Annotated in this window: 57 protein-coding genes, 1 tRNA gene and 2 riboswitches (2 of these 60 cut by a window edge); of the genes, 23 read left to right on the top strand and 35 right to left on the bottom strand. The window is 59.9% G+C overall.

Annotation, left to right across the window (positions count from 1 at the left end):
• The 4 genes from ACX80D_RS06605 to ACX80D_RS06590 all read right to left on the bottom strand — a co-directional run.
• Window positions 1–377, bottom strand: partial view of an amino acid permease gene (locus tag ACX80D_RS06605; RefSeq protein WP_459321855.1) — the 5' end (the start) only. The gene continues 1165 nt to the left of window position 1, outside the view; only the first 377 of its 1542 coding nucleotides appear in the window; the start codon lies at window positions 375–377; its stop codon lies beyond the left edge, outside the window.
• Between the two features lie 94 nt (window positions 378–471).
• Window positions 472–1908 (bottom strand): aspartate ammonia-lyase, encoded by a 1437-nt coding sequence (gene aspA / locus ACX80D_RS06600; protein WP_459321854.1) that lies wholly within the window; start codon window positions 1906–1908, stop codon window positions 472–474.
• 115 nt (window positions 1909–2023) lie between these two features.
• Complete coding sequence (locus ACX80D_RS06595) at window positions 2024–2992, bottom strand: asparaginase (RefSeq protein WP_459321844.1); 969 nt, start codon at window positions 2990–2992, stop codon at window positions 2024–2026.
• On the bottom strand, window positions 2989–3696 hold the full coding sequence (locus tag ACX80D_RS06590; RefSeq protein WP_459321843.1) for a FadR/GntR family transcriptional regulator: 708 nt from the start codon (window positions 3694–3696) through the stop codon (window positions 2989–2991). The genes ACX80D_RS06595 and ACX80D_RS06590 overlap by 4 nt, the downstream gene beginning before the upstream one ends.
• 186 nt (window positions 3697–3882) lie before the next feature.
• Here ACX80D_RS06590 and ACX80D_RS06585 point away from each other — a divergent pair, with 186 nt between their 5' ends.
• Window positions 3883–4041, top strand: a complete 159-nt coding sequence (locus ACX80D_RS06585) for a hypothetical protein (protein WP_459321842.1) — start codon at window positions 3883–3885, stop codon at window positions 4039–4041.
• Window positions 4042–4150: 109 nt separating this feature from the next.
• Here ACX80D_RS06585 and ACX80D_RS06580 read toward each other — a convergent pair whose 3' ends face one another.
• Both ACX80D_RS06580 and ACX80D_RS06575 read right to left on the bottom strand, forming a co-directional pair.
• Window positions 4151–6193, bottom strand: a complete 2043-nt coding sequence (locus ACX80D_RS06580; RefSeq protein ID WP_459321841.1) for a DUF5107 domain-containing protein — start codon at window positions 6191–6193, stop codon at window positions 4151–4153.
• A gap of 352 nt (window positions 6194–6545) precedes the next feature.
• Window positions 6546–6953: a VOC family protein gene (locus ACX80D_RS06575; RefSeq protein ID WP_459321840.1), complete on the bottom strand. Its 408-nt coding sequence runs from the start codon at window positions 6951–6953 to the stop codon at window positions 6546–6548.
• A gap of 358 nt (window positions 6954–7311) precedes the next feature.
• On the opposite strand from ACX80D_RS06575, the gene ACX80D_RS06570 reads away from it, so the two are divergent.
• Entirely contained in the window at window positions 7312–7617 is a 306-nt protein-coding gene (locus tag ACX80D_RS06570) for a hypothetical protein (protein WP_459321839.1), read from the top strand.
• Between the two features lie 219 nt (window positions 7618–7836).
• Here the strand turns inward: ACX80D_RS06570 and ACX80D_RS06565 are convergent, their stop codons facing one another.
• Window positions 7837–8466 carry a CG0192-related protein gene (locus ACX80D_RS06565; protein ID WP_459321838.1) on the bottom strand — a complete coding sequence of 210 codons (630 nt, stop codon included), beginning with the start codon at window positions 8464–8466 and terminating at the stop codon, window positions 7837–7839.
• Window positions 8467–8718: 252 nt separating this feature from the next.
• Between ACX80D_RS06565 and ACX80D_RS06560 the strand changes: the two genes are divergently transcribed.
• The gene (locus tag ACX80D_RS06560) at window positions 8719–9348 is read left to right on the top strand and encodes a hypothetical protein (protein WP_459321837.1); all 630 of its coding nucleotides are present in this window, start codon (window positions 8719–8721) and stop codon (window positions 9346–9348) included.
• On the top strand, window positions 9345–9641 hold the full coding sequence (locus tag ACX80D_RS06555; RefSeq protein ID WP_459321836.1) for a transcriptional regulator: 297 nt from the start codon (window positions 9345–9347) through the stop codon (window positions 9639–9641). The genes ACX80D_RS06560 and ACX80D_RS06555 overlap by 4 nt, the downstream gene beginning before the upstream one ends.
• 165 nt (window positions 9642–9806) lie before the next feature.
• On the opposite strand, the gene ACX80D_RS06550 is transcribed toward ACX80D_RS06555, so the two are convergent.
• The 4 genes from ACX80D_RS06550 to ACX80D_RS06535 all read right to left on the bottom strand — a co-directional run bounded on the left by ACX80D_RS06550 (window position 9807) and on the right by ACX80D_RS06535 (window position 14537).
• A complete protein-coding gene (locus tag ACX80D_RS06550; RefSeq protein WP_459321835.1) occupies window positions 9807–11522 on the bottom strand; it encodes a thiamine pyrophosphate-binding protein in 1716 nt (571 codons plus the stop codon).
• Complete coding sequence (gene speB, locus ACX80D_RS06545) at window positions 11519–12625, bottom strand: agmatinase (RefSeq protein WP_459321834.1); 1107 nt, start codon at window positions 12623–12625, stop codon at window positions 11519–11521. Before speB ends, ACX80D_RS06550 begins: the two co-directional genes overlap by 4 nt.
• A gap of 190 nt (window positions 12626–12815) precedes the next feature.
• Window positions 12816–13835 carry a DUF2804 domain-containing protein gene (locus tag ACX80D_RS06540; protein ID WP_459321833.1) on the bottom strand — a complete coding sequence of 340 codons (1020 nt, stop codon included), beginning with the start codon at window positions 13833–13835 and terminating at the stop codon, window positions 12816–12818.
• A gap of 114 nt (window positions 13836–13949) precedes the next feature.
• Window positions 13950–14537, bottom strand: coding sequence for a helix-turn-helix domain-containing protein (locus tag ACX80D_RS06535; protein ID WP_459321832.1), 588 nt, complete (start codon window positions 14535–14537; stop codon window positions 13950–13952).
• Between the two features lie 220 nt (window positions 14538–14757).
• On the opposite strand from ACX80D_RS06535, the gene ACX80D_RS06530 reads away from it, so the two are divergent.
• Together ACX80D_RS06530 and ACX80D_RS06525 are read left to right on the top strand one after the other, a co-directional pair.
• Window positions 14758–16281, top strand: a complete 1524-nt coding sequence (locus ACX80D_RS06530) for a sodium:solute symporter family protein (protein ID WP_459321831.1) — start codon at window positions 14758–14760, stop codon at window positions 16279–16281.
• An 87-nt stretch (window positions 16282–16368) separates the two neighbouring features.
• Window positions 16369–16479, top strand: a riboswitch (SAM riboswitch).
• Between the two features lie 12 nt (window positions 16480–16491).
• A complete protein-coding gene (locus ACX80D_RS06525) occupies window positions 16492–16791 on the top strand; it encodes a hypothetical protein (protein WP_459321830.1) in 300 nt (99 codons plus the stop codon).
• 167 nt (window positions 16792–16958) lie between these two features.
• Here the strand turns inward: ACX80D_RS06525 and ACX80D_RS06520 are convergent, their stop codons facing one another.
• Window positions 16959–17189, bottom strand: a complete 231-nt coding sequence (locus tag ACX80D_RS06520; protein ID WP_459321829.1) for a biotin/lipoyl-containing protein — start codon at window positions 17187–17189, stop codon at window positions 16959–16961.
• A 447-nt stretch (window positions 17190–17636) separates the two neighbouring features.
• On the opposite strand from ACX80D_RS06520, the gene ACX80D_RS06515 reads away from it, so the two are divergent.
• Window positions 17637–18740 (top strand): VIT1/CCC1 transporter family protein, encoded by a 1104-nt coding sequence (locus ACX80D_RS06515; RefSeq protein ID WP_459321828.1) that lies wholly within the window; start codon window positions 17637–17639, stop codon window positions 18738–18740.
• A 52-nt stretch (window positions 18741–18792) separates the two neighbouring features.
• Here the strand turns inward: ACX80D_RS06515 and ACX80D_RS06510 are convergent, their stop codons facing one another.
• Window positions 18793–19905, bottom strand: a complete 1113-nt coding sequence (locus ACX80D_RS06510) for an LOG family protein (RefSeq protein ID WP_459321827.1) — start codon at window positions 19903–19905, stop codon at window positions 18793–18795.
• 109 nt (window positions 19906–20014) lie between these two features.
• Here ACX80D_RS06510 and ACX80D_RS06505 point away from each other — a divergent pair, with 109 nt between their 5' ends.
• Entirely contained in the window at window positions 20015–20323 is a 309-nt protein-coding gene (locus tag ACX80D_RS06505; RefSeq protein WP_459321826.1) for a rhodanese-like domain-containing protein, read from the top strand.
• Between the two features lie 24 nt (window positions 20324–20347).
• On the opposite strand, the gene ACX80D_RS06500 is transcribed toward ACX80D_RS06505, so the two are convergent.
• From ACX80D_RS06500 to ACX80D_RS06470, 7 genes are all read right to left on the bottom strand, one after another.
• Window positions 20348–21277: a DUF4253 domain-containing protein gene (locus ACX80D_RS06500; protein WP_459321825.1), complete on the bottom strand. Its 930-nt coding sequence runs from the start codon at window positions 21275–21277 to the stop codon at window positions 20348–20350.
• Between the two features lie 302 nt (window positions 21278–21579).
• Window positions 21580–22482, bottom strand: coding sequence for a succinate--CoA ligase subunit alpha (sucD, locus tag ACX80D_RS06495; protein WP_459321824.1), 903 nt, complete (start codon window positions 22480–22482; stop codon window positions 21580–21582).
• A gap of 16 nt (window positions 22483–22498) precedes the next feature.
• Entirely contained in the window at window positions 22499–23668 is a 1170-nt protein-coding gene (gene sucC / locus ACX80D_RS06490) for an ADP-forming succinate--CoA ligase subunit beta (RefSeq protein WP_459321823.1), read from the bottom strand.
• A 231-nt stretch (window positions 23669–23899) separates the two neighbouring features.
• Entirely contained in the window at window positions 23900–24046 is a 147-nt protein-coding gene (locus tag ACX80D_RS06485; RefSeq protein ID WP_459321822.1) for a hypothetical protein, read from the bottom strand.
• 97 nt (window positions 24047–24143) lie between these two features.
• Window positions 24144–24377, bottom strand: a complete 234-nt coding sequence (locus ACX80D_RS06480; RefSeq protein ID WP_459321821.1) for a hypothetical protein — start codon at window positions 24375–24377, stop codon at window positions 24144–24146.
• A gap of 159 nt (window positions 24378–24536) precedes the next feature.
• Window positions 24537–26927 carry a DNA helicase PcrA gene (gene pcrA / locus ACX80D_RS06475; protein ID WP_459321853.1) on the bottom strand — a complete coding sequence of 797 codons (2391 nt, stop codon included), beginning with the start codon at window positions 26925–26927 and terminating at the stop codon, window positions 24537–24539.
• A gap of 222 nt (window positions 26928–27149) precedes the next feature.
• Window positions 27150–28076, bottom strand: coding sequence for an inositol monophosphatase family protein (locus ACX80D_RS06470; protein WP_459321820.1), 927 nt, complete (start codon window positions 28074–28076; stop codon window positions 27150–27152).
• A gap of 32 nt (window positions 28077–28108) precedes the next feature.
• Between ACX80D_RS06470 and ACX80D_RS06465 the strand changes: the two genes are divergently transcribed.
• From ACX80D_RS06465 to ACX80D_RS06425, 9 genes are all read left to right on the top strand, one after another.
• On the top strand, window positions 28109–28735 hold the full coding sequence (locus ACX80D_RS06465; RefSeq protein WP_459321819.1) for a hypothetical protein: 627 nt from the start codon (window positions 28109–28111) through the stop codon (window positions 28733–28735).
• Window positions 28736–28781: 46 nt separating this feature from the next.
• Window positions 28782–28853: transfer RNA gene (locus ACX80D_RS06460), tRNA-Arg, on the top strand.
• Between the two features lie 69 nt (window positions 28854–28922).
• Window positions 28923–29831, top strand: a complete 909-nt coding sequence (rarD, locus tag ACX80D_RS06455) for an EamA family transporter RarD (RefSeq protein WP_459321818.1) — start codon at window positions 28923–28925, stop codon at window positions 29829–29831.
• 257 nt (window positions 29832–30088) lie between these two features.
• Window positions 30089–30424 (top strand): YnfA family protein, encoded by a 336-nt coding sequence (locus ACX80D_RS06450; protein WP_459321817.1) that lies wholly within the window; start codon window positions 30089–30091, stop codon window positions 30422–30424.
• 140 nt (window positions 30425–30564) lie between these two features.
• Entirely contained in the window at window positions 30565–31599 is a 1035-nt protein-coding gene (locus ACX80D_RS06445; protein WP_459321816.1) for an SPFH domain-containing protein, read from the top strand.
• 5 nt (window positions 31600–31604) lie between these two features.
• On the top strand, window positions 31605–32498 hold the full coding sequence (locus ACX80D_RS06440; RefSeq protein WP_459321815.1) for a diacylglycerol kinase catalytic domain-containing protein: 894 nt from the start codon (window positions 31605–31607) through the stop codon (window positions 32496–32498).
• Window positions 32499–32567: 69 nt separating this feature from the next.
• Window positions 32568–32975 (top strand): NUDIX hydrolase, encoded by a 408-nt coding sequence (locus ACX80D_RS06435; protein ID WP_459321814.1) that lies wholly within the window; start codon window positions 32568–32570, stop codon window positions 32973–32975.
• 187 nt (window positions 32976–33162) lie between these two features.
• Window positions 33163–33300, top strand: coding sequence for a hypothetical protein (locus tag ACX80D_RS06430; RefSeq protein ID WP_459321813.1), 138 nt, complete (start codon window positions 33163–33165; stop codon window positions 33298–33300).
• A complete protein-coding gene (locus ACX80D_RS06425; RefSeq protein ID WP_459321812.1) occupies window positions 33297–33623 on the top strand; it encodes a type II toxin-antitoxin system HicB family antitoxin in 327 nt (108 codons plus the stop codon). Before ACX80D_RS06430 ends, ACX80D_RS06425 begins: the two co-directional genes overlap by 4 nt.
• 89 nt (window positions 33624–33712) lie before the next feature.
• Here ACX80D_RS06425 and ACX80D_RS06420 read toward each other — a convergent pair whose 3' ends face one another.
• Together ACX80D_RS06420 and ACX80D_RS06415 are read right to left on the bottom strand one after the other, a co-directional pair.
• Entirely contained in the window at window positions 33713–34903 is a 1191-nt protein-coding gene (locus ACX80D_RS06420) for a M20 metallopeptidase family protein (protein WP_459321852.1), read from the bottom strand.
• An 88-nt stretch (window positions 34904–34991) separates the two neighbouring features.
• Window positions 34992–36893 carry an ABC transporter ATP-binding protein gene (locus tag ACX80D_RS06415; protein WP_459321811.1) on the bottom strand — a complete coding sequence of 634 codons (1902 nt, stop codon included), beginning with the start codon at window positions 36891–36893 and terminating at the stop codon, window positions 34992–34994.
• Between the two features lie 300 nt (window positions 36894–37193).
• Between ACX80D_RS06415 and ACX80D_RS06410 the strand changes: the two genes are divergently transcribed.
• Genes ACX80D_RS06410 through ACX80D_RS06400 form a run of 3 tightly spaced genes read left to right on the top strand, consistent with a single transcriptional unit; the run spans window position 37194 to window position 39493 of the window.
• Window positions 37194–38003: a transporter substrate-binding domain-containing protein gene (locus ACX80D_RS06410; RefSeq protein WP_459321810.1), complete on the top strand. Its 810-nt coding sequence runs from the start codon at window positions 37194–37196 to the stop codon at window positions 38001–38003.
• Between the two features lie 31 nt (window positions 38004–38034).
• Window positions 38035–38694: an amino acid ABC transporter permease gene (locus ACX80D_RS06405; protein WP_459321809.1), complete on the top strand. Its 660-nt coding sequence runs from the start codon at window positions 38035–38037 to the stop codon at window positions 38692–38694.
• Window positions 38681–39493 carry an amino acid ABC transporter ATP-binding protein gene (locus ACX80D_RS06400; RefSeq protein WP_459321808.1) on the top strand — a complete coding sequence of 271 codons (813 nt, stop codon included), beginning with the start codon at window positions 38681–38683 and terminating at the stop codon, window positions 39491–39493. The genes ACX80D_RS06405 and ACX80D_RS06400 overlap by 14 nt, the downstream gene beginning before the upstream one ends.
• Window positions 39494–39634: 141 nt before the next feature.
• Here the strand turns inward: ACX80D_RS06400 and ACX80D_RS06395 are convergent, their stop codons facing one another.
• The 6 genes from ACX80D_RS06395 to ACX80D_RS06370 all read right to left on the bottom strand — a co-directional run bounded on the left by ACX80D_RS06395 (window position 39635) and on the right by ACX80D_RS06370 (window position 45024).
• Window positions 39635–41017, bottom strand: coding sequence for an amidohydrolase family protein (locus ACX80D_RS06395; RefSeq protein ID WP_459321807.1), 1383 nt, complete (start codon window positions 41015–41017; stop codon window positions 39635–39637).
• An 86-nt stretch (window positions 41018–41103) separates the two neighbouring features.
• Window positions 41104–41661, bottom strand: a complete 558-nt coding sequence (locus ACX80D_RS06390) for a DoxX family protein (protein ID WP_459321806.1) — start codon at window positions 41659–41661, stop codon at window positions 41104–41106.
• A 27-nt stretch (window positions 41662–41688) separates the two neighbouring features.
• Complete coding sequence (locus ACX80D_RS06385; protein ID WP_459321805.1) at window positions 41689–42054, bottom strand: hypothetical protein; 366 nt, start codon at window positions 42052–42054, stop codon at window positions 41689–41691.
• The gene (locus tag ACX80D_RS06380) at window positions 42051–42995 is read right to left on the bottom strand and encodes a DODA-type extradiol aromatic ring-opening family dioxygenase (RefSeq protein ID WP_459321804.1); all 945 of its coding nucleotides are present in this window, start codon (window positions 42993–42995) and stop codon (window positions 42051–42053) included. The genes ACX80D_RS06385 and ACX80D_RS06380 overlap by 4 nt, the downstream gene beginning before the upstream one ends.
• An 8-nt stretch (window positions 42996–43003) precedes the next feature.
• Window positions 43004–43819 carry a citryl-CoA lyase gene (locus ACX80D_RS06375; protein WP_459321803.1) on the bottom strand — a complete coding sequence of 272 codons (816 nt, stop codon included), beginning with the start codon at window positions 43817–43819 and terminating at the stop codon, window positions 43004–43006.
• Window positions 43816–45024: a CaiB/BaiF CoA transferase family protein gene (locus tag ACX80D_RS06370; protein WP_459321802.1), complete on the bottom strand. Its 1209-nt coding sequence runs from the start codon at window positions 45022–45024 to the stop codon at window positions 43816–43818. The genes ACX80D_RS06375 and ACX80D_RS06370 overlap by 4 nt, the downstream gene beginning before the upstream one ends.
• Here ACX80D_RS06370 and ACX80D_RS06365 point away from each other — a divergent pair.
• Window positions 44957–45964, top strand: coding sequence for an IclR family transcriptional regulator domain-containing protein (locus tag ACX80D_RS06365; RefSeq protein WP_459321801.1), 1008 nt, complete (start codon window positions 44957–44959; stop codon window positions 45962–45964). The genes ACX80D_RS06370 and ACX80D_RS06365 overlap by 68 nt on opposite strands.
• Before the next feature lie 154 nt (window positions 45965–46118).
• On the opposite strand, the gene fdhD is transcribed toward ACX80D_RS06365, so the two are convergent.
• On the bottom strand, window positions 46119–46952 hold the full coding sequence (gene fdhD, locus ACX80D_RS06360) for a formate dehydrogenase accessory sulfurtransferase FdhD (protein WP_459321800.1): 834 nt from the start codon (window positions 46950–46952) through the stop codon (window positions 46119–46121).
• Between the two features lie 68 nt (window positions 46953–47020).
• On the opposite strand from fdhD, the gene ACX80D_RS06355 reads away from it, so the two are divergent.
• Window positions 47021–49348, top strand: coding sequence for an FdhF/YdeP family oxidoreductase (locus ACX80D_RS06355; protein WP_459321851.1), 2328 nt, complete (start codon window positions 47021–47023; stop codon window positions 49346–49348).
• Between the two features lie 766 nt (window positions 49349–50114).
• Window positions 50115–50828, top strand: a complete 714-nt coding sequence (locus ACX80D_RS06350) for a hypothetical protein (protein ID WP_459321799.1) — start codon at window positions 50115–50117, stop codon at window positions 50826–50828.
• A gap of 251 nt (window positions 50829–51079) precedes the next feature.
• On the opposite strand, the gene ACX80D_RS06345 is transcribed toward ACX80D_RS06350, so the two are convergent.
• From ACX80D_RS06345 to ACX80D_RS06320, 6 genes are all read right to left on the bottom strand, one after another.
• Entirely contained in the window at window positions 51080–51955 is an 876-nt protein-coding gene (locus ACX80D_RS06345) for an alpha/beta hydrolase family protein (RefSeq protein WP_459321798.1), read from the bottom strand.
• The gene (locus ACX80D_RS06340; RefSeq protein ID WP_459321797.1) at window positions 51952–53355 is read right to left on the bottom strand and encodes a molybdopterin molybdotransferase MoeA; all 1404 of its coding nucleotides are present in this window, start codon (window positions 53353–53355) and stop codon (window positions 51952–51954) included. Before ACX80D_RS06340 ends, ACX80D_RS06345 begins: the two co-directional genes overlap by 4 nt.
• 7 nt (window positions 53356–53362) lie before the next feature.
• Complete coding sequence (locus ACX80D_RS06335) at window positions 53363–53689, bottom strand: DUF6457 domain-containing protein (protein WP_459321796.1); 327 nt, start codon at window positions 53687–53689, stop codon at window positions 53363–53365.
• Between the two features lie 3 nt (window positions 53690–53692).
• Window positions 53693–54448 (bottom strand): molybdenum cofactor guanylyltransferase, encoded by a 756-nt coding sequence (gene mobA / locus ACX80D_RS06330; protein ID WP_459321795.1) that lies wholly within the window; start codon window positions 54446–54448, stop codon window positions 53693–53695.
• 86 nt (window positions 54449–54534) lie between these two features.
• Window positions 54535–55356 carry an NlpC/P60 family protein gene (locus ACX80D_RS06325; RefSeq protein ID WP_459321794.1) on the bottom strand — a complete coding sequence of 274 codons (822 nt, stop codon included), beginning with the start codon at window positions 55354–55356 and terminating at the stop codon, window positions 54535–54537.
• A 4-nt stretch (window positions 55357–55360) separates the two neighbouring features.
• A riboswitch (cyclic di-AMP (ydaO/yuaA leader) is annotated at window positions 55361–55571 on the bottom strand.
• A 142-nt stretch (window positions 55572–55713) separates the two neighbouring features.
• Window positions 55714–56252, bottom strand: partial view of a M23 family metallopeptidase gene (locus ACX80D_RS06320; protein ID WP_459321793.1) — the 3' portion only. The gene runs 271 nt beyond the window's last position; the window shows 539 of its 810 coding nt (coding positions 272–810); its start codon lies beyond the right edge, outside the window; the stop codon is at window positions 55714–55716.

Below are 56252 nucleotides of genomic sequence, written 5' to 3'. Positions count from 1 at the left end.
GTGATGTCCACAATCGCTGTCATCGCCCAGTTGAGCCAGTACAACCAGCCTGAGACGAACGCTGCCTTTTCGCCGAAGAACTCCCGCGCATAGGAAACAAATGAGCCCGAGGACGGGCGGTGAATGACCAACTCACCCAGGGCACGCAAAATCAAGAACGCGAAGAACCCACAGATCGCGTAGCTGAACATGAGCGCCGGGCCAGCCCCGGCCAAGCGGCCGCCAGCGCCCATGAACAGCCCGGTGCCGATGGCCCCGCCAATGGCGATCATTTGAATCTGGCGGGATTTCAGACCCTTGTGCAACCCAGCATCTTCCGCAGTCAACGCGGAGCTGGGCTGATCTTGAACTAAATCAGAGGTGCCTGTTTGTTCCATTTGACGCATGGTGAGTCCTTTATTCGGCTGTGGCACGCGCCGTTGCGTGCCACAGGGTTTTCACTGGAAGGAAAATTGCTGAAAACTGAAGAAATCAGGAGCTGGTAGGTAGCTCGCTGAGATTGGCAAGGTATTCCGGCCGTAGTAGTTCGTTGAGCTGTTCTTCTGTGAGGAGTTTTCGTTCCAGCACCAGCTCGGCCACGCCGCGGCCGCTGGCCAGTGCTTCCAGTGCAATGGCGGTGGAAGTGGCGTAGCCGAGGCGCGGGTTGAGCGCTGTTACCAAGCCAATGGAGTGCTCCACTTGTGCGCGCAGCTTGTCTTCGTGGGCGGTGATGCCGCGGATGCACTTATCGGCCAAGGTAATGCAGGCCGCTTCCAGGTGGCGCATGCTCTTGGTCAAGCTGTACACAATGACGGGTTCAAAGGCGTTGAGCTGCAACTGCCCGCCCTCGGCAGCCATGGTGATGGTGACGTCGTTGCCCACCACCTCGTAGGCCACCTGGTTCACCATTTCCGGGATGACAGGGTTGACCTTGCCCGGCATGATGGAGGATCCAGCCTGCACAGCAGGCAGCGTGATTTCGCCGAATCCGGCGCGCGGGCCGGAGGACAACAGTCGCAGATCGTTGCAGATCTTGGAGAGTTTCACGGCCACGCGCTTGAGCACACCGGAGAGGTGCACAAAAGCACCGACGTCCTGGGTGGCCTCAATCAGGTCAACTGAAACTGTCAGCGGCAGCCCGGAAATCTCGACTAGGTGGCTGCAGGCCAGTTCTGAATAGCCCCGCGGAGCGTTCAGCCCGGTGCCGATCGCCGTGGCACCGAGGTTGATTTCATGGACCAGCATCGTGGATTCGGCCAACCTTGCCCGGTCCTCGCCCATCGTCACCGCGTAGGTGTTGAACTCCTGGCCGAGCGTCATGGGGACCGCATCCTGCAACTGCGTGCGGCCCATTTTTACCACGGTTCTAAATTCCAGCGCCTTGGCAGCGAAGGCGTCGCACAGGTATTCCATGGCCAAGACCAGTGATTTCGCCGCGAAGATGGTGGCCACATTGACAGCCGTCGGGTACACATCGTTGGTGGACTGGCTCAAGTTGACGTGGTCATTCGGGTGCAGGTGCTGGTAATCACCCTTGCTGTGACCCATGATTTCCAGAGCGCGGTTGGCGATGACTTCGTTGGCGTTCATGTTCGAGGACGTCCCGGCACCTCCTTGGATAACGTCCACCACGAACTGCTCGTGCAGCTTCCCAGCAATGATTTCTTGGCACGCTTGGATGATGGCTGCGGCCCGGACGCCGTCGAGCAATCCGAGTTCATGGTTGGCCTGCGCTGCAGCCTGCTTGACCATGGCCAAGCCGTTGACCAGGTGAGTGTTGTTACTCAGCGGGATGCCTGTGATGGGGAAATTCTCCACGGCACGCAGCGTGTGCACACCCCAGTAGACGTCCGCGGGGATGTCACGATCACCGATCAGATCATGTTCACTGCGGTATTCAACGGGGTCGAATATGGGCGTGATGGACATGGTTTCAGTCATGGCTCTCCTCAAGAAGGCGCATCATTGCGCCACAAAATTGCACACACGGGTGCGGATAGACGTTCGAATCAATAGCTTTTTTAGGGGTGCTGCCCGATGGAGACTAAGGGAGAACTGGTAGCCCCAAAAGTTCGCCCACGCGTTCTCCGCCGCCATAGACGGGGAGGCGATTGAAAGCAGTCAGGTGATGAGGGTCCACTCCTAAAGCAATGAGTGCCGGAGTTGCCGCCGGCATCCGAGCGCGGTCGCCGCCGTCGGAAATTTTCAGTGCCACGGCGCTGCCATCTGCGAGGGCAATCACTTGGATGCCTTCAAAACCGTCCTTGGCCAGCAGCCCGGGAACTGCCCGCATCAGCGCGGTGACATCGCGGCCGCGGCCGGCCAGCATCTCGGGGTGCGCGCGCATGGCGTCTGCAACACGGCGTTCCGGGGTTCCCTGCTCTGCCGTGACCATGCGGGCGAAGGCGCGGGCCATGCCTGTCAGTGACAACGCAAATACCTCGGTGCCGCAGCCGTCGGTGCTGACGATGGTGATGGCCTCCCCGGTGAGATCTTCTACCGTGGCCCGGATGAGTGCCGCGAGCGGGTGATCTGCGTGCAAGTAGTCCTGCGCCGACCAGCCGTTATGCACGCAGGTGGCCAGCAACGCGGCATGCTTCCCGGAGCAGTTTTGGGCTAAGTGCGTGGGCCCATTTCCGGAGGCCAACCACTGCGCCCGTTCTTGGATACCGTAGGGCAGATCGGTGGAGTTTCCCAGATCAGCGGGGGTGAGGCCAGCTCCTGCAAGAATGGCTGCCGCGGTGCTCTGGTGTTCGGTGGAACCGGAATGGCTAGCCGCGGCCAGCGCTAATTGCTCATCGGAAAGTTCCAGACCGGCACGCAGCATGGCCACGGCCATGAGCGGCTTGAGGGCGGAGCGGGGGTACATGCGGGCGGTGGGCTCTCCTAGCGAAAGGACGCTCCCGCCGTCGGACGTCAGAGCAACGAGCGAGCCGTAATGGACGCTCTCAATGAGCTCGCCGCGCGTCTGCACGGCGAGCGGTGCGTGGGCCGCAAAATTGCTGAGGTTCATGCTTGGGTGGCTCCCATGATGTGGCTTAGGGCGGTGTCGACGGCGGAGAGGTGCGTGGCCATGGCGAGGCCCGCGTCCTTGGTGTTGCCGCGTTGGATCGCGTCGAGGATGACGAGGTGTTCGGCGTCGGATTGGCGCGTGCGGCCGGTGATGAGGTTGATGGTTTCGGACTGGTTCACCATGGCGCCGCGGATGTCTTCGAGGACGCGTTGGAATACGCCGTTGCCGCTGGCGCGGGCAATCGCGGCGTGGAAGCTGGCGTCGAGGCTGACCCAGATTTCGGGGTCGTCCTCACCGGCCATCTCGAGCAGGATGGCACGCATTTCCTCGAGTTGCTCTTCGCTGCGGCGGGTGGCTGCGAATTCGGCGGCGGGCACTTCGATGTGCGGGCGTGCTTCCATGAGGCTGCGGGCCGAGAATTGACCTAGGACCAGATCGTTGGAGGCGCGGTTGGCGAGCACGAAGGTGCCTTTGCCGGTGTGGGTTTCGGTCAGTCCCAGCGCGTTGCAGGAGCGCAGTGCTTCGCGGATCACGGAGCGGCTCACGCCGTACTGGGCTGCGAGCGCAGTTTCCGAGCTGAGTTTGGTGCCCACTTTGAGGGCGCCGTTCTCAATTGCGGTGCGAATGGCTTTGAAAACAGCTTCGGCGGCGCTGACTCGAAGAATTGGCCCCTGTCCTGCTGTCCAGCTGTCTGACAAGTTCATAATGAAGACTATGACACGGCTCACAGCGCGTGTCAATCCGAAGTCCGCATCCTGCGCTCCCTGCGCTCCTTCCCGGACGCTAGCGCAGCAATGGCTGCTTTCTCTAGGACGCTAGTGCAGCAATGGCTGGTTTCGCCGGGACGCTAGTGCAGTGCTAGCTCCCAATTCCGAGCCAATCTGCTCGAGATGGCCGCAACCTATGAATCCCGTAGAACTTGGGACGCATCTCAATGGCACTACGATTCTTGGGTATCCACGTATACCTTCATTGCTTCGGGCGCGCTGGCAGAACCGAGCACCTCCGCCGAGGAACTTACGGGACGCAAGCCGCAATTCCTCGCCTAATTTCTAGCCGCCCAGGCGGAATGACGTTCGGACTCCGACGCTCAGGCCCGGTGCGTTCAAAGCGCAGCGCCCGGGGTCCCGGGCACCCAGGTCCCGGGACCCCGGCAAGTCACTTCATGGTGAACTGGTACTCCGCTGGAATATCCTGCCCTGGGCAGACCTGAGTCCACAGATCTGAAATTGAGTTGACGCCTTCACGAAGATCGGCCACTTCAATTCCGGCCGTGAGAATCGAGGCGGCGGCAGCATCCTCGCCCAGTGCAGCCAGTGCCGTGGCTTCCAGGAAACGGACTCTGCCCAGGGATGCCAGAGATTCCGGCGCCCGACTGAGCACATCCAACGCCACTGCAGGGGCGCCATTGTCCAGGGACATGGTCATGGCCTCGATCAATAATTCCCGGCACGAAGGATCCTCGGCGCAAGCTGTCTCCAACGCGGCCAAACCGGCGGCCGCATCACCGGAGGCATCCCCGCTGGCAAGTAGCGCTAGACCCAAACCGCGGTGCGCCAATGAACGGCTTCGCGAACTCAACGGCGCACCGGCAACGAAATTCCCCTCCAGTGCCGTTCGGTACAACGACGCAACCACACGCTGGTCCCCTGCAGAAGTGGACGCCCGCGCATGCACCATAACGGCATGGTGAAAAGCGGCCTCGGCACTGGAATTGCGGCCAGCGGTAAGCAGATCTTCCCAGTCCAGCCCCCGCACAAAGGAAGTAGCTCCGCCAAACGGCTGGCTCGGCGCCTCCCCCGCCGACGCCTCGAAGGGCTTCTCCACAATTCCTTCGTTGGCGTTGAGTAACTCCAGCCAGGGCGCCTGATCTGCAGTCAGTGTCTCAACCCCAAAGGGCGTGCCAGTCTCATCGATCCAGTCAGTGGTGGAATGTTGGCGACGAGTCCGCTCTAAAGCACCCCAACCATTGCCAGCCACCACCATTTCCGAGGGCGGCAGATCAGCCCAGCGTCCAGCGTCGGACAGGGCCTTTGCAATGGTCTGCTCCGAGATCAAAGCCTCCACACGTTGCGCGCCATGAGCCACGGCAGCGTCCCACTCCCCCGCGGCGAGCGCCGGGTCAAGGGTAGCGTTGCCGTACGCCTCGACCCACTGCCAGCTGGCACCGGCGGGCATGGGCACGTGCTCAAACTGGGTCTGGGCCAAGCCCGCCTGGATTTCCGCATAGTGCCGGGGCTCGGTCGAATCCGACGGCGTCAGCCACTCCTGCCAGCGGTGCCCACCGGTACCTTCGCCCCAAACAAACAGCTTCCGACCGCGCAATTGCGCCGAGGAAATCAGGGCCAGCCCGTCCCCATCAGAGTCGGCAGCCACTTCCCAGCGCCGTTCATCAGGGGCAATATCGAAGAAGAAATCAGCCGCCTGGAAGTTCCGAACGGGCCAAGTGGCATCCTTGCCATGGAAATTGGTGGTGTCCACGCGGGTCATAGAACCGTCGTAATCGGTGGCATAAGACTGCCGCGCCGGGGCAATCACGCGCGTGTCCGGCGACTGCGGAACGGCCGCATTGCTCCACCAATACATGGGCACGGTTTTCTCATTGGGATTGCGAATGCGTACGGCCACCAGTACCACTTTGGAGTCCGTCGGCAGCCATGCATCGATCTGAAAAACCACTTCGCGAAGCCGATCGAACTCCCACATCCGCAGGATTTCTTGTCCGTCCGTCGTGCGCACCATGGCAGTGTGGAGCGGCACGCAGGTGGTGGGCGAATGCCCGCGCGTGCCAATGTTGTACTCAATCCCGCCGGCGAACCAGGCATTGCGCAGAGCCAGATTCGCGAACTGAATCCGCTCCTGCGTGTGCAGCAGTTCCTTGCCCGTGGCCTTGTCCGTGAGCTCCCACAGCCGCCCGCCCAGTTGCGGCAAGAAGGTGGCCTTCACATGATCATTTTCAAGCACGACGGCGGTCAGTTCCGTCGCCCGGGTCTGCCGCGAGTAGCTTTCCTGGAGGGGGTACGGGTAAATGTTGCTGACTTTTCCCCAGCGGGTCCCGGCCGCAATCTCCTCGGGAATGCCCTCCCCCACCGTGTAAGGCGGTTCCAGCAAAGGCTGCACCGAGGGCAACGGAGAATCGCTACCCAGATCCGCCACCTCAAGGGTCCGCGAGGTGATCTTCAAGGTGGAGACGGTCGGCATAGGAAGGTCCAATCACAGTGGGAGGTCACTGCCAGCGGTCACTGACGAAGGCATTGCTCTATGGCTGTGAGCCTAGCGGATTCCGCTTCGCTACGAGCGTGATGACACCGGCTCGGCCAATTGCGGCGCTCAGCACTCGGCCCAATGTTACTCAGATTCCAAACTGCAGCTGACGCGATATTTCTGGCTAAAAAACCGCATCACATGCTGTTTGGAATGGGGCAGAGCCGTCTTGTTTTGCGCCTACGGGGTTTCGCCACCTACCTCATTGCCGGTAGCTAACCCAGAACTCCAGAACCACTCCTGCAGTGAACACAAATGCTCAGTGCTCCGTGCCCAGTACATTGAGGGCTCAGTGCTCAAATCCGATCAGCCAATGCAATCCGTGGCGGTCAATGACCTGCCCATCTGAAGCTCCCCAAGGTTTCTCGGCCAAGGGATCCATGACCGTTCCGCCCACTGCCAACTTGCCGAACCACTCGCTGAGGACGTGGGCTTCTGCGGTTCCGAGCAAGGACAGCATGACGCCTTCGGTTTTCACCGGTTCTTGCCCCTCTGCAGCGTCCGATCCTGCCAACGAGACCGGACCAGTGAGCATTCCATGAGCTATGGCATGGCCCGGACCATCACTTCTACTGAACTCCTCGTAGGTGTGCAAGGACAGTTCGCCACCAAAGATGTCCGCGTAGAAACTCAGCGCTTCTCGCGCGGTTCCAGGGAAGCTGACATAGATCACTGGTGCTGGTGTGCTGTGAGTCATAGCGCAATCGTAATCAGATGACCGTGACTCGCGCCAGCATCAGCTGACCGTGACTCGCGCCAGCATCAGCCACCACGGGAGGGCCACAGCGTTTCGACAACCGAACCCCACCTAGGTACGTTGGTTAGCACAATCAATTACCGAATTAGTTGCTATGGGGGACAGTTTGACTGTGCATTCACGCCAAAAGGATACTCGTCAAGGGAAGACGCGGGCCGTGCCACTACTGATCGTCACTCCGTCCGGTGCCCTAATTTTTACCGTGGCCCTTTACGCAATTCTCAGTCCACAGATCCCCAGCCACATCGCCAGACATGTTGGTCCAGACGGAGTGGGATACAGCCCCACAGTGGTCGTCATGAGTATTATTTTTGCCGCATCCGCCGTGGTTTTCACCATCGGAGGGTTCCTGGCTCGAGGATTCTTCCGTGATGGACACTGGTTTTCAATTCAGAAAGCCGTCGCTGCCGGTACAGTTGCCCTCGGCTACGGAATCCTAGGAATTGCTTTGGCAACCACACTGAGCTCGGCAGGTGTGAAAGCCGATGATGTATCCGGCAATTCAGTAGCTATGGGGATGCTGGGATTCTTACTCATGTTCACAGCCGCTGTTACCACCTACGCGGCACTGCTCCCCCGCGCACAGCCGGAACCACTCGTCTAGAACCAACAATATCTGCGCAAAAGCGCCCACCCAGTGGTTCCGCCAGTCGAAACTGCAGATGGTGCGATTCGTCTGCTCTGTTACGTCCGTTCAACCCTCCGCGCCTCCGTTCAACCCTCCGCGAATCCTCAGATGTGGCCCCTTCCGAGGCTTGGAAGGGGCCAGATCTGAGGTCTCGAATTCGGCAACGCGGGAAATCAGGGACGTAACTGTGAAACCTCAGACAATAATCGCCGCGGCAACCACTACGGGTTCTTCCTGACCATCCCATCGGGCGGTGAGCGTGGGCCCAGCCTGCTGAGTCCCGGTGATGTCCAGCTCTCGCATGACGGCAAAGTTGACTGGACCAGCCGGAATAGTGGTGACTCCTGCGGCAGTCTGCGGAGCCTCGAAGCGCAACTCCGGCAGCGTTTCGCCAGAGATTCCGGAGCTGGTCACAGCAACAGTCAGGGGAAGCGCCTCGAAGGAATCGCCCACCACCAACCGCTCAGGCGCCTGAGGCTTCCCCGCGAGGACTGCGGCAGCTAGTTCGTGGAGGTAGACCGGATCGCCAGTGGCGTCATAGACCCACCGCTTGCCAAGAACCGAGTGCTCCATGGTGGTGACCAAGAACGATTCCGCACCTTCCAACGGTGCGCCTCGGTACGTCAACGGAACCTGATATGTCACCCCGTCAACCGCGAGGACGTGGGTTTCGATGCCCACTTCACCGGCTGGATCGTCAAAGCGGAACGCGCCAAGCCGCACCACGGTGGACGCGTCACCACGGAACCATGTCTGCGAGGGCAGCCACTGGGCAAGGAGTTCGGACTTGGATGGGCTCAATTGCGCATCATAGATTACGGCCATGCGCCCCAGTCTAGGCGTCGTGGCGAAGCGCTTGGTGACGCAGCGAGATGGCGGGGCGCGAGCGTCGCGCAAGCGTCGCGCAAGCGTCGCGCAAGCGTCGCGGCGATCTACGCAACCGTCGTGGCGAGACAAGAGCCCAGGGATACCGAGGCCAGCTTTCGAAACAATCCCACAAACCCCTTGACGCAAACCAGTTTGTAATACAAACTGGTTTTAGTTTACAAACCCGGCCAGCTACTCAGGAGAATCGTCATGACGCAGCAAACACCAGCCTTCGATACCGGCGCAGCACTCTCGTCACTGCGCGAAAGCGAGGCGAGCACCCGCCGGGCCACCAGCCCGAACCCGCCGGTCCTGTTTCTGCTCTGGGGCGCTGTTTACACCCTCGGCTACCTAACGCTGCATGCGGCACTCTTCAGCTGGCTTCCAGTCAGCTTGTCACTAGCGCTCACAATATTCGCAGCATTGACGGTGCTCGGAGCTGCTGTATCGGCGCTACTGGGCATCCGCGCTGGCAAAGAAGTGCGCGGCGTATCCAGCCGTCGAGGCTTGTTTTACGGCATCAGTTGGGCCGCTGGCATGGTGAGCGTCGGCTTCATGGTGGTCGCATTACTTCGCCTCGGACTGGACTCGGCGACGACGGTCTGGCTCAGCAGCGCGTTGGCAACCCTTTTGATCGGTATCCTTTTCGCGGCCGGTGGCGCCGTGTTCCTTGACCGGCCCATGTTTTGGCAAGGCATCGCCCTACTTGCGGCAAATCTGTTGGCCGTACTGATCGGCCCCGGTCCACTGGTCCTCATCGGCTGGTTGGCGGCCTGCACTGTACTTCTGGCCGGTGCCGTCATCCAGGCTCGCCGCTCCTCGAACGGAACAGTCCGATGAGCACCCCGGGACTAGATCCGGTCATCCATGCCGACGCCCGATTACGCGTCATGACGGCCTTGAACACGATTGGCGAAGGCGATTCCATCACCTTTCCCAAGCTCCGCACCATCTTGAGCATGACCGCAGGAAACCTCTCGGTGCATCTGCGAAAGCTCGAAGACGCCGGCTACATCACCCAAGAAAAGACCATCCAGGGCCGCACCACGGTCACCTACCTCGGCATCACGGCGCGCGGCCGGGCAGCATTTTTGGAATACCGGCAAACCTTGCTTGAGCTCCTCTCCCAATAACCCTTTAAGTACGACGGCGGGAGGTCACCTTTTTGATAAAAGGTGACCTCCCGCCGTCGTACTTAGGGGGATAGCGTTTGGAAAAAACGCACCAAAGGTGGGATAGCGTCGATCGTGGAGACAGTGGCGATCGTGGAGATCGTGGGGATGAGAGGCTGCCGGGTGTTAGATGTCCAGGTGGGTGGGGCCGAACATCTTCAGGAGCACGTCGACCACCACCACGTTGGGACCGTCGCCCGCGAAGGCAGCCTTGAGAGCTTCGCCCACATCCTCAGCTTTGACCCGCTGCGCCGGCACCCCGAAAGCCTCTGCCAGCTTCACGAAATCTGGGCGGGCCAGCTCGGTGTGTGTGGCTTTGCCGAAGGTGTCGATCATGTATTCGCGCAGGATGCCGTAGCCGCCGTCGTCCACGATCAGCCAGGTAACGGGCGCGTTGTGCTGGCGGGCCGTGGCCAATTCTGAGATGGAGTACATGGAGGAACCGTCGCCGGCCACCGCCAATACACGCGGTGATTTACCTTGACTCTGCAGGCCCAGGGCTGCGCCGAGTGCCGCCGGGAAGCCATACCCCAAGCCTCCTGCACCTTGGGCCGAATGGAACTCACCGTCCTTGGAATCCCAGCAGCTCCACCCCCAGTAGGCGGAGATGGTCATGTCCCAAAAGGTCTGCATATCGGCCGGGACGGCATCTCGAATATCGGCCATGAACTTGCGTTCCATGCCTAGGTCCTGACCATCGAGGCGGGCCTGCACCTTCGCCAGCGTTTCCGCCACCACAGCCTGTGGCGTGGCACCATGCCAGTTCGCATCGTCCCGCAAGGAAGCGTCGAGGGCTTCATCGAGAGCGCTCAAGGCTTGCCCGGCGTCGGCCCGGATGCCGAGAGCGGGGCGGTTGGATTCCAGAACACGAGGTTCGGCGTCGATCTGGATGATGCGCCCGCGCGGCTCCATGGTGAAGTAATTACTGGACACCTCCCCCAGTGACGAGCCGACTACTACCAGCACGTCAGCGTCTTCGAGGACTTCGGTGACGTAGCGGTCTTCCATCCAGGACTGCAGCGAAAGCTCATGGTTCCAGGGGAACGCCCCGTTGCCGCCGGGTGTGCAGACTACCGGAGCGTTGAGCTTCTCGGCGATAGACAGCAACTGCTTTTCGGCGTGACCACGTCGGGTGCCACCACCGGCCACGATCGCAGGACGCTTAGCAGCTGTCAACCACTTCACGGCTTCCCGGACCAGCTCAACGCGCGGCGGGTTGTCGAATGGTTCGGCCAACGCATCCTCGACGGCGGGCACAAAGATGGGATCCAGCAGCACGTTTTGTGGCACTTCAATCCACACCGGACCCTGCGGAGAAGAGACCGCTTCGGTCCAGGCGTCCTGAATGGCTGACGGAATTCCGGAGGCGTGCTGGATGAGCCGCTGGCTCTTGGTGACGTTGGCGGCAGATGCTTTCTGATCATCGAGCTGGTGCAACATGCCCTTGCGGCGGGCGCCAAGACCTTCCAATGGAATCTGGCTCGCCACCACAATCATGGGTACGCCAGTTGCATACGCTTCCTGCAATCCAGCCAACGCTGTCAACGCACCGGGGCCTGTGGAGAGGAACAGCACTCCCACTTCACCCGTGGCGCGGGAGTAGCCGTCGGCGGCAAAGGCCGAATTGTTCTCCACTCTGGAGGAGATAAAGTGCAGGGACGATCGGCTCAGCGCGTCGAAGAGGCCCAAGGCGTGCTGGCCCGGAATGCCAAAAACGGTCTTGGCCCCCAACGCCGTGAGTGTTTCCACCACGAGGTCTCCGCCGTTGCGCTGGACAGGGGCTTCCGACAGCGAGGGGTCCCCGGCCGAGTTCGCGAGGTTGGGGAGCTGCTGGGGATTCATTTATTGCCGCCTTCGGTCTCAATAGTGGTCGGGACATTCTTTGCGGACGTGGGCGCGAATCCAGCCGGGCGTCGTCGAGCTTCAGCGTCAAGGGCTTGGGCGGCGTATCCGTTCGGGGTGCCAAAGCGGTCCCCTTCCACGTGATTGTCGGCCATCAAGGTGACGAGCTCGAAACCCACGTGACTGGCGGCGATGCCGGTAATTTCGGCGTGGTCATAGGCCGGAGCGACCTCCACAATATCGGCGCCGACCAGGTTCATGCCGCGGAATCCGCGAATGATCTCGATCAGCTCACGGCTGGTGATGCCGCCGGCCTCGGGAGTGCCGGTGCCGGGAGCATGGGCAGGGTCTAGGACATCAATATCCACGGAAATGTAGAGCGGGCGGTTGCCGATGCGGTCCCGAATTTTAGCCACAGTTTCCAGCACGCCCTGGTAGTAGACGTCTGCTGCGGTGACGATGCCAAAGCCGAAGCGGTGATCGTCGTCGAGGTCCTTTTTACCGTAGAGCGGGCCGCGAGTGCCGACATGGGAGATGGCCTCGGTGTCCAAGATCCCCTCTTCGACAGCTCGGCGGAACGGGGTACCGTGCGTGTATTCGGCGCCGAAGTAGGTGTCCCAGGTGTCCAGATGCGCGTCGAAGTGCAACATGGCCACGGGTTCACCAGCGCGTTCGGCAGCAGCGCGCAGCAGCGGCAATGAGATGGTGTGGTCGCCACCAATGGTCAGCAGTTTGGCGCCTTGCGCCGTGAGATCTAGGGCGTTCTGCTGGATGGTTTCAATGGCTTCATTGATATTGAAGGGGTTTACGGCCATGTCACCAGCATCGGCAACTTGGCAGTTTTCAAACGGAGAAACGTCCCACGCCGGATTGTAGGGACGCAGCAGACGCGATGCTTCACGGACGTGATTGGCGCCGAAGCGGGCGCCGGGCCGGTAGGAGACACCGCTGTCGAAGGGAACCCCAACAACTGCCACATCCGCCTTGGCAACTTGGTCAAGTCGCGGCAGGCGTGCGTATGTCGCAGCACCGGCATAGCGCGGAATTTGGGCGGAATCGATCGGGCCAAGATTCCCGTTAGCCTCGATGCGGAGCTCTTTCATGGACGTCCTCGTTTTCTTGTGACACTATTTCTACGCATCTTCGGCGATTGTAGATCCACGTCACATCCAGCAGTTGATCACCATCGTACAACTCATGTTGCCTAATGTGAACCAAACGTTTCACGTGGGACATATTTTGCCGTGGCCTGCAAGACTCGGCTGCAAACCTTACGTCCCGGCTGCGCAGCCGTCACCAGCGGTTGTGCACGTCCTCTGCCCAGCCGAGAATGCCAGCCACCGCGATGCGGTTCCCGTCACTGTCGGCGATCTCGCCGTCGTAGTGGCCAAAGCACTGGTGGGTATTGTTGCCCAGCACGCCCAAGTTGATCGCGGAGACTTTGTCGTAAAACGGGGTGAAGACCAGATCCGCTGTGGCGCCGTGAATATGCCACGGGGCTAGGAAATCGGTGGGGCTGTAGTCCCAGATCAGGTTTTCGCTGATCTTGTGCAGGCGCCCGTCCACTAGCAGCGAGTTCTCGGTGGCACCGGTGCCGTCTGTCCACTTAGAACCAAGCTGAATCCCAATGGTCCGCCCGTCTGTAACGCCAGAACCAGCGCCCCAATTCCAGTGCATCGAATAAGGCCAGCGGCCACGACCATGATCCAGCACGGCCCATGATTCACCCTCTTCCAAACTAACCACCACCCCATCCACCGAGAGCGTGCCACGGGCTGGCCGGGCCACATCTTTGACGGTGTACTGGAATTGGCGGTCGTTCCAGGGCACCACAACACCCAACGATTCGTGGCCCGCAGGCTTCAACGCCATGATGTCCAGACGCACCCGCGGCGTAGATGCACGTAGCCGCGTTCCGCCGGGAACCTCGGCAATATCGATCTGCAATGTGGCCGCCTTAGCCCGCGCGGAGCCATCCCCCAACGACGCCGGCAACGTGGCACTTCCGCTCAAAATACCCGTCACGTTCGCGCTGACAGCTTCGCCGGTGGCCCTATTCAGCACCCACACTTCATGCACGGCGGCATAGTCCAGCGAGGACACTGTCATGGCCACAATGTGCGTGGGTGAGGTGATGGCCCAATACTCCCAGCGCTTATTACGTCCCCACCGCTGACGTCCGCGACCAATCCCTGAGGTGTCATGCAACGGCGTGCGCGTCCACCCCACGGCGGCTGGATTGAGCCTGCCATTGGGCAGAGTCAGTGCGACCCGGGACGTAATTTCGTGTTCAACCAGCATGCCCGCGCTCATCGGAATCCTTCGCTTTATAGTCAGGTGAAAGTGGAATCAGAGGATGCTGCACCGGCAACGCTCTAGCTTGCCAACCCGCCAGCTACCGAGCCACCGAGCTACCGAGCTACCGAGCTAGCCGCTACCGGATCCGGAAGCGGCCGGAACGAGAATCCACAGCGCCTCTACCGGATATGGTGTGCGGTTTTCCCAACTGTGCGGCTCACGGCCAGGAAAGGAGAGGGTGTCTCCCGCTTTCAGGTCGTAGGAATCCTGCGTCATGATGAGCGTCAATTCTCCGCTGATGATGTGCAGTACATCCACATCACAGTCCACGGCGTACAGCTCAGATTCTCCTCGACCAAAGGGTTCAATGCTGGCACCGAGGACCTGCAGCCGACGCTCCGAACGCGAGGTCAGGAGCCGCTCCACAATCCCTTCGCCACCCAAGGAGATGCGCGGACCCTCACCTTTAAGCGTCAAATGCGTTTCAGGGGCAGCAAATAAATCACCGATCGAGATTGAGAGCACCTGGCACATGGTGACTAGGGAAGCAACACTGGGAGACGTGAGGTCTCGTTCAACCCGACTCAAGAAGCCCTTCGTTAAGCCTGTAGCCTCAGCGACTTGCTCAATGGTTAGGCGCTGATCCTGGCGGGCCGCACGGATGCGCGAGCCAATAGCAACCGGCCCAAAACTGGGCTCTAGGGCTAACGCTTTCATGATGGCTCCTTACATAGCGATCCAAAGAATTCTAGCGGTACTTTGACTGTAACCACGATCACAGTTTATTCTAATAGACAACAAATGTTGCTCAACAGGCAATACCCGCTAGTGGGACCTTAGCTACGTAGCCTCTCGACTACTCTGTAGTCGCACGGAGTAGCCCAAATGCCACGGGCAGCACGGCTAGATCCCCAACTTTCGCACACTGGAGCCCTTCATGGACTTAAACATTGCCATAGTCGTCTTATATTTGGTGGCCATGCTGGCCTTTGGCTGGTGGGGTAAATCGCGAACCAAGAATAATAGCGACTATCTCGTTGCCGGAAGGCGCCTGGGCCCCTTCCTTTACACCGGCACCATGGCCGCGGTGGTCCTCGGCGGCGCTTCCACCGTTGGTGGGGTGGGGCTGGGCTATAAGTTCGGCATCTCCGGCATGTGGCTGGTGGTCGCGATCGGCGTCGGCGTACTGCTGCTGAGCCTGCTCTTCGCCCCAACATTGCAGAAATTGAAGATCTACACGGTCTCGCAAATGTTGAGCCTGCGCTACGGCGCCGAAGCAACCAAGATGTCCGGCATTGTCATGCTGGCGTACACCATCATGATCTCGGCAACCTCCACCGGCGCCTACGCCACCATCTTCATGGTGCTGTTCGGCCTAGACCGCTGGCTCGCCATTGCCATCGGCGGTGTGATCGTGCTGATTTACTCAACCATTGGCGGCATGTGGTCCATCACGCTGGCCGATCAGGTCCAGTTCGTCATTAAAACCGTGGGTATCTTCTTGCTCATGCTGCCCTTCACGTGGAACGCAGCTGGCGGACTCTCCGGCATCAAGGAACGCGTTGACGCCAGCTTCTTCCAGTGGGATGGCATCGGCGTGCAGACCATCATCACTTACTTTGTGGTCTACACCTTGGGCCTATTGATTGGCCAAGACATTTGGCAGCGCGTCTTCACAGCCCGCGATCCCCAGGTGGCTCGTTGGGGCGGCGCCACCGCTGGCATCTACTGCATCTTGTACGGCGTTGCCGGTGCCATGATCGGTATGGCCGCTTTTGTGGCGCTGCCTAACATCGATGTTGCAGGGCTGGGCAAGGACGTTGTCTACGCCGAGGTCGCCACTAACCTGCTGCCCATGGGGATCGGCGGCATTGTCATGGCAGCCGCCGTGGCCGCCATGATGTCCACTGCATCCGGTGCCCTTATTGCCGCCGCCACAGTAGCCCGCAAGGACGTTGTCCCTTTCGTGGCCAGCTGGTTCGGCAAGACCATCGACGCTTCCGACACCTCAAACCCCGAGCACGATGTCCGCGCCAACCGCTGGTACGTATTGATCTTGGGCGTCATGGTCATCGTGATCTCGATCGTGGTCAACGATGTGGTGTTCGCCCTGACCATCGCCTACGACATCCTGGTAGGCGGCCTCCTCGTCGCCATCATCGGCGGCCTGGTGTGGAAGCGCGGCACCGGCCTGGGCGCCGCTTGGTCCATGGCCGTGGGTTGCGCGCTGACCCTGGTCATGCTGGTCCTGTACGCCACGGGAACCATCCCCAGCGCCGACGGCATCTACGCCAACGAACCCATCTACGTCGGCCTCATCGCCTCGCTGCTGGTCTACGTTGTTGTCTCCCTACTGACCCCGGTCACCCCTGCGCACATCCGCAAGGGGTGGGATGACCGCCTCGCCGCGGCAGCCACGGACTCCAACCCGGATGAGGAAACCGCCACCTTGGCGAAGTAACCTTCTCAGAAGTACGACGGCGAGTGGTGACGTAATTTATTACGTCACCACCCGCCGTCGTACTTTAAAACAGTAGTATTGGGACAGCTTCAAGAGATGCGGCGCCAAGCTCCGACTGGCCGCACGCCAACCCCATGCTTCACGGGTGGTTCGGATGAGGAAGCGGCCCCCGGAAACCTCCGCGGGCAAGAGCAAGCAAAGGTCATCGCCATGTCTTCGAGCACCCCTGTCACGTCCCGTCAGCGTCAAAACGCGGGGAATCAACCTGCGAAATCCGCCGGAATCCCGGTACTGCCTGCAGTGGATGTGAACCGTGGTGCGGTCTCGTTTCAGACCCCCAACGGCTTCCACGACTACCAGACGCAGGAGCCGGAACAGCTCGCCACGGCCTTGACCCAGGCAGTGCGCCCGGCACGCTGGATTCCGGAACTGGGCACCTTGGTCATCACGGTGGCTCAGAATGGTGTGCGGGCCGGACGCAACGTGGGCTTCCGGCTCTCCACGTTCTGAGCTGGGGCGGGCGGCTCAGTTCGGGAGGAGTTGGGTGGGCCCACAACTCCCAGGGACCCGCACTAAGACGCGCCAGCGGCTCAGTTCGGGAGGAGTTGGGTGGGCCCACAACTCCCAGGGACCCGCACTAAGACGCGCCAGCGGCTCAGTTCGGGAGGAGTTGGGGACTATTCGATCGCGGCGATCACCGCACCCTGAGCCACCTCGTCCCCTTCGTCAACCCGGAGCTTGACGGTACCGGGAACGGGCGCGTAAATCTCGGCGTCGACCTTGTGAATCGAGACCTCGGCGATCAGCTGCTTTTCTGTGACCTGATCACCATCTTGGACATACCAAGTAGAGACAACGCCGGGCTCGCTAGCGTCCCCTGTCATCTTTGGGAAGAGCATTTCAGTCATGCGGCAACCGCCTTTCGGACAGCGGCCACAGTGCTTGCGGCCGTTGGCAACACAGCCTATTCCAGTTCCTCAGCGGACGGAATGGGCCCATAGGGCCGGGATCACCGGTTTCAGTGCTGACTCAGGTCCGAACCGGGTTGGGATCGTGCTCGGTGACGGCCGCATCGGGCTCCCTGGAGAGGCCTCAACTCTTAGGGCTAACCCATCACCTCAATCTGATTCTGCATTAGCAGCCTCCTGGCGGTGTTTTTGGCGGTCATTTCTCCCTTCTGATTTTCTTGACGCGACTTGTCTGTGGTCTTGATCTGACTGCCGATCAGTACTTTCTATGACCTCGTTCATAGTTACGATATTTTGCGGGCTACCTAAACTTTTTTCCGAGGACTACCGACCAAAAAACCGCGTGATTCCGCGCTACAGTGGTTGCTGACTTAGAGGAGTAAGACTGTGGCAGAGACTGCGCCGGACCGCGTGCCCACACCTGTAGAAATCAGGCGGTGGCGCCAATACTTGGCTGATGAGCGGGCCGAAGCGGCCGTGTACCGTGACCTTGCCAAGCGTCGAGAAGGCGAAGAGCAAGCAATTCTGCTGGCCCTGGCTGAGGCCGAGGGGCGCCATGAACGGCATTGGCTGGATCTCTTGGGTGAGCACGCAGGCGCTCCAGCCCGTCCCTCACTGCACAATCAGTTTTTGGGACTGCTGGCCCGGAGCTTTGGTTCTGTTTTTGTTTTGGCGCTGGCTCAACGTTCCGAGTCCCGGTCACCCTATGCCACCGATGTCGATGCAACCGACGCCATGGCAGCCGATGAATCCATCCATGAAGAAGTGGTCCGCGGCCTGGCTACGCGGGGCCGTATCCGCCTCTCCGGTTCCTTCCGCGCCGCAGTATTTGGTGCCAATGATGGCTTAGTGAGCAACCTTTCCCTAGTGGTGGGCATGGCCGCCACAGGAGTTTCCAGCCAAGTGGTGTTGTTTAGCGGTATCGCAGGGCTCCTAGCTGGGGCCTTGTCCATGGGTGCCGGTGAGTTTGTTTCCGTCCGCTCTCAACGCGAACTCCTTGATGCTTCACAACCAACGCAGGTCACTCTGACGGCCGCTCAGTCATTGGATCTGGAAAACAACGAACTAGTACTCGTGTATCTGGCTCGCGGTATGACCCGTGAAGCCGCAGAACACCGTGCGGCTGAGCGCATGGGACAGTTCAGCTGCGACTGCGATCCCAGCCTGTCCTTGCAACCGGAGAACTTTGAATCCCCGGACGAACACGAAACACTGGGCACCGCTTGGGGCGCCGCCGGCGCCAGCTTCTGCTTCTTCGCCTCCGGTGCCATCATTCCGATCTTGCCGTTCCTTTTCGGCATGACGGGCCTGAGTTCGCTGTTGCTCTCTTGCTTCCTTGTGGGAATTGCACTCATGGGGACAGGCGCCATTGTTGGCCTGCTCTCAGGGGCATCACCACTATGGCGAGGACTCCGCCAATTGGCCATCGGTATGGGAGCCGCCGCGGCCACCTACTTGCTGGGCTTAGCGTTCGGCGGCGTGATCGTCTAAGGCGCGAGCCCGTGGCGATGACAACTACAGGCAACACCGCCAGCACCGGCGTTTACCCGGCTAAAACCTCGCAGGCTTCTTCCACGGTGTCCACCACATGGACGAAGTCAGCCATACTCCTCCCCTGGGCGAGTGCCTGCAGCAACGGGATAACAGGCATCTCTTCCTCCCAGTATTTGCGTCCCACCAGCACCATCGGAGCGACGGCGCCCTCCGCGGCGTAGTAGTTTTCACAAGCATTTTGGAAAACTTCTTGCACTGTCCCTGCCGCACCGGGCAAAAAGACAATCCCGCCTCGGCAGCGGTCCAGCAAGATCGCTTCGCGCAGCGCATTGGTGAAATATTTTGCGATGGCACTTGCAAACACATTGGCCGGTTCGTGACCGTAATACCAGGTAGGAATCCCTAAGCTGGGGGCTCCGTCAGGAAAACGTTCAACCACCGTCATCGCCGCCCGCGCCCATTCGGTGACCGAGGGGTGGAAGCCGGGGACTGCGGCCAAGGTGAGGAGGGCACTTTCTAAGGTCCCGGCTTCGTACGTAGAGAGGTAGGCGCCTAAGTTTGCAGCCTCCATGGCACCGGGACCGCCACCGGTGGCCACGAGAAATCCTGCGCGCGTCAGGGCCCGCCCTAGCTGCGCCGCCTGCGCGTACACAGCAGTCCCGCGAGCGGCAGCATGCCCACCCATGACGCCCACCATCGGGGCTGATTGGTCTGCCAGGAAATCGTCGAGGGCGTCGGTGATGGCGTGATCGTGCATGGCGGTGGCGAGCGTGGAATGCAGCTCCGGACTCGGTTGCAGGCTCCACTGATAGATGCGCGCGTCAGGCACCTGCTCATATTCCACTGTAGAAATACCGGCGAACAGCTCGGCGCCCGTGTACAGGTGGCCGCGGTAAGCGTTAAAGGGCAGGTCTGGAAGCGCGGGAAAAATCAGGGCACCGCGCCCGCGCAACAAATCCTCCACGCCGCGATCAAAAGAGCAGCCCATGAAAACGGCACCCGAAGCCTGCAACGTCACCAAGGCGACAGACCTCTCGCGCAGGTCAAGCGACTGAAAGTGCCAGCCGCGCATGGACCTAGCGCCGCAATCGATCAGCTCATCAAATTTCTCCAGCCGTTCAATCTCAACGGTGCGGGCCTGAGGCGCGAGAGGTGCATTCACGCATCCAGCCTAACCGCGCCGCCCACCAATTCCCGTCTAGGCTGGGAGGACGTCATTCATGCGCGGCGTCTGCCCAGGCACCACGCCCACCCAATACTCAGGAGACCTCATGCAAGAAATCACCCCAGCTGACATTCTGGCTGCAGATCCCGATGTCCAGATCATCGACGTCCGCGAAACCGCCGAACTGACCACGGGCATGGTCGAGGACGCTGTCCACATTCCTTCAGGCTCCGTGGTTGAACGCGCCGGGGAACTTGATATGAACCGCCGCGTCATCGCTGTCTGCCACGGTGGCGGTCGCAGCGGACGGGTTGCTGCAGCCTTGACCGAACTGGGCTTCAACGCCGATACCTTGACTGGCGGCATGAGCGGCTGGGAGGCAGAAGGCCTGCCCATGGTGCCGCCGGACGCATAAGGCTGCATCCAAGAGCAGGCTGCCTCAGTCCCACCAGAAATCCCAGACCGGAGCGTTGACGAGTCGCCGCGCATAATCTTCGGGGCTGAGGGGCGGTCTGAAGTCTTGGGGATAGAAATTGTCGGTGCACAGCAGATAGTGCTCTTCCATGATTATTCTGGCTTCCGCTAAGGTGGCAGGCGGACGGGCAACTCGCAGAGTCAGGGTTGTTCCGCCGAGCTGATAGAGCACCGCCCCATATCTCTCTTCCCAGGACCCGAGCACCGCGGAGGTGTCATGTCCGTCGATAAAATAGTTGCACGCTCCGCTCCACCCTACGAGCCGTGGCACCTGCGCCGGTTGGCTGGCCGGGACCAGTAGGATGCCGGCTTCAACTCCTGCGTACCCGGCACCCCAATGCTCACCTCTTTCATCCGTCAGCCATTCTATGAAATCCTCAGGCGGCGCCCCGGCAGGGACTCCTGGAAACAGTGGTCTCCTTTCCGGTAAGGGTTCGCCAGTCTCACGGTTAACGAATCGCATGCCGTCCCAACAGCGCTGCAGCGCATTGGCTGCCTCGTTTCCATGGTCTCGGCTGGGCGGTTCTTGAGAGGTATAGGGGCCCATACTGCCGCATCGCTCACCCCCGCCAACCACTGGCCACAGTCCTGTCCGCGTGAACGCTCTGGCTAAATCCCACCAGAGTTCATTGGTAGTTCCCCGGCCCGTCGGCGTGTACCAGCCTATGGGCGCCAGCAACTCGCTGAGTTTCTCGTTGCCGTCCGCGTCCACATGCTGTCTTCTTTCGGGGGTGACTGTGATGCCAGCGGGCACATTCACACCGCCAACGCAGCTATCCCCATCTGCCGGCAAATCGCCAGGGAGCTTTGCTCTGATGCCGATGCCAGTTCTCTTCATATTGCTCCGCGCTCCCCGAGGAGCGACGTTCCATGGGTCCTCTTCAAAAGTGTTCATGCCTCGATCGTGGCCCCGAAGCAAGGTAGGCACCATCCCCTGAACCGCTAATGTGGACAACCTCATGGCGAACCGAATCTGTGGAGGAGCTGCGGAGGAATCGTCATCCAAAGACAGCCACAACGGCAGGCACGGACACCAGCGCAAGGCGGTGGCCGGCGTCGTGCGTTCGGGCAAAACAAAAGCGGGGGGGGTGGTGGCGGGGGTGAGAAAAAAAAAAACGCAACACCACCCAACAAAAAGGGGGGAGTACCCCCGCTTTTCAGTACAGCTAATCTGTCAGCGCTTAGGCGCCTAAGGAATTACAGTGCTGCGTAAACTTCGCGCAGCAGGGTTGCGGTCTCGGAAGGCGTCTTGCCAACCTTGACACCGGCAGCCTCGAGGGCTTCCTTCTTGGCCTGAGCCGTACCTGCGGAGCCGGAAACGATGGCGCCAGCGTGGCCCATGGTCTTGCCCTCAGGAGCGGTGAAGCCTGCAACGTAGCCAACAACAGGCTTGGTGACGTGAGCCTTGATGTACTCGGCTGCGCGCTCTTCAGCGTCGCCACCAATTTCACCAATCATGACGATGGCCTTGGTCTCCGGGTCCGCCTCGAACGCAGCGAGTGCGTCGATGTGGGTGGTGCCGATGACGGGGTCGCCACCGATGCCAATCGCGGTGGAGAAGCCCAGGTCGCGCAGCTCGAACATCATCTGGTAGGTCAGGGTACCGGACTTGGAGACCAAGCCGATGGGGCCCTTCTGGGTGATGTTGTTCGGGGTGATGCCAACCAGTGCTTCGCCGGGGGTGATGATGCCGGGGCAGTTCGGGCCGATGATGCGGGTGATCTGCTCACCGTTAGCGTCAACCTTGGACTGAGCCAAGGCCCAGAACTCGGCAGCGTCCTGAACGGGCACGCCTTCGGTGATGACAACTACCAGCGGGACGCCAGCTTCGATGGCTTCAACAACAGCATCCTTGGTGAATGCCGGGGGGACGAAGACGATGGAGACGTCGGCGCCGGTTGCGGCAACAGCTTCTGCAACGGCACCGTAAACGGGCAGTTCAACGTCGCCGTGAACAACAGTGGTGCCGGCCTTGCGTGCGTTCACGCCGCCAACAACCTGGGTCCCAGCCTTGAGCATCAGAGCGGTGTGCTTGGTGCCTTCGCCGCCGGTGATGCCCTGGACGATGACCTTTGAGTCTTTATTCAAGAAGATAGACATAAGTTTTTACAAACCTCTACTTTGCTGCGTGGGCGAGTTCGGCAGCCTTGTCGGCGCCCTCGTCCATGGTTGCGGCCAGGGTGACCAACGGGTGGTTGGCTTCGTTGAGAATGCGGCGACCTTCTTCAACGTTGTTGCCGTCCAAGCGGACAACCAGCGGCTTGTTGGCAGCTGAGCCGAGCTCGGCCAGTGCACCAACAATGCCCTTGGCAACTGCGTCACATGCGGTGATGCCACCGAAGACGTTCACGAAAACGCTCTTGACCTGAGGGTCGTTGAGGATGACGTCCAAACCAGCGGCCATGACCTCTGCGGATGCTCCACCACCGATGTCCAGGAAGTTGGCGGGCTTGACGCCGCCGTGGTTTTCGCCAGCATAGGCGACAACATCCAGCGTGGACATAACCAGGCCAGCACCGTTACCGATAACGCCAACTTCGCCGTCGAGCTTGACGTAGTTCAAGTCCGCAGCCTTAGCCTTGGCCTCCAACGGGTCAGCCGCAGCGGCGTCTTCGAGTTCCAGGTGGTGCGGGTGGCGGAAGTCGGCGTTCTCATCGAGTGAGACCTTGCCATCCAGTGCCACGATCTCGCCAGCGCCGGTGAGAACCAGCGGGTTGACCTCAACCAGGGTTGCGTCTTCCTTGATGAAGACGTCCCACAGCTTGATGATGGCGGCAGCAATCTTCGGAGCCAGCTCAGCGCTGAAACCTGCGGTGGCTACAATCTCGTCAGCCTTAGCTGCATCGATGCCCACGGCCGGGTCAACAGCAACGCGGGCCAGAGCTTCGGGACGCTCAACGGCGAGTTCCTCGATCTCCATGCCGCCTTCTACCGAGCACATGGCCAAGTAGTTGCGGTTGGCGCGGTCCAGCAGTACGGAGAAGTAGAACTCCTGCGCAATGTCTGCACCCTGCGCGATCATGACCGTGTTAACGGTATGACCCTTGATGTCCATGCCGAGAATGTCAGAGGCATAACCGAACGCTTCTTCAGCGTTCTTGGCTACCTTGACGCCGCCAGCCTTACCGCGGCCACCGACCTTCACCTGTGCTTTGACGACGGTGACGCCGCCAATCTTCTCGGCTGCTGCCTTTGCTTCTTCAGGGGTGTGCGCCACGATGCCGGCCAACACGGGAACGCCGTGAGCCTCAAACATGTCGCGCGCCTGGTATTCAAACAGGTCCACGGATTAGTGTCCTTCTGCGTCGAAGTAGTGATCTTGAGGGCGTTAACCCCTTTTCACACATTACCGCTTCATACCGCAAGCACATATTTGGCCAATAAACCACAGTATTAAAGCGAATATTCAGTAATTCGGCTCACAGTAGCCCTCTTTAAACGCACGACGGCGTGACCTTCCTCGCGCTTCAGCCCCACCATGCGCGCTTCCGCAGCTAGGAAGTGAGCGCTTCCGGACCTAAGAAGTGGGCGCTGCAAACGCCTTCGCCTCGGGCCCGAAGAGTTCGTACTTCTTGGCTGCACTGAAGAATCCGGTCTCATCGGCTAAGTTGGCGCAGGTCACTCCGTCATCCAGCGGCTCGCAGCGATAGCCTTGCGCCTCCATGGCATTCCTGGTGGCAGCACGGCGATGCTGTTCATGTCTTGGCCATCCATGTTCTGGCTAGCCGATCCGCTGAACCAAAAAATCCCTTCAACGGGAGTCACTCCCGCCCGGCAGCCACCATACTCGGCACGATCTGGGTAGAGCAGTGCGGTGCCGCCGAGGTAGCGCTATTGCCGTAATTGTTGGGCTCCCACGGCAGGTTCAAGTTTCCGGTCTGTGACGTGGTGAAGATACAGGCGATATTGCGTGAATCAGTCACAAACTGCGGCAGTTCCGAGCTGGAGAGATTATCCGTGGGCCTTACCACCAGTGTCGCTTTCAACCGCTCCACATACGTAGGCGGATCAGTAGCGGCTTGGCTGCTGGCGGGTGCTGGTGTCGGATCCTGGACGGTGATGCAGCCGGACAGCTAAAGGCAACACAACAGCATCCCCGCCAGCAACGCTGCGGATCTGCGCAACGCAACGGAGCGCCCAGCGACTCCCGCCGGCTAGCCTTCCTCTTTCACAAGTGGCGCGTAGCGCAACAGCAAACGCTTCTCGCCAATCTCAAAGCGCACCTTGGCCACTGTCTTATCCCCGGCGCCGCTAATTTCCAACACAACGCCGTTGCCAAAGCTGGTGTGATTGACCTTGTCCCCCACACTGACGGAAATGACTTCCTTCTGCGGTTCCACGCGCCCGGCTGCGGTGCGGGCCGAGATGCTCGGCGGCAGCGCCCCGGAGTCACGTCCACCCACGGCTGTTCCTGCTCCCCATGAGGAACCGGAGTAGCGGCTGGTGCCAAAGTTTCCTGCCACCGGCGCCACCCGAGCGGTGCCTTCACGCTTCCATTCAATAAGTTCAGCGGGAATCTCATCAATGAACTGGCTGGCCGGGTTGTACTGGCTCTGCCCCCACAAGCTGCGAACTTCCGAACGTGTGATGTACAGCCGTTTCCGGGCACGGGTGAGTCCCACATACGCCAGTCGGCGTTCCTCCGCGAGTTCCTTGGGGTCCGTTGCGGAGCGCGAATGCGGGAACAACCCGTGTTCCAGCCCCGTCAAGAACACCACCGGGAACTCCAGTCCCTTGGCAGTATGCAAGGTCATTAAGGTGACCACACCCAGCCGTTTGGCTTCCGCGACGGCAGCCGCAGCTTCAGCCTCGGAGCCACCGGGCGCATCAGGTATCTGGTCAGCGTCTGCCACGAGTGAGACTTGCTCCAGGAATTCCCCGAGTGTTCCCTCAGGATTTTCCTGCCCAAATTCGCGCACGACGGCGACCAACTCAGCTAAGTTTTCCACCCGCGATTCGTCCTGCGGATCTGTGCTGGTTCGCAGCCCTTCGAGGTAGCCGCTCTGTTCCAAAACAGCTTCCAGCGCTGTGGCCGGAGTGGATGTTGCCGCAATTTCGGCCAGATCAGCCATCATCTTGGCAAAGGTGTTGACAGCGTTTAGCGAACGCGAGGCAATTCCGGGAGCCTCGTCGGCACGGGCCATGGCCGCTGAGAAAGAAATCCGCTCGCGTTCGGCCAACGCCGCCACGGCGCCTTCTGCACGGTCGCCAATCCCGCGCTTGGGTTCGTTGAGAATCCTGCGCAAGTTGACGTCGTCGTCCGGGTTGACCAGAGCACGCAGGTAGGCGAGGGCGTCCTTGATTTCCTTGCGCTCATAAAAACGGGTACCACCCACCACGCGATAAGGCAGGCCAACGCGGACCAGGATGTCCTCAATGGCGCGCGATTGGGCGTTGGTGCGGTAGAAAATTGCCACGTCGCCAGGGCGCAGATCGGACTCGTCTTGGAGCTTGTCAATCTCCTTGGCGATGAAACGGGCTTCCTCGTGCTCGGATTCGGCAACGTAGCCCACGATCTTTTCACCGTCGCCCTCGGCAGTCCACAAACGCTTATCCCGGCGGTTGGGGTTGCGCGAAATGACAGCATTGGCGGCGCTGAGGATATTCTGCGTGGAGCGGTAATTCTGTTCCAACTTGATGGTGGCCGCATTGGCGTAGTCCTGTTCGAACTCCACAATGTTGCGGATGTCCGCGCCACGGAACGCGTAAATGGACTGATCGGAGTCGCCCACCACGGTCAGCTCAGCGGGTTCAATCCCGGTGCCTAGGCCCCCGTTGCTCGAGCTGGCCTCGGTGCCCACTATTTCCTTCACCAGCGCGTATTGGGCGTGGTTGGTGTCCTGGTATTCGTCCACCAAAACATGCCGAAAACGGCGCCGGTAGTACTCGGCAACGCCAGGGAAGGCACGGAACATGTACACCGTTTGGGCAATGAGATCATCGAAATCCATGGCGTTGGCCTGGCGCAGGCGCTGGGCATAGCCCTTGTAAACCTCAGCCACGGCCGCGGCGAAGGGGTCACTGAAATTGGTGTTCATGGCGTTTTCATCGTCGTCGATGAGTTCGTTTTTCAGCGCTGAAATCTTATGCATGATTTGCTTCGGGGCGAACTTCTTCGGGTCCAGATCCAGCCCTTTGGACACCAAGGTGATCAGGCGTAGCGAATCGGCCGAATCGTAAATGGAGAAGTTGGAGTTGAGCCCAATGGTCTTGGCTTCCCGGCGCAAAATCCTTACGCACGATGAGTGGAACGTGGAAATCCACATGCTCTTCGCCGCGTCCCCAATGAGTGCCTCAATGCGTTCGCGCATTTCCGCGGCAGCCTTGTTCGTGAAGGTAATGGCCAGAATCTGCCCCGGATGCGCCTGCCCCGTGGCCAACAAATACGCAATGCGGTGGCTGAGGACTCGGGTTTTTCCCGACCCGGCACCAGCCACAATGAGCAGCGGTGAGCCCGTGTGGACTACGGCTTCTTCCTGCTGCGGATTCATGCCCTCGAGCAGGCTCTCCGGATCGGGCCAGCGACTCTGGGCGGGCTCCTGCATCGGCGCGCGCTGCTCCCAAGCAGGGGCCTCACCGCCGAATTCCGGCATATCGGCGCCGGGGTCCTCTTGTTCAAAGGGTTGCCACGAGGGCAGTCCGGCACCTGCACTCAGCGTTGGCTTGGGCTTCTGGGGGTAAGGGTCAAACAACATATCCATGGTTCAATCCAGTGTAGTTCGCCCTACTGACATTCCCATTTCCGCCCCCACTTCAACCGCGCGCAACTACCCCGGCATCTCGCCGCTGCGAAGCGCTGCGGCAATTTCATCCACAGCTCCGTGAGGACCGGCCACACACCAATCCAATCCATTGACCCGAACGACGGCGGTGTTCCCACCGGCCGCTTCAACGATCCCCTTGCCGGGCAGCCAGTCCCAGGACGGGACGCTGTGCTGGAACCACACTCCCAGCTCGCCTTGGGCCACTCGGGCCAGATCGCAGGATCCGGATCCGAGCATGCGCAACGTGGCGGGCAGTTCGGCAGCCTTAAGCCACGGCAACGCAGCTCTGGGTTGGGCCAGCCATCCCGGGTGGATATAGGTGGCTGCGGAGAGCTCCCCCACCAACTGTTTGCCCATCGGATACACAGCCGCACCTAGCTGGAGAGGTTCGCCATTGAGCGTTGAAGGAACCGTGGTGCCGCCCAGCCACAGTTTGTCTTCTTCGGGCTGGAACACAGCCCCCAGCAGTACCTCCGCGGTGGCGAGCGGATCCGGCGTCGAACGTTGATCGGTGAGGTGATCGGCGGGGAGATCGGTCAGTTGATCGGGGGAAGCCACTTCGGCGCGGAATTCATCAGCACGGACCAGAGCCAGTGCCGAGCACCAATAGGAGGAGCCGCTGGTGAAGTTGTAGGTGCCATCGACGGGGTCGATAATCCAGGTCCGCCCGGAGGAGCCCTCATGTCCGGCGCCTTCCTCGCCCAGGATGGAGTCCTCCGGGCGGGCAGCGCGCAGAGCGTTGAAGAAATGGGCTTCGGCAGCGAGGTCCGCGGCGGTGGCAAAGTCGGCCGCGTTGGCCTTGATGTGGCGCCCAGCGTGCAGTGCAGCCAGGCCCTCCGCACGGATCGATAAGGCTAAGGCTCCGGCTTCCCGCAGGAGTTTCGCCGCCAATTCACTGTCGCTGGGCGCTGGATTCACAAGGTATGCCATGGGCTAAGCCTAATCTGGGCGATAATGGAGTCATGGCTAAAACTCCCGCTCAGCGTGCTGCCCTGCATGGCAAGGCTGCAACACCGCCCAGCACTCCCGTCGTTAACACGAGCACCGTGCGGACGCCGCAGAAGGCTCAGGGCAACGCGAACCTGATCCTGATCGCCGGCTCCGTGGCCAGCATGTTCTTGTTTTTCTACTTCCACCTGCTGACGCTAAACCAGATGAAGGACATCTCCGGTGGATTGGCCATGCCGCAGTCGTTCGTTTTGGGCTTTAGTACGGCCCATGTTGAGGCGCTGCGTCTGGCCATGGATGCTGACGCCCTGGGCCAGTTGAACTATGTAGGCAAGACAGCCGGGACCCTTTTCGCCCTGATTTTCGCCATCACAGCACTGACCCTGATCGCCTCAAATGTGTCCAAAAAGTCGCTCCGCTGGACTCTCTGGGTACTCCCTCTGGCCTTTGCCGCGATTTCACTGTGGTCCAATGCTTCCGTCGATTCCATGCTTGGAGCCGAAACTCTTGATTCCGGAGCCGTCTCGCTGACCTCGGGACTCGTCACTGCCTCGTGGATGTTGTTGATTGCCTCACTGCTGGCGATCGGCTTGGCCCTATTCCTCGGCGGCAAGAAGAAAGCCATGTCACAGCCAGCCTGAACCTAGTTTTTTGCTTGCCTGCCTGTTCCGCTAGGCTAGGTGACGCGCCTCTGTAGTCCAATGGATAAGACAGCCCTCTCCTAAAGGGCAGATCCGGGTTCGATCCCCGGCGGGGGCACTTTTCATGCCCGCATATATCGCGGCCACGCCTGCATTTTCGCCCGTTCTGGAGAAAGTGAGCATGTCCATGACTCTCACTTCTCCCAGTTCCTCTTCTCACGCCGGGCGCGGCGTTGCCACTTCCCTCATTGCCTCGGTCCTTTTCGCTGTCATCTTCCTGATCGCAGGGCTCCTGCCGGGGTGGGGTGCGGAGGAGATTTTTGGCTGGCGTGTGGTTTTGACCCTGGCTACTCTGGGCGTGATTTTGCCGTTCCTCTCCGGGTCACGTGCTGAGATTATCTCCCTTGCAGCACGCGTTCGACGCCGGCCAATCCTCCTTCTGCCCGGGGTACTTGCCGCGGGGATCGTTGGCGTACAGCTGTGGCTTTTCATGTGGGCGCCGTTGAACAATATGGCGCTCTCGGTGTCCTTTGGCTACTTCCTCCTCCCGTTAACCATGGTGTTGGCAGGACGTGTTTTCTTCGCTGACAAGCTCAGCACCTTAAGTAAAGTGGCGGTTGCCGCCGCGGCTGTGGGTGTGGGGCACGAGGCGGTTTCTTTGAGCGGACTGGCTTGGCCCACCTTGGTGGTGTGTTTGGGATACCCCATCTATTTTGTGTTGCGGCGCAAGATTGGCTTCGACAACCTGCCAGCCTTTGCTGCCGAGCTTTTGCTATTGCTTCCCGTGGGTGTCTTTTTCATTCTGACTGGCCCGCACGGAGTGGCCTCCTGCTCAGACATGGCAACTGCAGGACTCGGTGCAGCCATCTCGATCGGCGTTCTGGGCGGCATTGCGATGGCCCTCTATTTGCTCGCCAGCAAATGGTTGCCACTGTCCCTGTTCGGACTACTCAGCTACGTGGAGCCCGTCCTCTTAGTGGGCGTCTCACTGTTTTTGGGTGAGACTTTAGGGTGGACCGCCATGTTCACCTACGGGCCCATCGTGTTGGCATTGCTTTTCCTGGCGGTGGATGGCCGGCGCCGGACGCAGCTCTAACGCTCTTGGCCGGCGCTATCCTTACCCGATCCCTCGCTCAGGCCCGCGGCTCTCCCCCACCGCAGCACGACCCGATCAGGCTCTCACCCTCGCCCCGCCCCGCTCAGACTCTCACCCTCGCCGAGTGTGCAGATGATGTACGCTAGGCAGCCATTTCGACCCCGAAACGTACCTTATCTGTACACTCGGCGAGCCAAGGTCCATCCCCGGCAACGTCAGAGACACGTTATGGGAGAAACAATGCGAGAAGATGAGTCATGAGCATTGTAAAAACCGTCATCATCTTCGCCTTCGCCGCCGTAGCTGAAATTGGCGGAGCATGGCTGATCTGGCAGGCCGTGCGCGAGGACAAGGCCTGGTGGTGGGCAGCCCTGGGCATCATGGCATTGGGCGCCTACGGCTTCATTGCCGCGATGCAGTCCGATGCCAACTTCGGCCGAGTTCTGGCCGCCTACGGCGGGGTATTCATTGCAGGTTCGCTGATCTGGGGCATGATCTTCGACAAGTTCGCCCCCGACCGCTGGGACGTCATCGGCGCCACCGTGGCCCTGGTTGGCGTCAGCATCATCATGTTCGCACCTCGGGCTGCGTAGCCGGGCTGCGTGGCCGGATGTTTTGCAGGACGCCCAGCACCCACTCCCCAACACTTATTATCAAATTGACATTAAACAGCAATGCACCCTAGACTCTTAGTTATTATCAACTTGATAATAACTAAGGAAAGGACAATCTCATGGCCACCATCAAGCGCTACCCTTGGATCAGCCACTTTCTCGGCAGCCCCACAGGCTATGTGGTTCACCTGCAGAAAGGTGCCGTCCAGCACCAGGGTGTGGGCCAGGCATTCTGGTTCCGCCCATCCGCTTCGGTCCTGAGCGAAGTCCCGGTGAATGACCAGGAACTGCCTACACTGTTCCACGCCACCACCCGCGATCACCAAGACGTCACGGTCCAGGCGAACGTCACCTACCGTTTCAATGATCCAGTCTCGGTGGCCAGCCGTTTGGACTTCGCTCTCCAGCCGGGCGGCGCCTCAACCACTGCCGGCCGCGAACAGGTTGCCACCATCATTGGTCAGTTGTGCCAGAGCCACGCTATCGATCAGATTGCGGCCACCACCTTGGCGCAGTCCATGGAGCGCGGGGTCAGTGAACTACGCACCCTGTTGACCGGGGCGCTGCAGGCCGACGCCCGCTTGCAGTCAACAGGCATTGAGGTCTTGGGTGTCCAGGTCCTGGCCGTCAAGCCGGAGTCCGATGTTGAACGGGCCCTGCAGACACCGGTCCGCGAACACCTCCAGGCTGAAGCGGACAAGGCGGTCTACGAACGCCGAGCCGTGGCCGTGGAACGCGAGCGGACCATTTCGGAGAACGAGATGGCCAGCAAAATTGAGCTTGCCGCCCGGCGCGAACACTTAGTCACGCAGGAAGGTGCCAATGCCCGCCGCGAAGCGCAGGAACAGTCGGCTGCGAGCTTAATCCGCGCCCAAGCCGAGGCCGAACGTCAAGGCATCGGCGCCACAGCCGAAGCCAATCAGCTGATGCTGGTCGGCGAGGCGACAGCAGCCCGCGAAGCGGCCACGATGGCCGTGTACAAAGACATGGACCAGGCCACTTTGCTGGCCCTGGCGTTCCGCGAAGCGGCCGCCTCGCTGCCCAATATCAACAATCTGACCATCACCCCGGATCTGCTCAGCGGCGTTCTGGCTGGACTCTTCCAAGCCCCCGGCAACACTCCCGAGCAGGCCACCCTGCCCACTGGAAGGTAAGCATCATGGCAACTCCCCGCCTTGTCATCGTCCACCGGCGCACCGAATTTCAGGAGCTGATTGAACGCCACGCCACCCCGGGGCAGGCCGAGTTCTTCCTCCGCACCCGCGGCCGCAGCCTGCACCAGGCCCAGCAACGCCACGATGTCATCACCGCCGCGCTGGATCAGGTCCGTGCGGCCGTACCGGCAGAGTGGCGCCATGCCGAGGTGGAACGCACCGACCTAAGCCGCTTCATGTTCACCCACGATGACCTGATCGCCGTCGTCGGACAAGATGGGCTCGTTGCCAACACGGCCAAATACCTCAATGGCCAACCGGTGTTGGGCATCGACCCCGAGCCGGGCGTCAACGCCGGCGTCTTGGTCCGATACTCCCCCAAATCCGCCGCCGCGCTGCTAGCCAAAATGGCTGCCGCGGGCTCCGCCGGAGTACCTTGCCAAGAACTGGCCATGGTGACCGCGAGGCTCGACGACGGTCAAGAACTTTCCGCACTGAACGAGATTTTCATTGGGCATTCCTCCCACCAATCAGCCCGTTATCAAATTACGACGCCGGATGGCCGGGTTGAGAGCCAATCGTCCTCCGGGCTGATTATTTCCACCGGGACGGGCGCCACTGGTTGGTGCGCCTCGATTGCGCGCGAGCGCGGCGGCCGCGCACTACCCGCACCTACGGAGCCGCTATTGGCGTGGTTTGTCCGCGAGGCTTGGCCCTCGCCTGCCACGGGCGCCGAACTGACAGAAGGGCGGCTAGGGGCTGGGGAGCCGCTGCGGATTTCAACAGCATCGGATCAGCTGGTCGTGTTCGGGGACGGCATGGAAGGGGATCGCCTGACCGCCTCGTGGGGTCAGGAAATCACAGTGCAATTGGGCACCCGCCCGCTGCGGTTGATGTAGCTTCCGCACATCCGATTCACCCCGGCAAGGCAACTGCCCAATAGGACTCCGGGCGTTAGGATCGAAGACGTGAAAAACGTCCTGAAAGTGTCCGCAGTGTGCATCTACGATCATGACGGGCGCCTGCTGACCGTCCGTAAACAGGGCACCACCAAATTCATGCATCCCGGCGGCAAACCGGAACCGGGCGAGAGCGCGGCAGAAGCTGGTTCACGGGAATTGGCCGAGGAAGTGGGCCTGCACATTGGCGCTACGGAACTGGAACTGATGGGCGTGTGGATTGGCTCTGCAGCCAATGAGAACAACACTGACATTGAGGCCACCGTATTCATGGCGCCGGGGCGCTGGGCCGCGGAATCAGTGGTGGCCGCTGCCGAGATCGCCGAGCTGCGCTGGATGGACGTCGCGGAAGCGGCAGACTTCACGGATCTGGCCCCTCTACTGACGGACTATGTTCTCCCCCGTCTTAACAACTAACCATTGACCCGCACACCATCGCTGCCGAACGCTTTCCGGGACGGCGCGGGTAAGCACCGTCCGTAGCTGGGCCATTGGCCAGTTTCGATCCTCAACCCAAGTGATACCACTAGTAGTACTATTCATGGATGGACAAAGCGGAACTTCGCACAGAGTCTACGCAACCCCGTGGGTCCGTGATCCACGCGTGAATATCCAGAACAAGAACGGCGAAGCCAAGCCGTACCAAGTGAAACAAGTACTCGAAGCAGTCAAAAAAATCGAGGTCATGAAAGCCGAAGAAACGGAATCTGATGAAACGGATTCCAAGGAGGAGGAGTCATGAATACTGCAGAGCACTACAGCTACCGCGTAACCTGGTCGGCCGAAGACCAAGAGTTCGTCGGTACAGTCTTGGAGCTGCCGTCCCTGTCATGGCTAGAACCTGAGTCAGCAGCAGCCTTCGCCGGTATCCGTAAGCTGGCTGCCGATGTCGTGAGCGATTTGGAATGCAATGGAGAGCCCGTTCCTGAACCACTATCGGAGCGGAACTACTCCGGCAAATTCATGGTCCGAATCCCCCCGCAGTCCCACCGTCGGCTGGCGGAAGAGGCAGCCGAACAGAATGTCTCCCTCAACCGGCTTGCTTCCTTGAAGCTCTCCGCTTAGGAACGCACAAGGCCCTGCCCAAGCCACTACCAAAAAATCCCTGCAGCCCTTGCCACAAGGCCGTGGAGTACCGCCTCGCTAAAGAGAAATCAGCCCTCCTGCGGGCCCAGATGACTGAACGCAAGCTGGGCCAGCGCGGCGGCTTGGTCTCCGAGAACGGCGTCGTCAAAGAGCACTCGCGGCGAGTGGTTGAACTCGGCTGTGGCTAGGTCAATCCCCTCCGGCGAGCAGTGCAGGAAGACGAACGTGCCCGGTACCTGTTGCAGGACCAGGGAGAAATCTTCCGACCCCATCATCTCGTTGGGCAGCGGGTAGATCCGGTCTTCGCCAAAGTGGGCGCCCAAGGTGGTGAGAGTAGCTGCGGTTGATACCGGATCGTTCACTGTTACGGGGTAGCTGACAATAAACTCCACCGATGCGGTGCAGCCGTGGGCGGCAGCGATACCATCAGCCAGCGTTTTGGCCTCTGTTGCGAGCTTCTCAGTGGACGCCACGGACAGCGTGCGCACGGTAGCGCCTAACGATGCCGATTCAGGGATAACGTTCAGTGCCTCCCCCGCGGAGAGCTGAGTGATGCTGATGACCACCGGGTCGAAGGCATCGAACTTTCGTGTGGCCATAGTCTGCAGGGCGGAGGCGATCTCCACCAGAGGCGGTACTGGATCTTTGCTCTGATGCGGTTGTGAGCCGTGCCCGCCCACCCCGTTCACGGTGATGTGTAGTTCGTTCGCACCAGCCATGATAGAGCCGGGTTTGGTAGTGAATACGCCCCTCGGGCCGGGTCCTACATGGATGGCGTAGGCGGCAATGGGTATATCCCCACTGGCCTCCAGCAGGCCCTCACCAATCACGACGCCAGCACCGTTGTACCCTTCTTCGCCGGGCTGGAACATGAAGATGACGTTGCCGGCCAGCTCCTCCCGCCGGGCGGCGAGCAGCCTGGCGGCACCTACCAGACCGGCCGTATGCAGATCATGCCCGCACGCGTGCATAGTGCCGTTGGTGGAGGCGTATTCGAGCCCGGTCAATTCCTTGATCGGCAACGCGTCCATGTCTCCGCGCAGCAGCACGGTGGGCCCGGGAGCTCCGCCGCGCAGCACGGCAACAACGGAGGTAATTTCCTTCCCCAGCGTCACCTCCAGGCCCAAAGAATCAATCGCTTCCAGGACCTTCGCCTGCGTCCGCGGCAGCTCCAGCCCGATCTCCGGAAACATGTGAAAGTCGCGCCGAAAAGCCACCAAGTCCTCGATAATTTCAGCTCCGGCAACAAGGAATGACAGTGAATACCTTTCGTAAGGTTGAGCAACACTGCTTGTCTCACCGAAGATACCGTGTCACAACCACTTTTGACTGAAAAGACCGGTCTGTTTAACTCTGCTCGGGAACGGCCGCATCTGTAACTGCAGCCACAGCCTGAGCGAACTGGGTGTCATGCAGCTCGGCGTAGCGGCCACCAGCACCAATGAGCTCATCATGCGTGCCGCGCTCCACAATGCGTCCCGCTTCCAGCACCAAAATCATGTCAGCAGAGCGAATGGTGGAGAGCCGGTGCGCAATGACCAACGCGGTCCGGCCTTCCAAAGCCTCGCCCAAAGCGGCCTGCACGGCGGCCTCGTTCGTGGAATCCAGAGCCGCAGTGGCCTCATCCAAAATCACCACAGCGGGCTGTACCAAGAGCAAGCGTGCAATGGTCAGGCGCTGACGTTCGCCACCGGAAAGCCGGTACCCGCGCTCCCCCACCACAGTGTCCAGACCGTCGGGCAGCGCCTTCGCGAAATCCTCTAGGCGGGCGCGGTGGAGCACATCCCAAATCTCGGCATCAGTGGCCGTGGGCTTGGCCAGCCGCAGGTTGGAGCGAATTGATTCGTGGAACAGGTGCCCGTCCTGAGTGACCATGCCAACGCCAGCACGGAGGCCGTCGAAGGACAGATCGCGCACGTCCACGCCGCCCAAGCGCACGGTGCCGGAATCGACGTCGTACAGGCGAGAGAGCAACTGGGCAATAGTTGATTTTCCGGCTCCCGAGGAGCCCACCAGCGCAATGGTCTGGCCGGGCTCGGCACGGAAGGAAATCCCGTGGAGCACGTCTTCGCCGCCGCGCGTATCGAGCACCGCAACGTCCTCCAGCGAGGCGAGCGAGACCTTGTCCGCCGACGGATAAGCGAAGCGGACATCGCTGAATTCCACAGCGATCGGCCCCGAAGGCAGCGCAACCGGAGAGGGCTTCTGCGCAATCAGGGGCTTCAAATCGAGGATTTCAAACACGCGATCAAAGCTGACCAAAGCGCTCATGATGTCCACCCGCGCATTCGCCAGGGCGGTGAGCGGGGCGTAGAGACGGGTCAACAGCAGTGCCAGCACGACGACGTCGCCCGCGTTAAGCGTGCCACCGATAGCGAGGGCGCCACCTAAGCCATACACGAGCGCCAGGGCCAAGGAGGAGACCAGCATGAGTGCCGTGAAGAAGACGAACTGCAAGATGGCTGTGCGCACGCCAATATCGCGGACGCGGTTGGCGCGGGAGGCGAATTCGCGCGATTCCTCAGCGGGGCGGCCAAAGAGCTTGACCAAGGTGGCGCCGGGGGCGGAGAAACGCTCGGTCATCTGAGTGCTCATATCAGCATTCAGGTCGGCGGCCTCGCGGCGCAGCCCAGCCAGTCGGCGGCCAAAACGGCGGGCAGGCATGAGGAAGATCGGCAACAGGATCAGGGCCAAAACCGTCACTTGCCACGAGGTGTTCAGCATGACGATGAGTGTCAAGACCAGCTGAACGGAGTTGGAAACAATGCCCGAGAGTGTGCCGGAAAACGCCTGTTGCGCGCCAATGACGTCGTTATTGAGCCGGCTCACCAGCGCACCCGTGCGGGTGCGGGTGAAGAAGGCGATCGGCATGCGCTGCACGTGATCGAACACGGAAGTGCGCAAATCCAAAATGACGCCCTCCCCCAGATTCGCCGAAATCCAGCGGATCACCAGCGAGAGCCCTGCGTCCAGAACCGCCACGAGGGCGATCAGGCCAGCAAGACGCGCCACCACATCAACAGCAGATTTCGCCACGATGGCATCCACTACTTGGCCAGCTAGGACCGGGGTGGCCACCGCCAGTGCCGCCGAGATCACCGATAGCACCACGAAGATCAACAATTTGCGGCTGTAGGGCTTGGCGAAAAGGACGGTGCGGCGCAGGGTGTCCTTCGAGATTGAGCCGTTGGACTTGTCCGAGCGCATGGTGCTCCAAAGTGAGCTCCAGGCCGCGCCTTCCATACTCATGCGTGTGTTCCTTAAATCGTTATCAGGCCAAGCTATAAGCCTAAACGCCCAGCCGAGCCTTGGGAATTCCCGGGGATCAGATTCCGCTGCCGGCCTGCCTACCAGCCTCTCTCAAGACCGAGATTCACATGACCGGCGTCTCAGTTGCTACTTCGAAGGAAATATTGCCGCCCCTTTTGGGGTTTCACAGTGGTAGCGTCCACTCATGGGCTCGCCGCGGCCCAACAACGTCGCGGTACCGCACAAAAAGTGCACAGTAAGCGTGTCCAGCAATCGTTCACAGTAAAGGAACACATCACCATGAATCGTCGCAGTTTCGGAGTCGTCGGATTACTTGCAGCAGCATCGCTTGTCCTGGCGGCATGCGGCGGCACCTCGGATACGGGGACCACCGCTGGCGGGGACACGTCCTTGAGCAGTGTGAAGGATGCTGGCGAGATTGTGTTCGCGACTGAGGGCACCTACAAGCCGTTCAGCTACCACGAGGGCGGAGCGGGAGAACTGACCGGTTACGACGTCGAGGTTGCCAAGGCTATTGCCGAGAAGCTGGGTGTGAAGGCCACGTTCGAAGAAACCCAGTGGGATTCCATTTTTGCCGGTCTGGAAGCCAAGCGCTTTGACGCCATCGCCAACCAGGTGACCGTCAGCCCTGAGCGCCAAGAGAAGTATGAGCTGTCCACGCCCTACACCGTCTCCCGTGGCGTCATCGTGACGCTGGAAGGGAACACGGACATCAAGTCCTTTGCCGACCTCAAGGACAAGACCACGGCTCAGTCGCTGACCAGTAACTGGTACAAGCTGGCCACCGAGAGCGGCGCCAAAGTCGAAGCCGTTGAAGGCTGGGCTCAAGCAGCAACTCTGCTCAAGGATGAGCGCGTTGACGCCAGCGTCAATGACAAGCTCACAGTGGTGGATTACCTGACGAACACTCCTGACTCGGGGTTGAAAATCGCCGCGACCACCGAGGAATCCTCGGATGCTTCCATCGCTTTCCGCAAGGGCTCCACTGCCCTCAAGGACGCCGTGGATGCCGCGTTGAAGGACCTCGAGGCAGATGGCACCTTGACCACGTTGAGCGAAAAGTACTTCGACGAAGACTTCAGCAAGTAAGCACCGGCGCCGAACCCGTTAGAGTTCAGCCATGGACTTTAATCTCTTCTGGAGTTCCTTAGGCCCCATGCTGTTGGGCGCCATTAAGGGCACCATTCCTCTGACACTGGCCTCGTTTGTGCTGGGCTTGCTGATCGCGTTGGTCATTGCGGTCATGCGTATCAGCTCGAACAAACTGGCCAGTGGCGTGGGCGGGGTCTATGTCTCGATCATTCGAGGCACTCCCCTGCTGGTGCAGCTGTTCGTGATTTTCTACGGGCTGCCCACCATTGGGGTGAAGCTCGATCCCTGGCCCAGCGCCATCATCGCGTTCTCACTGAATGTGGGCGGTTACGCTGCCGAGATCATTCGCGCCGCCATCCTCTCCGTGCCACGCGGTCAGTGGGAAGCTGGGCACATGATCGGAATGTCGCGCAATCAAACGCTGCTGCGCATCATCTTGCCGCAGGCCGCACGCGTCTCCGTGCCGCCGCTGTCCAACACCTTCATATCGCTGGTCAAGGACACCTCGCTAGCGTCGCTGATTCTGGTCACCGAACTGTTCCGTGTGGCCCAGCAGGTGGCTGCGTTCAGCCAGGAATTCATGCTGCTGTACCTGGAAGCTGCCCTGATCTACTGGGTCATTTGCCTCATTTTGTCGACTGCCCAGACCCGTGTGGAAAAGAGGTTGGACCGCTATGTCGCCCACTGATACGGATGCTAATTCTGTACTTCAGGTCCGTGGCCTGACCAAGGCGTTCGGCGCCAACACCGTGCTGCGCGGCATCGATCTCGATGTCCCGCGCGGCAAAGTGGTGGCGCTCATTGGTCCGTCGGGGTCCGGCAAGACCACTGTTCTGCGTTCCCTTAACGGCCTTGAAACGCCCGACGCCGGATCCGTCACCATGGGTGCCCGGGACGCGTCCGCTGAGCAAGCCCTCACCGTTGACTTCGCTGCTACCGCGGCCTCAAAAAAAGCTCGGGCTGCTGAGGTTGCCGCGCTGCGTGACCGTAGCGCCATGGTGTTCCAGCACTACAACCTCTTTCCGCATAAGACGGTGCTGCAGAACGTCATTGAGGGCCCAGTGCAGGTGCAAAAGCGCCCCCGAGCCGAGGTTGTGGCCGAGGCGGAAAAGCTGTTGGCGCGCGTCGGCTTGGCCGATAAGCGCGACGCCTACCCCTTTGAACTTTCCGGCGGACAGCAGCAGCGCGTGGGTATTGTGCGGGCTCTGGCTTTAAAGCCACAACTACTCCTTTTTGACGAGCCCACCTCAGCTCTAGACCCTGAGCTGGTGGATGACGTACTGGCCGTTATCAAGGAGCTGGCCGAAGAAGGCTGGACCATGGTGATCGTGACCCATGAACTCGCCTTTGCCCGGCAGACTGCCGATGAGGTGGTCTTCATGGACGGCGGCGTGGTGGTGGAGCGCGGGCCGGCTAGTCAGGTTTTACGCAACCCCAAAGAGGAACGCACCCAAGCGTTTGTGCGGCGCCTGCTTCACGAGATCTAGCTACTGATTCAGCCACTGATTCAGCAGAGAGCGTGAAAGGCCATCCGGCCGGGATCTACCCGACTGGATGGCCTCGAACCAACACATCACGTCATTGACTTGCTACCAGACGTCATTAAGTGTTCAGACTACGGCCGCAAACTACCTCCCACGAGTAGAGGCGTCGCGATAGTCGGTGTACATGTACGGGTTGTCGAGGATGCGAGCTTCCGGAATGTCAGGGTTCATCCCCTTGGTCCATTCGTCCGCACCCAGCGTTGACTGAAGATATTCAACAGAGGCGGCCACTTTTTCCTGGACAGCCTTCAAATCGACGCCGACGAGGCGGTGATCATGCTTGACTATGCGACCGTTGACCAGGACTGTATGAACGTCTCCACGCCCTGACTGTAGTGCCACGTGCCCATAGGGGTTCACGAGTGGAAACATCGAGGGTGAATAGTCATTCTTCAGAAGCACGATGTCTGCCTTTTTCCCAATTTCTATGCTGCCAACAGCATGCTCGAGCCCCAGAGCATGGGCACCGCCACGGGTCGCCCAACCCACTACCTGATCCGCGCGCAGGGAGGAGTGAGTGACTGTTTCGTTTTTTTCGTGCGCCCGAAGATGCTCATAGGAGCGGTCCGCGCCCAAGGTGGTCCGCATTGCTGTGAAGAGATCACTGCTGAACCACACACTGGTATCGATGGAGAGCGACATGGGTACGCCGTGCTGTCGAAGTATCCACGACGGCGGGTAGCCCTGACCGCAGCTCTGCTCGCTTTCGGTGGAAAGCGAGACTGTTCCTCCTGTGGCAGCAATTCGTTGGTAGGAATCACCATCGAGGGTGGCGGCGTGGACGTACACCGTCCCGGGGGTCATAAAGCCATGCTCGTGCATGAGCCGGATGCCGTTGTCGTTGGTGGCACCCCAGACCCCAGCGTGTGTTGTCACGGACAAGTCCATTTCACGGGCGGCCTCAAATGCCGCTTTTTCAGGGAAGCTTGGGTCACCTGTCACGTCGAAGGCCAGCTGAAACTTGAGCATGTCCGAGCGTGGGTTGCGTCGTTCCACAAAGGATTTGAACTCCGGGGTAGTGGACCATCCTTCAGGCCCGGCAAAGATGTTTCCTGGGGCGAATACAAACCGGCCACCGGTACCTTCGAGCGCATCGAGCGCGGCCTCTGCGTGGTCAAGTGTGCTGAGCCCGTGAGACCAGTCAACGCTGGTAGTCACCCCGGCGTCCAAGGCGTCAAGCGCCGAAAGCAGATTTCCCGCGGCAATGTCCTGGGGGCGGAATTTCATGCCGTGTTCCAAGTAGTACCAGACAAAATACTGGCTAAGGGTCCAGTCCGCACCGTAGCCACGCATTGCTGTCTGCCACATGTGCCGGTGTGTGTCGATCATGCCAGGCATGATGATGCCTCCGGCTGCATCAATTTCGAAGGTGCCCTCAGGCACGGCGAGCCGAGGTCCGACTTCTTTGATCGTTTCTCCGATAATCAAGACATCGCAGTTCACCAAGGTTCGGTGGCTTGCGTCCATAGTAAGAACTGTGCCGTTGCGGAAAACGATGGGCTGACCGTTTGCCGGTAATGAAGTGTGGTGGGACATTTTTCCTCCTGGGGTCGTTACCGGGCGTTCTGCTCGGTTGGGGCTTTTTTGGCTTGGCGTTGTTCTAGGCGCAGTCGGAGTGCAAATGGCACAGCGGAAATAACTGCAATGGCCGGGATCACGAAAACGTGGAACATAGAGGGGATTAGGAAGGCGGAGAGGCTTGGCCATTCAGCTACCAAAATTGTGTCAATGGAGTAGCTTCCCCCGCCAGCGATTCCAATGGCCACGGCAATCACGGCGAGGACGTACGGATACTCACCACCTCCGGCGGAATTCCACATGGTACGAGCGCTCATATGCATGGTGAGCCCCGCCACGAGCATGGTTCCAGCGCCTATGGTCGCAGCCAGAGGGACGGCAAGACCCAATGCAAACAATGCAGCAGCTGCCACTTCCATCGTGACAGCCATCGACACCATGACTCGCCCTGGCCGAAGTCCGAGTGATTCAAAGATCGACGCCTGCTTTTTGAGACCGTTTCCTCCGAACCAGCCGAAAAGCTTCTGGGAGGCGTGGGCCAAGAGGATTAGGGCCAGTAGTAATCGAAGAATGAGGATCGAGGTGTCCAGCATGGCGATGGTCCTGTCTCGGGCTTCAGGTCAGGACGCGACCGAAGGATAGTTTTTTCCGGACCAATGTGAGAGGTTCTTTGCCCACTCTTTCTGATAAGAAAGTGGCCCTTTCGCTTGGGTGTAATCGTCCTCGAACAATCCGATGAAGAGGGTGAGGTACAAGAAGAAGTGGGCGCCATATTCAAAAAGCCATACGTAGTCATAGCTCGCCAAAGCACGTCGTTCTTCATCAGTGAATGACAGCCACGTCGTCTTCTCAGTGCTGTTGAGCCAGCCGCCAATTTCCTTTTCCCACTGTTCGATCGTCGCGACCGGGTCTTCCTTGTACCGAGCCACCCAGTCCGGGTCACGGTCAACAGTGAATAGGAATTTGTTCACGTAGTACTTGCTCACGCTGTCACTCCTAACTTGGTGGCGTACACCGGACCGGTCGTGGCGCCGGCCACCACGGCAGAACGAGCCGCTGCCTCAGCCATTTTCTCGTTCTTGTTCGGATACCAGGTCATGAACATTTCTCTGGTGTGGTAGAGATCTAGTTGGTCCACGTAGTCAGCATTTTCTGGACCGGCAATGCCCATCATGAGGATCAGATCCATGAAACCGTGGGTAGCATTTCCGGCACCTGCCATGGACTCATGTGTAACGTTTTCCAGAATGGCGTTAATGTTGCCTGTGGAGAGCCACTCAATGGCCTGAGCATCAAATTCAGGGTCAGGGCCGTGGTCACCAAACATGCGAGGGCCTCCCAACTCTAGGGACAAATGTCCGGTCCCAATGGCTGCAATCTTCTTATCTGACGGGTAAGCGTCAATTACTTTTCGGATGGCTCGTCCGAGGTCCCAGAATCGTTTGGGTGAAGGCAACGGAGGGGCGAAAATATTCGTGTAGATCGGCACGATGGGCAGGTCCGCATCCGGACGAACCGTAATTATCGGACAGATAAGGGAGTGATCGATTTTAAGTTCCTGGCTGAAGGAGAAATCAAACCCTTGGTCCATCAGGCCTTGGTGCATGAAATTTGAAAAATCAACATCCCCATCTAGGACGTACTTGGGAATGCCGAATTCGCGCTCTTCGTTGTAGAACGTTGCATCGTATTTTTCCTGCTTGCCGATCAGGAAAGTCGGGTAGTTGTCGAGGAAGAACTGGTGGAAATGGTCTGCACCAACCATGACCAAGATGTCAGGTTCAGCGGCCGTGAGTGTTTCCCTGTACGCCTCTACCTTGTTTTTCCATTCATCTGCCTGGAGCATACGCTGATCCGATTCATCAGTTGTCGCCTTGAGATAGAAGGGGTGGTGGGTGCTGGCCAGCACCGCAGTGAGCTCTGCCATGATTTCTCCTACTGATCCTTTTCGGGGGCCAAGTAGACCGAGTTCCGGTCAACAGCCATATAGATGTCGTTCGCGATGGGATTGCGCTGTTCTTCGGCGATCTGGCCCAGCAGTCCGGCGGCACGTGCCAACAGGGAGAAACCTCGCAACAGTTCTGGGGGGAGGCCCAGATCGGCGAGTGCGGCACCACAAACGCCAGCACCGTTCAGCGGAAGTTTTCGGCCCAGCGCTTTCTCGCTCATCCTTCCAATAGCCTCAAATAGGCGCAGATGCGGGCCACGGAGGCCCTCTTCCTCTGCGATGCCGATCAACACCGGAGTGCGCGGGTCCCCGTCTTTGTGATTCGGGTGCCCCAGACCGGGGACAAACTTCCCGGCAACACGCTGAGCAGCAATAGCCGACAGCGCCAACTCGTCCCATTCGCCGTCCGTGGAGGGCAGCTCTCCTTCGGGTTGGGCAAGCGTTGAGGCCAAGAATTGCGCACAGTCCTCGGTAACTCCCAGAAAGCGGGAACCGCCACCGAGCAAGCCGGCGGCCATGGCTCCTTGAATGGATTCCGGAGCGCTGAGGTAGGTCAGTCGGGCTGCGATGGCTGTGGGTGTGAAACCATGGTCAGCCAGCGCCACTAGTACTGACTCGAATACACGAAGCTCGCCCGCACTTGGACGGCGCATTGCCACCAACCAAAATGCGAGTTCTCCGAAGCCGACCTTGCCCATAAGATCTTGGGCCAGATCTTGCCCGAGCAGGCGAATCTCGGTGGCAGAGGAGGTGCCAAGTGATGTGGGGAATGAGAGATGCTGTGTTTCCGGGATGATACTCATACCTGTTCCTTTGCTGTGATGCTTGTTGATACCGAGAGCCAAGCACGGATTTCATCGGAGTGCTCACCCAACGATGGAGGTGCCAGCTCGTACCGTGCGGGAGTAGTGGAGAACGTGATCGGGTTCCGAACGCCGGGGACCGTCTGGGTGTCCGGACCGACTTGGACGATGGGCTCCAGTCCAAGCCGTTGCGCGTATTCCACCCCTTGGGCAATGCTATTGATTGGTCCGTTCGGGACGCCGACCTCGTTGAGTTTGTTGAACCAGTACCCAGCTGACTGCGTTCTTAGACGTTCAACCAAGAGCGGGCGCAGCAGTTCCCGGTTTGCGGTCCTGTCGCCGTTTTCAGCGAACCGCGGATCATCCGCCACCTCGGGTATACCCAAAGCACCACACAGTTTTCGAAACTGCGCAGTGTTTCCGGCCGCGATAATCAAATCGTCATCTGCCGTCGGTAGCGGTTCGTAGGGAAATAGGCTCGGGTGGGCGTTTCCCATTCGGTGGGGTGTCACCCCGCCAGCGACGTAGGCAGAAGTCTGATTGACCAGCCCGCTCATGGCGGAGGCCATGAGCGAAGTTTCGATGTTCTGTCCTTCACCAGTGTTGTCACGATGGCGCAGTGCAGCCAAGATTCCGATGGTCGAGTGCAGTCCGGCCATGACATCAAAAACGCTGATCCCTGCCCGGAAGGGCTGGTCGTGGGGGTCACCAGTCAAACTCATCAGGCCGCTCATGGCTTGAACAATAAGGTCATATCCGGGCAGTGCCGCTCCTTGGGCAGTACCAAAGCCGCTGATGGAGCAGTAAATAATGGACTCATTGCTCTCTTTCACAGAGTGAAAATCAAGCCCAAAGCGCTTCAGACCTCCAGGTTTGAAGTTCTCAATGACCACATCTGCGCGGGCTGCCAGCGCTTGCGCAACCGCAAGATCGTCATCTTCTTTAAAGTCCAGAACGATTGACTTCTTATTCCGGTTGATCGCCGCATAGTAAGTTGAGACACCATCGGGACGCACCGGAGGAATCCACGAACGCGTGTCATCTCCTGCCGGGCTCTCGACCTTGATGACCTCGGCTCCCATATCGGCAAGTAGCATCGTCGCATAAGGGCCGGCTAGCACACGGGAAAAATCGGCGATGACAATACCATCGAGCGGACGCTTACCGTGGTTTGGTGTTGCACCGAGTCCTGGCTGGCTGATCACTATGGGTCCTTTCACACTACTGACAACAAAATGCAAGATGTCCGCCAGGCGGACAGTCGTCCGCTTTGATGGAATGACTATAGAATTGCACTCTGGCCCGAATGTGTCAAGGGCCACATTCACCTATCAAAGGAGAACGATGTCCAACCGAGGCCAAGGGCCCGACTTCATCGAGGCGCTGGCCCGCGGTCTCGATGTCCTACGGTGTTTTTCAGCACAAAACCCTTGCATGAGCCTGAGTCAAGTAGCTCAGGCTACAGATCTAGCCCGTCCCACGGCGCGCCGAGTTCTTTTGACTTTGGAGGAGCTCGGTTACGTCAGGATCAAGGACGGGCTCCATATGCTGACCCCGAAAGTCCTAGATTTGGGCATGGCCTACATCGGCGCACTCGGTTTGTGGGAGATAGCGCGTCCGCATTTAGAGTGGCTTGTAGCCCAGACAGGGCAGTCTTCTTCCATGGCTCAATTGGACGGTTCGGACATTGTCTACGTGGCAAGAGTCGCCGTTCCCAAGCTCATCACTCTGAATGTGGATATCGGCACCCGGTTTCCTGCGATGCTCACCTCACAAGGGAAAATGCTGTTGGCAGCCCTGCCTTTTGAGTCGGCGCTTAAGAGACTGTCGGAGCCTTCCCGGTCTGGCCTGCCGGCAAGGGAGCCCTTGCCTGAGAGTCAAGTGATCGAAATCCTCAGCGAAGCCAAACAACAGGGGTGGGCGCTGGCCGACGAAGAGCTTGCTCCTGGTATACGGTCTGTCTCTGTAGGCGTGGCCGACGGCGAAGGCGAGGTTCGCGCTTCGATGAATGTGACCGTTCATTCACAGGAGACAAGTGTGGACAAACTTGTCACAGAATATTTGCCGCTCTTACAAACGGCTGCCGAAGCGACCACTTTGGACTGGTCAAGGTGGCAGGCTCGTCCAGTTGGGAAACTCAAATAGCCGGACAGCGTTTGCTCAAGCGTGGACACTGCTGTGTGAATCTATCGGCGTCACTTTGGGCCCACCGGTAGAATCCACAAACAGTGCCGCACCTTTAGTGGAGGAGGCCGCTGCGGCTAGCTGCACGTGTCTGGGCAGGGATGCGACTGTGGCCTCAGCCTACGCGCCCCGGGTGCGTGTACACGTTCAGGGTGCTGCCACGACTAAAGCCCACTAGGGTGATCCCTGCTGTGTGGGCCAGTTCTACAGCCAAGGACGACGGCGCACTCACGGCAGCGAGCATCGGCACCCCTGCCATCGCTGCCTTTTGAACGAGCTCAAAGGAAGCTCTTCCCGATACCTGCAAAATGGTGTTGTCCAAGGGGAGCTGCTGTTCCCTAAAGGCGGCACCCACAACTTTGTCCACGGCGTTGTGCCGGCCCACGTCTTCGCGCAGTGAGAGCAGCTCCCCGTCCGGAGCAAAGAGCCCCGCCGCGTGAACGCCACCGGTCTTCTCAAACAACTTCTGCTGTTCTCGGAGTGTGTCAGGCAGTGCGGCCAGCACCGGCGCGGAAATGAGTATCTCATCAACAGGTGCCGCGACCCTAAAGTGCGATGACTTATGGACCGCGTCAATGGAGGCCGTCCCACAAATTCCGCATGCGCTGGAGGTAGTCACATGACGCTGGGCGGCCGGCAGTGGCATGGCCACATCGGGACGCAGTTGCGCTTCCACCACGTTGAAGGTCTGCTGCCCGTTTTCGTCCTCGCCAGCGCAGAACCGAAGTGAAATCAGCTGCTCTGGTTCAAAGATGATCCCTTCCGAGACCAAGAAACCTGCCACAAGATCGAAATCGTCCCCTGGTGTGCGCATGGTGACCGAGAAGGACTCGTGCCCTAAACGGATTTCCAGGGGCTCCTCTACGGCGAGAGCCTCCTCGCGGACCACCCTGCGGTTATCAGCGATGCTGACCTTGGTGGCCTTGACCCTGCGAATGAGCCGTCCCATAACAATCCTCCAAAAAAACTTAAGCGTCTAAGATCAACAGTAGATGCTCCGCGATGAAGGGAATCATCATGGCTGGCAAGGCGCCGCAGGAAAATATTGACGAACAGCAACTTATCGTGAGTGACGTGCACAAGAAGGCCGTGGGTATTCCTGGCGTTCTGCACTCCATGGAGGTTTCGCTCAAACAGATGGGGCCGGTGCGCTCGCTGCAAACCTTGGTCCAGGTTAATCAAAAAGACGGTTTTGATTGCATGGGCTGTGCCTGGCCCGAGTCAGACAAACGGCACAAGGCAGAATTCTGCGAAAACGGTGCCAAAGCTGTCGCCGAGGAAGCAACCAAAAGGCGCGTGCCGCCGTCGTTCTTTGCAGAGCACAGCGTCAGTGAACTGCGTGAATGGGACGATTACCGGCTGGGACAGCAAGGCCGCCTGACCGATCCCATGTACCTTGCCGAGGGCAGCGATCACTACGTGCCTGTTTCGTGGGAGCGCGCGCTGGGGATTTTGGCAGATGAGCTCAAATCACTCAAGGACCCCAATGAGGCCATCTTTTACACCTCCGGGCGCACGTCCAACGAGGCCGCGTTCCTGTACCAATTGATGGTGCGCGGGATGGGCACGAACAATCTGCCGGACTGCTCCAATATGTGCCACGAATCCAGCGGCTCGGCCTTGACGGAGACCATTGGTATTGGCAAAGGCTCGGTGTCGCTGGAGGACATTTACGAGTCGGAGCTGATCCTGATTGCGGGCCAAAACCCCGGCACCAACCACCCGCGCATGCTCACGGCATTGGAAAGGGCGAAGAAAAACGGCGCCATCATTATCGCCATCAACCCGCTGCCCGAGGCCGGACTGATGAACTTCAAAAACCCCCAATCACTCAAGGGTCTCGTGGGCGGCGGCACGGATCTGGCCGATGATTTCCTGCAGATCAAGCTCGGCGGGGACCAAGCGTTATTCCAGGGACTGGGAAAATTCCTGCTCGAGGAGCAGCGCCGTCCGGGCACCCCGCACGCCGGCCGGGTCTTTGACACCGCCTTCATTGAATCCCACACCACCGGTTTGGGAGAGTATTTGGAACAGCTGGAACACGTCAGCTGGGCCGAAATTGTCACGGCCACCGGGCTCACCGAGGCGCAAATTCGCGCTACCGGCGCCAGGTTGTTGGCTTCCAAGGCCACGGTGGTTTGCTGGGCCATGGGCCTGACGCAGCACAAACACTCGGTGGCTATGCTTCGCGATGTGGTCAATGTCCTGCTGCTCCAGGGCAACATCGGCAAGCCCGGTGCCGGCGTGTGCCCGGTTAGGGGCCACTCTAACGTCCAGGGCGATCGGACCATGGGCATCTTTGAGCGCATGCCGGATTCTTTCCACGATGCCCTCGATGCCGAGTTCTCCTTCACGTCCCCGCGCCCCCACGGCTTCGACACGGTGGCCGCGATCGAGGCCATGCGCGATGGTTTAGCCGGGGTTTTCCTTGGCATGGGGGGAAACTTTGTCCGCGCTACTCCCGACTCCGATGTCACCGAGGCCGCCCTTGGCCGTTTGTCGTTGACGGCGCAGATCTCGACGAAGCTGAACAAATCGCATCTGATCACGGGCCGCTCGGCGCTGATCCTGCCCACGCTGGGCCGCACCGAGCGCGACGCTCAGGCCAGTGGCGATCAACGCGTCACAGTGGAGGATTCCATGAGCGCGGTGCACGCATCGCGCGGGCGGCTGGCGCCGGCGTCGGATAATTTGCTCTCAGAGGTTGCCATCGTTTGCGAGCTTGCCAAGCTGCTGTTTTCCACGGACGACGGCGGCACCAAGCCAGGCGCCCCTATCGCCGACTGGGATGCCTTGATGGGCGATTACAGCCTGATCCGCGCCCACATTGCGGCTATTGTCCCCGGTTTCGAAGACTTTGAAACGAAGATCACTGTCCCCGGCGGCTTCATCCTGCCGCACGGTCCCCGCGATTCGCGCTCGTTTTCCACCGACTCCGGATTGGCCCACTTTACGGCCAATGAGTTGGAGTACCCGCGCGTGCCTGAGGGCCGACTGCTGTTGCAAACCCTGCGTTCACACGATCAATACAACACCACCATCTATGGCAAGGATGACCGTTACCGCGGCATAAAGAACGGGCGCCGCGTGGTGTTCGTCAGCCAACAGGACTTGGATTCCTTCGGCATCGCTGATGGCACCATGGTGGATCTGGTCTCCGAATGGAAGGACGGCGTGGACCGCCGCGCCCCCAACTTCCGTGTGGTTGCCTACTCCACGCCCGTAGGTTGCGCGGCTGCGTACTACCCAGAAACGAATGTGCTGGTGCCGCTCGATTCCAAGGCGGACGTCAGTGGAACTCCCACGTCCAAGTCGGTCGTCATCCGCTTGGAGCCCGTGGCCTGATCCGTGGTGGCCGGGGCCTGACCCGTGGGTCGGGGTCGGGGCCTGATTCGTGGGTCGGGGCCGGGGCCTGATTCGTGGGTCGGGGCCGGGGCCTGACCCGTGGTGGCCGTGGCCTGATTCGTGGGTCAGGGCCGTGGCCTGATCCGTGGGTCGGGGTCGGGGGACGGCGCAGTCGGTCAGGACCGGGGACGGCGCAGTCGCATGTCCCGATAAGCCACCAGCCACCAGCAGTTTCAATCCCCTTTCATTGATCCGTGAGAAATGGTCGCTTTGCCCAGTCAAAGCGACCTTTTCTCACGGATCAACTTCCTCAAGCGACCTTTTCTCACGGATCAAGGTTCTCAATCGACCTTTTCTCACGGATGGTTGCAACAGCTCCGACCTGCCAACCCAGCGATTTCCTCCACAGTCGCATCTCCAGGCAGTTACACCCACAAATGCACAAGGCGCTGTGGAATGGGTTCTGGAAATGTCCGTCAATGGACACATGAGAACTCCAAAACCGCTTCCATCGCACTTGGTCGGCAGACCCTTTACACTCGCTCAAGCACTGCAAGCTGGTGTGAGTCGGGGCAGAACCCGGGCATCAGATTTATGGACGCCATGCCACGACGTCCGTTTACCGCTGAACGTGGATGTCAGTCTGATTGACAGCTGCAGGGCAATTACTTCCGTGACACCCGGAAGTCTCATCAGCCATATAACTGCAGCGAAGCTCCATGAGTTTCGACTCCCCGCACGGTTCATTAATACGCAGGACATTCACTTGTCCAAATCTCTGGGTCAAGGCAGGCCACAGCGCACCCGAGTCTTTGGCCACGAATTGTCCTTAGCTGACACTGACTACGACGTAGTTCAAGGAATTCCCGTCACATCCGTTCAACGAACGCTCTTGGATATTGCACAGGAACTCTCAATGGATGAACTCGTCGCTATTGCCGACCAGATTGTGTGCGCCCACAACCGCAGTTTTGGCCCATCAAAGCTTCCGTTGGTGGAAATCACTGAGCTGAAATCATATGTTTCCCTGCACCGCAGACAACGAGGAATACGAAAGTTACAGGCAGCGATGGAGCTCGTCCAAGTCGGCGTCGATTCAGCACCGGAGACCCAGCTACGGCTGTGTATCAGCCGCTGGGCACTGCCTAAATTCATTTGCAACTTTGAAATCGAGGACGCTGCAGGGAACCCCAAGGTCGCTCCGGATTTGTCCTGCCCTCGTTACCGCACCTGTGCCGAGTATGATGGCGCGCATCATCTGGATCCCAAACAACAATCCAAGGACCATGACCGGAACTTCCTGACTGCTTCTCTGGGCTGGCATCAAGCAATAATCAACAAGAACGACATGGGGAACGACGGACTAGTGGCCATCACCAAGATAGCGCGAATGCTGGTTCTTGGAGGGTGGGATGATCCGAAGAACCTGGCCCGACAGTCGCTTGAAGGTCAGTTGCATGTTCGCAAGGACGTGGTGTGAATCCAGATCGGCCACAACTACGCACCAAGCCTTCATTCACCCGTGAGAAATGGTTGTTTTCGCCCGGGAAAGCGACCATTTCTCACGGGTCAATTTATCAAAGCCACCTTTTCTCACGGTTCAATTTATCAAAGCCACCTTTTCTCACGGATCAGGTTTCCGGGGCGGCGCAAACTCAAGTTTCCGGGGCGGTGCAAACCTAGGTTTCCGGGCGGCGCAAGCCCAACTTCGCGAGGCGGTTCAGAGTCCGGTTAAGCTGTCCAGTGTCCATAGCGCAGCCAGGCAAGGGTTTGCTCCCAAAACGTATCCCTGTAGCGGCTGTGGAACAGCGCGAAGTGGCCCAAGGAGCTCTCCCCGTAATCTGCAGGAAGCAGATGGATCACGCGGGAGGTGCTATTAGGAGTGTAAGAAACGGCCCGATTCATGGCCGGGATGGTGGCGTAGGCATCGTCAGTGGGCGCCAGCGCCAAAATGGGCGCCGTCACGGCGGCCTGGTGGGATCGGAGAGATTCGCGCTCGGATCCGGAGGCTGCCTTTGTAAAATCCTTGCGGGAACGAGCCCAGTCCAAGGCAACACCGGTTGGTAGGTCCTCCATGAGGCCTAGTCTCTTGGCCGGAAAGTACCCCATGACGGAAACTAGCGGAAGCATCACCGCGGCGCGTACCCAGTGCCCGGCTCTGTGACGCGGTGCGAGATCACGCCAATAGGCATGCTGGGCACCCACGGTCAGGATGCGGGAAAGACCGGCGGCGTGCTCTGCCAATCCCACGCCGTAACCACCGAAGCTGTGGCCCACAAAGTTCACGGGCAGCCCTCTCGCATGTTCCATGGCCCATGCCAAAACGGTGTCAATATCTTGGCTCCCCCAGTGGAACCAACGAATCCTCTGACCACGCAGGGAGCCGCCACGGGAATTGCCAATCCCTCTGTAGTCGAAGGTGACGGCGCTAAAACCATTAGCTGCCAAGAACGCAGCATAGCGGTGGTAGTAACTAGCCTTTACGGCCGTCGCGCAGGCGATGACGACCGTGCCCAACAGTTCCACGCCTTCGGGCACGTCAAAGAGAGTACCGTGCAATTTCCGTCCATCAGGGCAACCAAAAATCAGCTCCGAAGCGGCGCTCATTTCCACGGCAGAATCATCGCAGGCAACGACTCCCCCATTTTGGCACCGTGCGGCGGAACTGCCATGACGCCGTCGGCCGCTGCTAGCCCACGCATCATGGCAGAGTCCGTATGTGCGCACGGCGAGGCCAAACCATACACCAGCCGGTACGGCATGAGCCGGGTGGGCCCGTGGTATGCCTTGATAGGTGAGCCGCAGGGTACCTCGGTGAGCGCCGGCATCGGCAGGCTTCCGAGGCGTGCCAGCAGCGGTGCACCCAAAGTCATGAGCCCAACCATGGCGGCCAACGGGTTGCCGGGCAAGCCGACAATGAACCGCCCGTCGGGAAGTTCTGCCAGCAAAGTGGGGTGGCCCGGGCGGATGGCAATGTGCGCAATGAGGACCTTGCCACCCATGGATTCGATGGCGGCACGTAGGAAGTCAGCGCTGGAATTCCCGGTAGCACCGGTGGTAATGACGACGTCGGCCGGATCGTCTTCGTCGTCTGCCAGGGCTTCCAGCATGGAGGCAAGGTTGTCGGCAGCGCGTTGGAGTCCAACCACCGTGCCTCCGAGCATCTCCACCACGGACCCTAGCTGCGGAGAGAAAGCATCCCTGACAAATCCTGGTTCAGGCAGGCCCGCGGTCACCACCTCATCGCCTGTGAGAACGATCTTGACGGCAGGGCGGCCCAACACCGAAAGTTCGTCGAGACCACCGAGTGCCGCGAGGGATACATGAGCCGGATTCAAGGTAACACCGGCGCCGATCAGCAGTTCACCCTCGGCAGCTTCCTGACCCGCGGGTCGAATATGCTGGGCGTTCTTCGGCTCTCCGGGACGGGCCCCGGCGCTGCGTACTAGAACTGGCAGGCCCTCGTCATCCTTGGCAAGTTCGCCCGATTCGCTGCGCAGGACAGCTTTAGCACCAGTAGGAATCAGCCCCCCAGTGACAATAGGGACAGCCTGGCCAGGGGCCAATCTGCGGCCAGGCTCTGCCAGAATCCAAGGAGGGCTCCCCGCAGTCGCCCAGCCATCCATGGCCGAGGAAGCATAATGTGGCATGGCATGACCGGAGAAAACATCCGCGGCAAGTATTCGGCCCACTGCCATGCGCAGTGGGACAGAATGTGCCACCAGCGGCTCCGCCGCATTCCAAGCAGCTTCGCGAGCTTCTTGGAATGTATGGGGCAAAACTTTGCTCTGTGTGCTCTGGTCTGGAGCCTCCCCAGCCGGTAAGTCCTCACGTGCCAAGTCCCCGGCCGCAAACTCCCCGGTCGCCACCTTGGCCTGAACCACCGCGTCACCAGATGACTCAACAGGTGACTCAGCAGGTGAAACTGCAGCGGCTGATTCCCCGGTTTCAGCGGTCGGTTTAGTAGCAGCGGTCGGTTTAGTGGCAGCGTCCGCGTCCTGAATCATGACGGCACTAGTTTCCCGGAGACTTTTCGCCGACTGCTAGAGCGTCTGCAGCCGGAACATCCACAGCCGGTGCTTGCGCCGCGGCCAGCTTCTTCGCAAGCCCCAACGCAGCCTTCATAGCTACGGGTTCAGGCGCTTGGCCCGATCCCGCCGCTAATCCTGCCGCCAGTCCAGCCACAAAAGTCGTCAGAGGTGCTGCCGGACGCACGATCGAGTGCGCCGCAACCCCGGCCACATTCAGGACAGACTGAATGTCCACATCGAGGTCACCAATTTCAAAGGCCTCCAGTAGCTTCTGGGTCCACTCTTGCAACAACTCATCATGATTTTCCAACAGTCATCCTTCCGCACCGGCTGCTCGCGCCGCGATCCCCTGCGCACGAGCATCCGCCCAAGTATCAATGTCCGCCGTCAGCTCTGCTGGGACGGCGAGGTCCCTCATGAACACATTAGCAACCAGTGCGAAAACCGAGGCATTATCTAGGCGGTGCGCCTCCCGTGCCCTATCAGTCGCAGCCTGTAATTCCAGCAAAGGATAAATGGCGGCCAGGGGCTGCTTCTTCCCCGCAGCCACCGCCATCACACCCTGTCCAGGAGGACAGCCATCCAGCGCATCGACCAAAAGTTGAGCCACCGCCCCAGCCCGCGGCATATCGCAGGCCAGAATCAACACGTGGCCACGTTCGGAGTTCAGGGCCCCGATACCGGCAGCGATCCCCGCAGCAGGGCCCGAAAAGGGTGGGTTTTCCTGGACTGTCATCACTTTTGAGCGGGCTTGAGCACCTTCCAGCCAATCTGAAATTTGCTCTACAGGACCTACGACGGCGATCCCGCCATCCGCTGGACCTGTCCGATCCGCCAGGGCAGGGTCGCGCGAAGCAGTGGGTGCAAGAAACTGTAGGGAGTCGAGAGGGAAAGTCTGCTGAAGCCCTACGGTCCGATTGGCGAGGATCCCAACGACGGCATCGAGCGTTCGCGCTAGGAGTGTCTGACCCCCAATCAGCAATCCTGCTTTGGCCACGCCACCTAGCCGACTTGATCGGCCGCCAGCCAGAATCAGGGCATGAAGGGGGCCAGGCGCCGTGTCAGTCATGTACCCATGCTATAGATCAACCTTGCTGGGTTTAAACGCTAAAGCCCCGTCGAAAGACGGGGCTTTGAGCAAAAAGCGGGTGATACTTAGTGGCCCACTGCAATGAAGACAGGAGCGGAGGCACCATAAATGGAAGCACCGGCGATCTTGGTGGTTCCCTGGTAGCCACCGTGAACGGCTTGGCCATTGCCAATGTAAACAGCGATGTGGGCCAGACCCACACCACCATCTGCATAGTAGATCAAGTCGCCGGGCTGAGCTTCGCCCTGAGAGACCAAGCGGCCCTTGTTCAGGTAGTCGCCAGGCCAGCCAACCCAGGAAATGCCAGCTGCAGAGAGAGCGTTGCGAACCAGCGCAGTGCAGTCCTGACCAATGCCAAGCTGAGACAAGGCAGCGCTGGCAATGATTGCGCCAACTCCGCTTGCAGCCTGCTGAGGTGCGACAGGCTCCGGCTCGGTGACGCTTACGGCCGGCGCTGCTGCTGCTGCAGCAGGAGTCGCAGGAGCTGCTGGAGCTGCGGCGGTTGCTGCTTCAGCAACCGGTGCTGCAACTGCAACTTCGCTGGACTGTGCCTCTACAACTACCGGCGCTTCAACAACAGGAGCCGGGGTGGAGGTGATGGTGGGGGTGGCGAAGGAAATCTTCACCGTTGAAGCTGCCGTGATAGCGGAAGCGAGTTCCGTGTTCAAGTTCAGCGTAGTGGCACCGTCCGAAGCGCGCTCCACGGTGGGAGTTGCGGCGTTTGCGGCGATACCGGATGTCAGTACAAGTCCTGAAGCTGCTGCGATGACAGCAGCCTGACGACCAACCCCGCCGACATTGAAACTGACGGCTTTCGTGAGGGTGGAGATCGGACTGGTCTTAACAACCTCGGCGCGGTGGCGCCCGAGGGCAGTGTTTGAAGCCAAGAAGGATTCCTCTCCCAAAGCCTGCGAGGTAAGCTGTCGGATTCGGATGGGAGTCACCCGGCCGCTCCACGTTGATCCACTCAAGGAATTTCTCCCTTGCCAGTGACTAAACGCTTCGCGGCTTCACCCCTAGGGTTTCGCAAGCATTCTACGAATCCCGATTATTGGTTCCCCCGCCCCTGCCAGACGATTGATACGAACGGACCATAAGCAGTGGCAGAGCTAGGCAATCGGCTTATGGGCGCCCACTTGATTCGAAGTTGGCGCGATTACGACGGTACAACAGTTTTTTCCCAATGTCACGTTAAGGTCACGGTCGTGTGACTAAGTCGTAACTATAGAGCCCCTGTGGGGGAATTAAAGCCAGCCCTTAGGATCGACAACTTCGTCGTCGATGATGACCTCGAAATGCAGGTGGGGGCCGGTAGAAGCGCCTGTGGAGCCGCTGAGGCCCACTACGTCGCCGCGTTCAACCTTCTGGCCAACCTGCACTAGGTTGCTGCTCATGTGGTTGTACGAGGTTGAGAGGCCGTTACCGTGGTCTACAACCACGCGGTTGCCTCCACCGTAGCTGTGCCAGCCTGAGAAGGTTACGGTTCCACCGGCGGCGGAGAGCACTTCAGTGCCGCTCGCGACAGCGTAGTCCTGACCGGTGTGGCGTTCATCGATCTGGCCGGTAATGGGGCTGATGCGGTTACCGAACGGTGAACTTTCCACCAAGGTCACTAGGGGCGCCGAGAGGGTTCCCTTGGAGGCCTGGAGGGTCACGTTGGAGGCGTTGACCTTGAGGGTTTGCTTGAGCTGTCCATCTGGGTTCAAAGCACTGCCGATTTCCGGAGTAGCGAAGGTGATGGGGATCTGCGCACCTGCTGTGACCTGCGTTTCCGCGGAAACAG

This window comes from Arthrobacter sp. Sr24 (assembly GCF_054511175.1).
Note: the sequence above shows the minus strand (reverse complement) of the source record. Positions and strands in the feature narration are given on the sequence as shown.

Bases quoted from the DNA above. Each gene is read 5' to 3' on its own strand.
- ACX80D_RS06500 (WP_459321825.1), bottom strand. From the start codon at position 21,277: ATGAACACTTTTGAAGAGGACCCATGGAACGTCGCTCCTCGGGGAGCG.
- ACX80D_RS06390 (WP_459321806.1), bottom strand. From the start codon at position 41,661: ATGCTGGACACCTCGATCCTCATTCTTCGATTACTACTGGCCCTAATC.
- ACX80D_RS06400 (WP_459321808.1), top strand. From the start codon at position 38,681: ATGTCGCCCACTGATACGGATGCTAATTCTGTACTTCAGGTCCGTGGC.
- ACX80D_RS06540 (WP_459321833.1), bottom strand. From the start codon at position 13,835: ATGAGCGCGGGCATGCTGGTTGAACACGAAATTACGTCCCGGGTCGCA.
- ACX80D_RS06580 (WP_459321841.1), bottom strand. From the start codon at position 6,193: ATGCCGACCGTCTCCACCTTGAAGATCACCTCGCGGACCCTTGAGGTG.
- ACX80D_RS06525 (WP_459321830.1), top strand. From the start codon at position 16,492: ATGTCTTCGAGCACCCCTGTCACGTCCCGTCAGCGTCAAAACGCGGGG.
- sucD (WP_459321824.1), bottom strand. From the start codon at position 22,482: ATGTCTATCTTCTTGAATAAAGACTCAAAGGTCATCGTCCAGGGCATC.
- ACX80D_RS06450 (WP_459321817.1), top strand. From the start codon at position 30,089: ATGAGCATTGTAAAAACCGTCATCATCTTCGCCTTCGCCGCCGTAGCT.
- ACX80D_RS06365 (WP_459321801.1), top strand. From the start codon at position 44,957: ATGACAATACCATCGAGCGGACGCTTACCGTGGTTTGGTGTTGCACCG.
- ACX80D_RS06595 (WP_459321844.1), bottom strand. From the start codon at position 2,992: ATGAACCTCAGCAATTTTGCGGCCCACGCACCGCTCGCCGTGCAGACG.
- pcrA (WP_459321853.1), bottom strand. From the start codon at position 26,927: ATGCAGGAGCCCGCCCAGAGTCGCTGGCCCGATCCGGAGAGCCTGCTC.
- ACX80D_RS06445 (WP_459321816.1), top strand. From the start codon at position 30,565: ATGGCCACCATCAAGCGCTACCCTTGGATCAGCCACTTTCTCGGCAGC.
- ACX80D_RS06560 (WP_459321837.1), top strand. From the start codon at position 8,719: ATGACGCAGCAAACACCAGCCTTCGATACCGGCGCAGCACTCTCGTCA.
- ACX80D_RS06485 (WP_459321822.1), bottom strand. From the start codon at position 24,046: ATGGAGGCGCAAGGCTATCGCTGCGAGCCGCTGGATGACGGAGTGACC.
- ACX80D_RS06575 (WP_459321840.1), bottom strand. From the start codon at position 6,953: ATGACTCACAGCACACCAGCACCAGTGATCTATGTCAGCTTCCCTGGA.
- ACX80D_RS06410 (WP_459321810.1), top strand. From the start codon at position 37,194: ATGAATCGTCGCAGTTTCGGAGTCGTCGGATTACTTGCAGCAGCATCG.
- ACX80D_RS06570 (WP_459321839.1), top strand. From the start codon at position 7,312: ATGAGTATTATTTTTGCCGCATCCGCCGTGGTTTTCACCATCGGAGGG.
- ACX80D_RS06530 (WP_459321831.1), top strand. From the start codon at position 14,758: ATGGACTTAAACATTGCCATAGTCGTCTTATATTTGGTGGCCATGCTG.
- ACX80D_RS06565 (WP_459321838.1), bottom strand. From the start codon at position 8,466: ATGGCCGTAATCTATGATGCGCAATTGAGCCCATCCAAGTCCGAACTC.
- ACX80D_RS06535 (WP_459321832.1), bottom strand. From the start codon at position 14,537: ATGAAAGCGTTAGCCCTAGAGCCCAGTTTTGGGCCGGTTGCTATTGGC.
- ACX80D_RS06380 (WP_459321804.1), bottom strand. From the start codon at position 42,995: ATGGCAGAGCTCACTGCGGTGCTGGCCAGCACCCACCACCCCTTCTAT.
- ACX80D_RS06555 (WP_459321836.1), top strand. From the start codon at position 9,345: ATGAGCACCCCGGGACTAGATCCGGTCATCCATGCCGACGCCCGATTA.
- ACX80D_RS06590 (WP_459321843.1), bottom strand. From the start codon at position 3,696: ATGAACTTGTCAGACAGCTGGACAGCAGGACAGGGGCCAATTCTTCGA.
- ACX80D_RS06405 (WP_459321809.1), top strand. From the start codon at position 38,035: ATGGACTTTAATCTCTTCTGGAGTTCCTTAGGCCCCATGCTGTTGGGC.
- ACX80D_RS06585 (WP_459321842.1), top strand. From the start codon at position 3,883: ATGGCCGCAACCTATGAATCCCGTAGAACTTGGGACGCATCTCAATGG.
- rarD (WP_459321818.1), top strand. From the start codon at position 28,923: ATGACTCTCACTTCTCCCAGTTCCTCTTCTCACGCCGGGCGCGGCGTT.
- ACX80D_RS06415 (WP_459321811.1), bottom strand. From the start codon at position 36,893: ATGAGTATGGAAGGCGCGGCCTGGAGCTCACTTTGGAGCACCATGCGC.
- ACX80D_RS06520 (WP_459321829.1), bottom strand. From the start codon at position 17,189: ATGACTGAAATGCTCTTCCCAAAGATGACAGGGGACGCTAGCGAGCCC.
- speB (WP_459321834.1), bottom strand. From the start codon at position 12,625: ATGAAAGAGCTCCGCATCGAGGCTAACGGGAATCTTGGCCCGATCGAT.
- mobA (WP_459321795.1), bottom strand. From the start codon at position 54,448: ATGACTGACACGGCGCCTGGCCCCCTTCATGCCCTGATTCTGGCTGGC.
- ACX80D_RS06340 (WP_459321797.1), bottom strand. From the start codon at position 53,355: ATGATTCAGGACGCGGACGCTGCCACTAAACCGACCGCTGCTACTAAA.
- ACX80D_RS06505 (WP_459321826.1), top strand. From the start codon at position 20,015: ATGCAAGAAATCACCCCAGCTGACATTCTGGCTGCAGATCCCGATGTC.
- ACX80D_RS06550 (WP_459321835.1), bottom strand. From the start codon at position 11,522: ATGAATCCCCAGCAGCTCCCCAACCTCGCGAACTCGGCCGGGGACCCC.
- ACX80D_RS06355 (WP_459321851.1), top strand. From the start codon at position 47,021: ATGGCTGGCAAGGCGCCGCAGGAAAATATTGACGAACAGCAACTTATC.
- ACX80D_RS06375 (WP_459321803.1), bottom strand. From the start codon at position 43,819: ATGAGTATCATCCCGGAAACACAGCATCTCTCATTCCCCACATCACTT.
- ACX80D_RS06470 (WP_459321820.1), bottom strand. From the start codon at position 28,076: ATGGCATACCTTGTGAATCCAGCGCCCAGCGACAGTGAATTGGCGGCG.
- ACX80D_RS06465 (WP_459321819.1), top strand. From the start codon at position 28,109: ATGGCTAAAACTCCCGCTCAGCGTGCTGCCCTGCATGGCAAGGCTGCA.
- ACX80D_RS06345 (WP_459321798.1), bottom strand. From the start codon at position 51,955: ATGAGCGCCGCTTCGGAGCTGATTTTTGGTTGCCCTGATGGACGGAAA.
- aspA (WP_459321854.1), bottom strand. From the start codon at position 1,908: ATGTCCATCACGCCCATATTCGACCCCGTTGAATACCGCAGTGAACAT.
- ACX80D_RS06425 (WP_459321812.1), top strand. From the start codon at position 33,297: ATGAATACTGCAGAGCACTACAGCTACCGCGTAACCTGGTCGGCCGAA.
- ACX80D_RS06440 (WP_459321815.1), top strand. From the start codon at position 31,605: ATGGCAACTCCCCGCCTTGTCATCGTCCACCGGCGCACCGAATTTCAG.
- ACX80D_RS06395 (WP_459321807.1), bottom strand. From the start codon at position 41,017: ATGGACGCAAGCCACCGAACCTTGGTGAACTGCGATGTCTTGATTATC.
- fdhD (WP_459321800.1), bottom strand. From the start codon at position 46,952: ATGGGACGGCTCATTCGCAGGGTCAAGGCCACCAAGGTCAGCATCGCT.